The organism is Kitasatospora sp. NPDC101176 (assembly GCF_044768035.1).
In the GTDB taxonomy this organism is placed as follows: Bacteria; Actinomycetota; Actinomycetes; order Streptomycetales; family Streptomycetaceae; genus Kitasatospora.
Map to the genome: position 1 here is coordinate 1 of NZ_JBIWPA010000039.1, position 54,550 is coordinate 54,550.

At 75.4% G+C, this 54,550-nt stretch carries 54 protein-coding genes and 1 pseudogene (1 of these 55 cut by a window edge); 27 read left to right on the forward strand and 28 right to left on the reverse strand.

Going from position 1 to position 54,550, the window contains the following annotated elements; genetic code table 11:
• The 5 genes and pseudogenes from ACIRS1_RS34185 to ACIRS1_RS34205 all read right to left on the reverse strand — a co-directional run.
• Positions 1-113, reverse strand: a pseudogene (locus ACIRS1_RS34185) (electron transfer flavoprotein subunit beta); the annotation flags it as partial.
• A 195-nt stretch (positions 114-308) separates the two neighbouring features.
• On the reverse strand, positions 309-1,148 hold the full coding sequence (locus ACIRS1_RS34190; RefSeq protein ID WP_402846103.1) for a family 1 encapsulin nanocompartment shell protein: 840 nt from the start codon (positions 1,146-1,148) through the stop codon (positions 309-311).
• Positions 1,149-1,177: 29 nt separating this feature from the next.
• The gene (locus ACIRS1_RS34195) at positions 1,178-2,212 is read right to left on the reverse strand and encodes a Dyp-type peroxidase (RefSeq protein ID WP_402846105.1); all 1,035 of its coding nucleotides are present in this window, start codon (positions 2,210-2,212) and stop codon (positions 1,178-1,180) included.
• A gap of 307 nt (positions 2,213-2,519) precedes the next feature.
• A complete protein-coding gene (locus ACIRS1_RS34200) occupies positions 2,520-3,158 on the reverse strand; it encodes an FMN reductase (protein ID WP_360214253.1) in 639 nt (212 codons plus the stop codon).
• Positions 3,155-4,252, reverse strand: coding sequence for an LLM class flavin-dependent oxidoreductase (locus ACIRS1_RS34205; RefSeq protein ID WP_360214251.1), 1,098 nt, complete (start codon positions 4,250-4,252; stop codon positions 3,155-3,157). The genes ACIRS1_RS34200 and ACIRS1_RS34205 overlap by 4 nt, the downstream gene beginning before the upstream one ends.
• A 226-nt stretch (positions 4,253-4,478) precedes the next feature.
• On the opposite strand from ACIRS1_RS34205, the gene ACIRS1_RS34210 reads away from it, so the two are divergent.
• A complete protein-coding gene (locus ACIRS1_RS34210) occupies positions 4,479-5,240 on the forward strand; it encodes a PP2C family protein-serine/threonine phosphatase (protein WP_402846211.1) in 762 nt (253 codons plus the stop codon).
• Between the two features lie 114 nt (positions 5,241-5,354).
• On the opposite strand, the gene ACIRS1_RS34215 is transcribed toward ACIRS1_RS34210, so the two are convergent.
• Positions 5,355-7,679: a M9 family metallopeptidase gene (locus ACIRS1_RS34215; protein ID WP_402846107.1), complete on the reverse strand. Its 2,325-nt coding sequence runs from the start codon at positions 7,677-7,679 to the stop codon at positions 5,355-5,357.
• A gap of 293 nt (positions 7,680-7,972) precedes the next feature.
• Positions 7,973-8,542 (reverse strand): DoxX family protein, encoded by a 570-nt coding sequence (locus tag ACIRS1_RS34220; RefSeq protein ID WP_402846109.1) that lies wholly within the window; start codon positions 8,540-8,542, stop codon positions 7,973-7,975.
• A gap of 188 nt (positions 8,543-8,730) precedes the next feature.
• Here ACIRS1_RS34220 and ACIRS1_RS34225 point away from each other — a divergent pair, with 188 nt between their 5' ends.
• Both ACIRS1_RS34225 and ACIRS1_RS34230 read left to right on the forward strand, forming a co-directional pair.
• The gene (locus ACIRS1_RS34225; protein WP_402846111.1) at positions 8,731-9,327 is read left to right on the forward strand and encodes a TIGR03086 family metal-binding protein; all 597 of its coding nucleotides are present in this window, start codon (positions 8,731-8,733) and stop codon (positions 9,325-9,327) included.
• 116 nt (positions 9,328-9,443) lie between these two features.
• Positions 9,444-9,989 carry a hemerythrin domain-containing protein gene (locus tag ACIRS1_RS34230; protein WP_402846113.1) on the forward strand — a complete coding sequence of 182 codons (546 nt, stop codon included), beginning with the start codon at positions 9,444-9,446 and terminating at the stop codon, positions 9,987-9,989.
• Between the two features lie 3 nt (positions 9,990-9,992).
• Here the strand turns inward: ACIRS1_RS34230 and ACIRS1_RS34235 are convergent, their stop codons facing one another.
• On the reverse strand, positions 9,993-10,781 hold the full coding sequence (locus ACIRS1_RS34235; protein ID WP_387904980.1) for a VOC family protein: 789 nt from the start codon (positions 10,779-10,781) through the stop codon (positions 9,993-9,995).
• 120 nt (positions 10,782-10,901) lie between these two features.
• Positions 10,902-11,483 carry a Uma2 family endonuclease gene (locus ACIRS1_RS34240; protein ID WP_402846115.1) on the reverse strand — a complete coding sequence of 194 codons (582 nt, stop codon included), beginning with the start codon at positions 11,481-11,483 and terminating at the stop codon, positions 10,902-10,904.
• Positions 11,484-11,734: 251 nt separating this feature from the next.
• On the opposite strand from ACIRS1_RS34240, the gene ACIRS1_RS34245 reads away from it, so the two are divergent.
• The 4 genes from ACIRS1_RS34245 to ACIRS1_RS34260 all read left to right on the forward strand — a co-directional run bounded on the left by ACIRS1_RS34245 (position 11,735) and on the right by ACIRS1_RS34260 (position 16,479).
• Positions 11,735-12,427: a TetR/AcrR family transcriptional regulator gene (locus tag ACIRS1_RS34245; RefSeq protein ID WP_360214231.1), complete on the forward strand. Its 693-nt coding sequence runs from the start codon at positions 11,735-11,737 to the stop codon at positions 12,425-12,427.
• 182 nt (positions 12,428-12,609) lie between these two features.
• Positions 12,610-14,136, forward strand: coding sequence for an MFS transporter (locus ACIRS1_RS34250; protein WP_360214229.1), 1,527 nt, complete (start codon positions 12,610-12,612; stop codon positions 14,134-14,136).
• 257 nt (positions 14,137-14,393) lie between these two features.
• Positions 14,394-16,004 (forward strand): cytochrome bc complex cytochrome b subunit, encoded by a 1,611-nt coding sequence (locus ACIRS1_RS34255; RefSeq protein ID WP_402846118.1) that lies wholly within the window; start codon positions 14,394-14,396, stop codon positions 16,002-16,004.
• Positions 16,005-16,038: 34 nt separating this feature from the next.
• Complete coding sequence (locus ACIRS1_RS34260) at positions 16,039-16,479, forward strand: PPOX class F420-dependent oxidoreductase (protein WP_360214225.1); 441 nt, start codon at positions 16,039-16,041, stop codon at positions 16,477-16,479.
• 37 nt (positions 16,480-16,516) lie between these two features.
• On the opposite strand, the gene ACIRS1_RS34265 is transcribed toward ACIRS1_RS34260, so the two are convergent.
• Positions 16,517-16,717 carry a hypothetical protein gene (locus tag ACIRS1_RS34265; protein ID WP_402846120.1) on the reverse strand — a complete coding sequence of 67 codons (201 nt, stop codon included), beginning with the start codon at positions 16,715-16,717 and terminating at the stop codon, positions 16,517-16,519.
• A complete protein-coding gene (locus tag ACIRS1_RS34270) occupies positions 16,714-16,983 on the reverse strand; it encodes a DUF1876 domain-containing protein (protein WP_360214220.1) in 270 nt (89 codons plus the stop codon). Before ACIRS1_RS34270 ends, ACIRS1_RS34265 begins: the two co-directional genes overlap by 4 nt.
• A 192-nt stretch (positions 16,984-17,175) precedes the next feature.
• On the opposite strand from ACIRS1_RS34270, the gene ACIRS1_RS34275 reads away from it, so the two are divergent.
• Entirely contained in the window at positions 17,176-17,892 is a 717-nt protein-coding gene (locus ACIRS1_RS34275) for a hypothetical protein (protein WP_402846121.1), read from the forward strand.
• An 83-nt stretch (positions 17,893-17,975) separates the two neighbouring features.
• Here the strand turns inward: ACIRS1_RS34275 and ACIRS1_RS34280 are convergent, their stop codons facing one another.
• The 3 genes from ACIRS1_RS34280 to ACIRS1_RS34290 are packed head-to-tail and all read right to left on the reverse strand — an operon-like array spanning position 17,976 to position 19,981.
• Positions 17,976-18,770 carry an anti-sigma factor family protein gene (locus ACIRS1_RS34280; RefSeq protein WP_402846123.1) on the reverse strand — a complete coding sequence of 265 codons (795 nt, stop codon included), beginning with the start codon at positions 18,768-18,770 and terminating at the stop codon, positions 17,976-17,978.
• Complete coding sequence (locus ACIRS1_RS34285; RefSeq protein WP_387904967.1) at positions 18,767-19,339, reverse strand: sigma-70 family RNA polymerase sigma factor; 573 nt, start codon at positions 19,337-19,339, stop codon at positions 18,767-18,769. The genes ACIRS1_RS34280 and ACIRS1_RS34285 overlap by 4 nt, the downstream gene beginning before the upstream one ends.
• Positions 19,340-19,381: 42 nt before the next feature.
• A complete protein-coding gene (locus tag ACIRS1_RS34290) occupies positions 19,382-19,981 on the reverse strand; it encodes a hypothetical protein (protein ID WP_402846125.1) in 600 nt (199 codons plus the stop codon).
• Positions 19,982-20,146: 165 nt separating this feature from the next.
• Here ACIRS1_RS34290 and ACIRS1_RS34295 point away from each other — a divergent pair, with 165 nt between their 5' ends.
• From ACIRS1_RS34295 to ACIRS1_RS34315, 5 genes are all read left to right on the forward strand, one after another.
• On the forward strand, positions 20,147-20,536 hold the full coding sequence (locus tag ACIRS1_RS34295) for a thioredoxin domain-containing protein (protein ID WP_360214212.1): 390 nt from the start codon (positions 20,147-20,149) through the stop codon (positions 20,534-20,536).
• A gap of 205 nt (positions 20,537-20,741) precedes the next feature.
• Positions 20,742-21,476 carry an alpha/beta fold hydrolase gene (locus tag ACIRS1_RS34300; RefSeq protein WP_402846127.1) on the forward strand — a complete coding sequence of 245 codons (735 nt, stop codon included), beginning with the start codon at positions 20,742-20,744 and terminating at the stop codon, positions 21,474-21,476.
• Positions 21,477-21,677: 201 nt separating this feature from the next.
• A complete protein-coding gene (locus ACIRS1_RS34305) occupies positions 21,678-23,156 on the forward strand; it encodes a dihydrolipoyl dehydrogenase family protein (protein ID WP_402846129.1) in 1,479 nt (492 codons plus the stop codon).
• A 129-nt stretch (positions 23,157-23,285) separates the two neighbouring features.
• Complete coding sequence (locus ACIRS1_RS34310; RefSeq protein ID WP_402846131.1) at positions 23,286-24,380, forward strand: WD40/YVTN/BNR-like repeat-containing protein; 1,095 nt, start codon at positions 23,286-23,288, stop codon at positions 24,378-24,380.
• 75 nt (positions 24,381-24,455) lie between these two features.
• A complete protein-coding gene (locus tag ACIRS1_RS34315; RefSeq protein WP_402846133.1) occupies positions 24,456-25,211 on the forward strand; it encodes a GNAT family N-acetyltransferase in 756 nt (251 codons plus the stop codon).
• A gap of 3 nt (positions 25,212-25,214) precedes the next feature.
• Here ACIRS1_RS34315 and ACIRS1_RS34320 read toward each other — a convergent pair whose 3' ends face one another.
• A complete protein-coding gene (locus tag ACIRS1_RS34320; protein WP_387904955.1) occupies positions 25,215-26,189 on the reverse strand; it encodes a DUF4436 family protein in 975 nt (324 codons plus the stop codon).
• 166 nt (positions 26,190-26,355) lie between these two features.
• Here ACIRS1_RS34320 and ACIRS1_RS34325 point away from each other — a divergent pair, with 166 nt between their 5' ends.
• Complete coding sequence (locus ACIRS1_RS34325; protein WP_360214200.1) at positions 26,356-27,390, forward strand: LacI family DNA-binding transcriptional regulator; 1,035 nt, start codon at positions 26,356-26,358, stop codon at positions 27,388-27,390.
• Positions 27,391-27,510: 120 nt separating this feature from the next.
• Here the strand turns inward: ACIRS1_RS34325 and ACIRS1_RS34330 are convergent, their stop codons facing one another.
• Entirely contained in the window at positions 27,511-28,029 is a 519-nt protein-coding gene (locus tag ACIRS1_RS34330) for a GNAT family N-acetyltransferase (protein WP_402846135.1), read from the reverse strand.
• 89 nt (positions 28,030-28,118) lie between these two features.
• On the reverse strand, positions 28,119-28,484 hold the full coding sequence (locus ACIRS1_RS34335; protein ID WP_360214196.1) for a nuclear transport factor 2 family protein: 366 nt from the start codon (positions 28,482-28,484) through the stop codon (positions 28,119-28,121).
• A gap of 241 nt (positions 28,485-28,725) precedes the next feature.
• Here ACIRS1_RS34335 and ACIRS1_RS34340 point away from each other — a divergent pair, with 241 nt between their 5' ends.
• Positions 28,726-29,145 (forward strand): TOBE domain-containing protein, encoded by a 420-nt coding sequence (locus ACIRS1_RS34340; RefSeq protein ID WP_360214194.1) that lies wholly within the window; start codon positions 28,726-28,728, stop codon positions 29,143-29,145.
• Positions 29,146-29,239: 94 nt separating this feature from the next.
• On the opposite strand, the gene ACIRS1_RS34345 is transcribed toward ACIRS1_RS34340, so the two are convergent.
• Positions 29,240-29,713: a molybdopterin-dependent oxidoreductase gene (locus ACIRS1_RS34345; RefSeq protein ID WP_402846137.1), complete on the reverse strand. Its 474-nt coding sequence runs from the start codon at positions 29,711-29,713 to the stop codon at positions 29,240-29,242.
• A gap of 420 nt (positions 29,714-30,133) precedes the next feature.
• Here ACIRS1_RS34345 and ACIRS1_RS34350 point away from each other — a divergent pair, with 420 nt between their 5' ends.
• The 3 genes from ACIRS1_RS34350 (at position 30,134) to ACIRS1_RS34360 (ending at position 33,481) form a co-directional block, all read left to right on the forward strand.
• Positions 30,134-31,645 (forward strand): PucR family transcriptional regulator, encoded by a 1,512-nt coding sequence (locus ACIRS1_RS34350; RefSeq protein WP_402846139.1) that lies wholly within the window; start codon positions 30,134-30,136, stop codon positions 31,643-31,645.
• Between the two features lie 170 nt (positions 31,646-31,815).
• Positions 31,816-32,190, forward strand: coding sequence for a YciI family protein (locus ACIRS1_RS34355; protein ID WP_402846141.1), 375 nt, complete (start codon positions 31,816-31,818; stop codon positions 32,188-32,190).
• 49 nt (positions 32,191-32,239) lie between these two features.
• Positions 32,240-33,481, forward strand: a complete 1,242-nt coding sequence (locus ACIRS1_RS34360; protein ID WP_402846143.1) for an RNA polymerase sigma factor — start codon at positions 32,240-32,242, stop codon at positions 33,479-33,481.
• Between the two features lie 64 nt (positions 33,482-33,545).
• On the opposite strand, the gene ACIRS1_RS34365 is transcribed toward ACIRS1_RS34360, so the two are convergent.
• Positions 33,546-34,013 carry a MarR family transcriptional regulator gene (locus ACIRS1_RS34365; protein WP_360214261.1) on the reverse strand — a complete coding sequence of 156 codons (468 nt, stop codon included), beginning with the start codon at positions 34,011-34,013 and terminating at the stop codon, positions 33,546-33,548.
• Between the two features lie 151 nt (positions 34,014-34,164).
• Between ACIRS1_RS34365 and ACIRS1_RS34370 the strand changes: the two genes are divergently transcribed.
• Entirely contained in the window at positions 34,165-34,947 is a 783-nt protein-coding gene (locus tag ACIRS1_RS34370; RefSeq protein ID WP_402846145.1) for a dioxygenase, read from the forward strand.
• A 4-nt stretch (positions 34,948-34,951) separates the two neighbouring features.
• Here the strand turns inward: ACIRS1_RS34370 and ACIRS1_RS34375 are convergent, their stop codons facing one another.
• The 4 genes from ACIRS1_RS34375 to ACIRS1_RS34390 form a co-directional block, all read right to left on the reverse strand.
• Positions 34,952-35,599 carry an NAD(P)-dependent oxidoreductase gene (locus ACIRS1_RS34375; protein WP_402846147.1) on the reverse strand — a complete coding sequence of 216 codons (648 nt, stop codon included), beginning with the start codon at positions 35,597-35,599 and terminating at the stop codon, positions 34,952-34,954.
• Between the two features lie 170 nt (positions 35,600-35,769).
• Positions 35,770-36,156, reverse strand: coding sequence for a VOC family protein (locus ACIRS1_RS34380; protein ID WP_402846149.1), 387 nt, complete (start codon positions 36,154-36,156; stop codon positions 35,770-35,772).
• 4 nt (positions 36,157-36,160) lie between these two features.
• On the reverse strand, positions 36,161-36,718 hold the full coding sequence (locus ACIRS1_RS34385) for a GNAT family N-acetyltransferase (RefSeq protein WP_402846151.1): 558 nt from the start codon (positions 36,716-36,718) through the stop codon (positions 36,161-36,163).
• Positions 36,715-37,173 carry a group II truncated hemoglobin gene (locus ACIRS1_RS34390; protein WP_402846152.1) on the reverse strand — a complete coding sequence of 153 codons (459 nt, stop codon included), beginning with the start codon at positions 37,171-37,173 and terminating at the stop codon, positions 36,715-36,717. The genes ACIRS1_RS34385 and ACIRS1_RS34390 overlap by 4 nt, the downstream gene beginning before the upstream one ends.
• 256 nt (positions 37,174-37,429) lie before the next feature.
• On the opposite strand from ACIRS1_RS34390, the gene ACIRS1_RS34395 reads away from it, so the two are divergent.
• From ACIRS1_RS34395 to ACIRS1_RS34405, 3 genes are all read left to right on the forward strand, one after another.
• A complete protein-coding gene (locus tag ACIRS1_RS34395; RefSeq protein ID WP_402846154.1) occupies positions 37,430-38,197 on the forward strand; it encodes an SDR family NAD(P)-dependent oxidoreductase in 768 nt (255 codons plus the stop codon).
• 32 nt (positions 38,198-38,229) lie between these two features.
• On the forward strand, positions 38,230-38,592 hold the full coding sequence (locus tag ACIRS1_RS34400; RefSeq protein WP_402846213.1) for a MerR family transcriptional regulator: 363 nt from the start codon (positions 38,230-38,232) through the stop codon (positions 38,590-38,592).
• 141 nt (positions 38,593-38,733) lie between these two features.
• Positions 38,734-40,269, forward strand: coding sequence for an AMP-binding protein (locus ACIRS1_RS34405; RefSeq protein WP_402846156.1), 1,536 nt, complete (start codon positions 38,734-38,736; stop codon positions 40,267-40,269).
• An 88-nt stretch (positions 40,270-40,357) separates the two neighbouring features.
• Here the strand turns inward: ACIRS1_RS34405 and ACIRS1_RS34410 are convergent, their stop codons facing one another.
• Positions 40,358-41,179 carry a LuxR C-terminal-related transcriptional regulator gene (locus ACIRS1_RS34410; protein WP_402846158.1) on the reverse strand — a complete coding sequence of 274 codons (822 nt, stop codon included), beginning with the start codon at positions 41,177-41,179 and terminating at the stop codon, positions 40,358-40,360.
• Positions 41,180-41,326: 147 nt separating this feature from the next.
• On the opposite strand from ACIRS1_RS34410, the gene ACIRS1_RS34415 reads away from it, so the two are divergent.
• Entirely contained in the window at positions 41,327-42,157 is an 831-nt protein-coding gene (locus ACIRS1_RS34415) for a TIGR03084 family metal-binding protein (protein ID WP_402846161.1), read from the forward strand.
• 81 nt (positions 42,158-42,238) lie between these two features.
• Here the strand turns inward: ACIRS1_RS34415 and ACIRS1_RS34420 are convergent, their stop codons facing one another.
• From ACIRS1_RS34420 to ACIRS1_RS34430, 3 genes are read right to left on the reverse strand one after another with little or no spacing between them, the layout of a single operon-like run.
• Positions 42,239-45,508, reverse strand: coding sequence for an error-prone DNA polymerase (locus tag ACIRS1_RS34420; protein WP_402846163.1), 3,270 nt, complete (start codon positions 45,506-45,508; stop codon positions 42,239-42,241).
• Between the two features lie 55 nt (positions 45,509-45,563).
• Positions 45,564-47,234 (reverse strand): DNA polymerase Y family protein, encoded by a 1,671-nt coding sequence (locus ACIRS1_RS34425; protein WP_402846165.1) that lies wholly within the window; start codon positions 47,232-47,234, stop codon positions 45,564-45,566.
• Between the two features lie 5 nt (positions 47,235-47,239).
• Positions 47,240-47,992 carry a hypothetical protein gene (locus ACIRS1_RS34430; RefSeq protein WP_402846168.1) on the reverse strand — a complete coding sequence of 251 codons (753 nt, stop codon included), beginning with the start codon at positions 47,990-47,992 and terminating at the stop codon, positions 47,240-47,242.
• A gap of 888 nt (positions 47,993-48,880) precedes the next feature.
• Here ACIRS1_RS34430 and ACIRS1_RS34435 point away from each other — a divergent pair.
• From ACIRS1_RS34435 to ACIRS1_RS34450, 4 genes are all read left to right on the forward strand, one after another.
• Positions 48,881-50,140: an SUKH-4 family immunity protein gene (locus tag ACIRS1_RS34435; protein WP_402846171.1), complete on the forward strand. Its 1,260-nt coding sequence runs from the start codon at positions 48,881-48,883 to the stop codon at positions 50,138-50,140.
• Positions 50,141-50,359: 219 nt separating this feature from the next.
• The gene (locus ACIRS1_RS34440; RefSeq protein WP_402846174.1) at positions 50,360-51,127 is read left to right on the forward strand and encodes a MerR family transcriptional regulator; all 768 of its coding nucleotides are present in this window, start codon (positions 50,360-50,362) and stop codon (positions 51,125-51,127) included.
• A 514-nt stretch (positions 51,128-51,641) separates the two neighbouring features.
• Positions 51,642-52,673 (forward strand): isopenicillin N synthase family dioxygenase, encoded by a 1,032-nt coding sequence (locus ACIRS1_RS34445; RefSeq protein ID WP_402846175.1) that lies wholly within the window; start codon positions 51,642-51,644, stop codon positions 52,671-52,673.
• 201 nt (positions 52,674-52,874) lie between these two features.
• Positions 52,875-53,627, forward strand: a complete 753-nt coding sequence (locus tag ACIRS1_RS34450; protein WP_360214154.1) for a MerR family transcriptional regulator — start codon at positions 52,875-52,877, stop codon at positions 53,625-53,627.
• Positions 53,628-53,709: 82 nt separating this feature from the next.
• Here the strand turns inward: ACIRS1_RS34450 and ACIRS1_RS34455 are convergent, their stop codons facing one another.
• Positions 53,710-54,550: the end of a 3-hydroxyacyl-CoA dehydrogenase NAD-binding domain-containing protein gene (locus ACIRS1_RS34455; RefSeq protein WP_402846177.1), read on the reverse strand. Its footprint extends 1,340 nt past the window's final position; only the last 841 of its 2,181 coding nucleotides appear in the window; its start codon lies beyond the right edge, outside the window — the gene reads right to left on this strand; the stop codon is at positions 53,710-53,712.

Here is a 54,550-nt window from a genome sequence, read left to right on the forward strand (position 1 = left end):
TCCGACAGCAGGCCGTCCACGCCCTCCCGGTCGGTGGTGTGGTCGTCCGCGAACCGACGGTCACCCGTCGCGTCCGGCACGTGCTTCACGCAGACGACGATCCTCAAGCTCATGAGCGGTTCTCCTGTCACGGGTGCACTGGATCCATGCCTCAGGTGATGCCGAGGGTACTGAGTGCCAATTCCGGCCCGGCCGCGCCCTGCGCGCCGCAAGCGCCACCTGGACCGGCATGCCGTGTCGGCTCTCTTCGACTGGCGTCAGAGGCTCCACCGAGAGAATACGGCACTCAGTACCCCTGGTAAAGGAACTCAGTACCCTTCCTGGTGGCCGGGCGGCCTGGTCGTGCCGGTACGACTCCCCAGGGCGACGGCCGCCTCGCCGGTGTGGACGCGGAAGGTGAGCGACTCCTGGAGGTAGAGCCGCACCGTGTCGGCGTCGTGCGCGAGGTAGCCGACCGAGACGTCCTGGCCGAGGAAGAGCTCGAAGTCGCCGCCCCGGGTGGAGAGCAGGAAGGCGCCCTCGATGGCCGGGGCCCAGATGATGTCGCCGTCGAGGAGCCGGGCGAGGTGGTTGTGGACGGGGTAGCCGTGGTCGCTCGTCTCGTTGACGGCGGTGAAGGCGTCCGCGCCGAGCAGCAGCGAGTAGGGCCCGCCGACGCCGGCCAGCCGCAGGGCGGTGAGGGCCCGGCTCACCGCCTCGGGGTACTCCCGGACGTCGTCGGGCAGCGGCACCCGGGCGTTGGTCGAGGCGTCCCGGATGCCCTCGATCGCGGCGGCGCGGTAGCCCTCGAAGACGGCGCGGTCCTCGGCCAGCGCGATGGTGCGGGCGGCGTCCTTCACGGGCTGCCAGTCGGAGTCGCGGGCGCCGCGCTCGACGTCGTCGACCGCCTCGCGCCGGACGGTGAAGGGGACGCGCAGCTCGACGACGGGCTGCGCGGCGCGGGCGCGGGCCTCGACGCCGTCGGCGGGCGGCTCGACACCGGTCAGGTGGCCGGTGCCGACGGCGGCGAGGGTGGCGCCCTCGGGGCCGTGCAGGTCGACCACGCGCCGCCCGGCGACGTGCAGCCTGAAGGTCTGGCGGGCCTCCTCCTCGATCTCCGCCCACGCGGCGGCGGAGACGGGGGCGAGGTCGCGGTGCAGGTTGTCCATGGTGCGGGGTCCTTGTCGGGTGGGCCGGCTCAGCAGGTGCCGCGCAGGCTGCCGATGCCGAGCGAGCCGTCCGCGCGGGGCGCGGCCGGGGTGCCCGGCGCCGGCGGTACGGGCGGGGTGCCCGGCGCCGGCGGTGCGGGCGGCGGGGAGTCGAGCAGCGCGGCGGTCGGGACGAAGAACAGCGAGCCGGTGACGGCGGTGGAGAAGTCGAGCAGCCGGTCGGTGGTGCCGGGCGGGTTTCCGACGAACATGTTGCGCAGCATCTCCTCGGTCACCCCGGGGTCGCGCGCGTAGCCGATGAAGTAGGTGCCGAACTCGCCGCCGCGTTCGAAGGAGCCGAAGGCCATGTTGAAGCGGACGATCTTCCGCTCCTCGCCGTCCGGGCCGGTGACGACGGTCAGCGCCACGTGCGAGTCGGCGGGCTTGACCTCGTCGTCCAGCTCGATGTCGGTGAGCTTGGTGCGTCCGACCGCGCCCTCCTGCTCCTCGACGCTCAGCGCGTTCCACGTGTCCAGCCGGTGCAGGTACTTCTGGACGACGACGTAGCTTCCGCCGGCGAACTCCCGGTCCTCCGCACCGACCAGGGCCGCGGTCACGGCGGCCCGTCCCTCGGGGTTCTCGGTGCCGTCCACGAAGCCGAGGAGGTCCCGGTCGTCGAAGTACCGGAAGCCCTGGACCGAGTCGACCACCGTGGCGGCCCCGGCGAGCCGGCCGGTGAGCTGGCCGGCCAGCTCGAAGCAGAGGTCCATCCGTTCGGCCCGCAGGTGCAGCAGGAGGTCCCCGGGGGTGGCCGGGGCCCGGTGCCGGGCGCCGGCCACCTCCTGGAAGGGGTGCAGGGAGGCCGGCCGGGGGCCGGTGAAGAGGCGGTCCCAGAGCCCGGAGCCGATGCCGGTGACGCAGGTCAGACCGCCCTCGGGGGCGCGGAAGCCGACGGCGCGGCGCAGCCCGGCGAGGTCGGGCAGCAGTGCACGGACGGCGTCCTCGCCGCCGGGCTCGACGGTGAGGACCAGGAAGACGGCCGCGCTGGTCAGCGGGGAGAGCACGGCTTGCGGTTCGGCCTGCATGGTCGGCTCGCCCCTCCTCACCGCGCCCGGAGGGCGCCCCGCTCGGCGCGGTGGTCGCCGCGACGCGCCGGGCGGCCGGAGCGGGACGGGGCGCCGGGAGCGGGACGGACCAGCGGAGATCTGATCATGCGTACGATTACACCGCAGAGCGGACGTTTCGGCACGGGAGCGGGCGCCCGAACGGAGCACCGGGCGGCGCGACGGAGGTCCGGCGGGCAGGGCGGCCGCCGCCCCGGACGTGCAGAAGGGGCGGGCGCCCTCGCGCACCCGCCCCTGCCACTGCCCTTGCCACTGCCACGCCGGCGGCTCAGGCCCGCAGCGCCGCCAGCTGCTCGGCGAACGGCACCACCTGGTCCGGCAGGGTCGGCGCCGCCGGGCCGCGGCCGGCCAGCAGCGCGGCCAGCTCGCCCGCCGCCCGGTCGATCCGGCCCGGTAGGCCCTCGGTGAGCCCGTCCCCGCCGGCACCCCAGTCGTCGGTGGCCGCGTAGACGGCGGTCGGCACCACCACCGCCCGCAGGTAGGCGAAGAGCGGCCGGACGGCGTGCTCCAGGGCGAGCGAGTGCCGGGGCGTGCCGCCGGTGGCGGCGATCAGCACCGGCTTGCCGGCGAGCGCGTCGTGGTCGATCACGTCGAAGAAGGACTTGAACAGACCGCTGTAGGAGGCGGTGAAGACCGGCGTCACCGCGATCACGGCGTCCGCCTCCGTCACCGCACCGACCGCAGCCCGCAGCGCCGCACCGGGGAATCCGGTGACCAGGTTGTTGGCGATCTCGACCGCCAGGTCGCGCAGCTCGACCACCGTCACGTCGGCCGCGGCGCCCTCCGGCAGCCCCGCCCGCGCGGCCAGCTGCCGGTCCGTCGATCCGGCGAGCCGGTCGGCCAGCAGTCTGGTCGAGGACGGCTTGCTCAGCCCGGCACTCACCACCACCAGCTTGAACGCGTTCACTCGGCCACCTCCACGGCTTCCTCGTCCCGGGCCGCCACCCGGGCGGCGTGCGTCGGCCCGTCCGGCACCCCGGCCGGGCGGCCCTTGGCGAACTCCTCGCGCAGCACCGGCACGACCTCCTCGCCGAGCAGGTCCAGCTGCTCCAGGACGGTCTTCAGCGGCAGGCCGGCGTGGTCCATCAGGAACAGCTGGCGCTGGTAGTCGCCGAAGGTCTCGCGGAAGGACAGCGTCTTCTCGACGACCTCCTGCGGGCTGCCGACGGTCAGCGGGGTCTGCTCGGTGAACTCCTCCAGCGAGGGCCCGTGCCCGTACACCGGCGCGTTGTCGAAGTACGGACGGAACTCCCGCACCGCGTCCTGCGAGTTGCGGCGCATGAACACCTGGCCGCCGAGGCCGACGTACGCCTGCTCCGGCGTGCCGTGGCCGTAGTGGGCGTAGCGCTCGCGGTAGAGGCCGACCAGCTTCCGGAAGTGCTCCTTGGGCCAGAAGATGTTGTTCGCGAAGAAGCCGTCCCCGTAGTAGGCGGCCTGTTCGGCGATCTCCGGGCTGCGGATCGAGCCGTGCCAGACGAACGGCGGGACGCCGTCCAGCGGGCGCGGGGTGGCGGTGAAGGACTGCAGCGGGGTGCGGAAGCGACCCTCCCAGTCCACCACGTCCTCGCGCCAGAGCTGGTGCAGCAGTGCGTAGTTCTCGATCGCGAGCGGGATGCCCTGGCGGATGTCCTGGCCGAACCACGGGTAGACCGGGCCTGTGTTGCCGCGGCCCATCATGAGGTCCACCCGGCCGTCGGCCAGGTGCTGGAGCATCGCGTAGTCCTCGGCGATCTTCACCGGGTCGTTGGTGGTGATCAGGGTGGTCGAGGTGGAGAGGATGATGCGCTCGGTCTGCGCGGCGACGTAGCCGAGCATCGTCGTCGGCGAGGACGGGACGAACGGCGGGTTGTGGTGCTCGCCCGTCGCGAAGACGTCGAGGCCGACCTCCTCGGCCTTGCGCGCGATGGCCACCATGGCCTTGATCCGCTCGTGCTCGCTCGGGGTGCGTCCGGTGGTCGGGTCGGGGGTGACGTCGCCGACGGTGAAGATTCCGAACTGCATGCTGCTCACCACACTCCAGGTCGGCCCGGGCCTGCGGGCCCGGGCTCCGTGGCCCTCCCGGGCCAGATCGTCAAACTTTCAACCACCTTAGCACCGGGGTGCGCCCCGCTATTCCCACCGGGCGCCCCCGCCCCGGACGCACCGCTCCCCCGCCGGCCGCCGGCCCCGCGGGATCCACAGGACCCGCCCACAATTGAGGGAGGAGCTCCGGAAGGGCGGCGAACCGATGGCGGCGTACATCGCGGTGAGCGCGCTGAGCCACGAGGGCCTGGTGCGGGAACACAACGAGGACAGCCTCACGGTCGGCCCGTGGACGCTCTGCGCCACCGTGACCGGCAACCCGCAGACCCTGCTGTTCCCGCTCGGCCCGCCCTGCGTGGTCGCCGTCGCCGACGGGCTCGGCGGCCACCCCGGCGGGGAGGTCGCCAGCTCCCTGGTCGCCCGCCGGCTGGCCGCCGACGGCGCCGGACTGACCGACGAGGAGGCCGTCCGGGAGGAGCTCCAGGACTGCAACCGCGCGGTCTACGCGGCCGCCGGCGGCGACCCGGGGCTCGCCGCGATGGGCACCACGGTGGCCGGCCTCGTCCTGCTGCCCGACCAGGCCCTGGCCTTCAACGTCGGCGACAGCCGGGTCTACCGGATCACCGCGGCCGGCCTGCACCGGGTGAGCGTGGACGACAGCCCCCCGCTGCCGCCCGGCCGGCGCACCACCTCCGTGGTCACCCAGACCCTGGGCGGCTCGCTCGGACTGACCTTCGTCGAGCCGCACCTGCGCACCGAGCCGCTGGCCACCGGCGACCGCTACCTGGTGTGCAGCGACGGACTGACCGACCCGGTGCCGGAGGAGGAGCTCGCGGACCTGCTGGCCCGCTCCTCGGGCGGCTCGGAGCGCGCCGACGGGAAGGCCGCCTTCGACCTGTGGAAGGCGGCCGTCGAGGCGGGCGGGCCGGACAACATCACCCTGGCGCTGGTCCGGATCGGCGAGTAGGCGCCCCGCGGGGAAACGCACCGCAGGACGGGGAAGCGGACCCGCCCCGGCGGGGCGCCGAAGCGCTCCCGCCGGGGCGGTCACCTGTCCGTGATCGGTCGCTCCGGGGCGCCGTCAGAGTTCGCTCGTGACGCTCACCCCGCCGAAGCCCTGCTGGGCGTAGAGGCTGAAGTAGACGTAGCCGGCCGGCGGATCGGTGACGGTGAGAGTCTCCGCGTTGTCCGGCCCCGCCGAGCGGGTGGCGTAGGCGTTGGTGTACGCCCAGCCGCTCGGGTTGTAGTAGAGGTCGCCGTTGCCGGTGCCGCCGCTGGTGGTGATCCTCACCTGCTTGGTGCCGGCCGGCACCAGCAGGTAGAAGTGCGCGTAGTTGCCGGTGGTGGCCGCGATGTCGCTGCGCGCGCAGTTGGCGTCCAGCTTGCGGACGTCGGTGCCCGCGCACTCCGGCAGCTGCGGCTGGGTGGGCGTGCCGCCGGCGCAGGCGCCGTTGGCGCACCTGGTCAGCCAGGCGTCGAAGTCGGCGTCGTACCGGGTGCCGATGGTGGTCTTGAGCAGGGTCCGGGCTCCGGCCCAGTCGCCCGTGCGGTACTCGGCGAGCACGGCGTCGAGGTCGGAGCGGTGCTGCTCCAGCATGTAGCGGACGGCGAGGTAGCCCCAGCGGTAGACCCGGTCCTGGTCACCGTAGCCGGTGTCGAAGAGGTCGCTCAGCTTGTAGGTGTGCCGGGCGGCCGCCGCGATGGCACCGTCGTTGACGACCTTGCGGTACGCGTAGGACACGTACTCCGCGAAGCCCTCGACCCACCAGACGGTCGGGGTCGACATCCCGGCGTCGAAGTCGCCGTACATGTCGAACCGGCCGTCGAGGAAGTGCGTGTACTCGTGGTTGAGGTTCCAGATCTCGAACGAGGGGCGGGCCCACTCGGCCTCGTAGGCGACGAACCGCGGCTGGTTGCCGGCCTTGGCCGGGTCGCCCTCCAGGTACATGCCGCCGTTGTTGGTGTTGATCGCGTAGATGACGGCGGCCAGCACCTGGTAGTCGAAGGAGGAGTGGAAGACCACGACCTCGATCGTCCGGTTGTTGTCGTCCCGGACCGGGCCGTTGTCGCGCGCGACGGTGTGGAAGAAGGCGTCCTGGCCGGTCAGGCTGGTGCAGGCGGTGCCGAGTTGAGTGGTGTCCAACGCCTGGGCGAGGATCGTGATGCTCGGGCTGCAGGTGTACGAGACCGGCAGGTTGGCGGCCTTGAAGCGGGCCGCGTCGTCGCAGGTGCCGTAGGAGGCGCAGTTGGCGGTGTCGTAGAAGCGGACCGCGAGGGCGACGGCCGCCCGCTGGTAGCGGGTGCGGTCGGCCGGGGAGGACTGCGCGGCCAGCGTCTGCGCCCACGGGCGGATCCTGGGCACGAAGGACTGGTACTGCATGAAGCGGGTCATCTCGGTGACCGCGTTGAAGACCAGGTTGCCGTAGGAGCCGCCGAGCTGGTCGTTGTTGCGCACGGCGAAGGTGTACAGGGCGTCCAGCACGCTCGGGTCGGCCTGTACGGCGGGCAGGAAGTCCGCTTCCTGGTGGCCGCGGAAGAGCGCGGTGAACACCGGGTTCAGCGCGTACGCCATGTTGGCCGGGTTCCAGGTGGCGCTGTCGTAGGCGGCGAGCAGCTGCTTCACGACGGGCAGGTAGCGGGCGCTGTCCTGGGCGCTGTCGATCAGCGTGGTCGCCCGGCCGAGCGGGCCCGAGTTGTCGTAACTGACGTCCCGGGAGTGGGGGTTGGCGAAGAACGCGTCCAGCGCGGAGCGGGTCGCCGTCTTCAGGGCGGCGCCGTACGGGCCCACCACGTCCGCGTTGTAGAACTGCACGAAGTAGCCGGCCTGCAGGTAGTACATCAGCTGCGTGATCGACGAGTCGTTGGTACCCCGGTAGCCGCCGGCGGCGTCGCGCACCGCGTAGGCCACGGTGACCATCTGGGACTCGCGGAAGGCCGCCGCCGCGTCGCCGCGGCCGATCTGGAACAGGCTGCTGATGCAGTCCAGGTCCACGGACTTGATCTGCTGCACGAGGGCGCCACCGGTGCGGCCGGTGAAGTCGCCGACGTTGCAGGCCGCCGCGGCGCCGGCACCGGCCGCGCCGGAGCCGAGGGCCTTGGCGGCGGACCGCCCGGACGCCGCCGGGACCGCCGACTCCAGGGCCAGCGGAGCGGGTTGGCGGGGCGGGAGGGCGCTGCGGCCGTCCGCCGCCTCCGCGGCGGCCTGCGCCGGGGAGGCGCCGATGGCGGGCGGCGGGGCCGGCGCGGTCGGCGCGGGACGGGTCGCGGTGGCGTCGCCGGGGCTCGGGGCGGCGGCGGGGGCGGCCTGGCTGCGCGGGGCGAACAGACCGACCGTCAGGAGCAGGGTCAGGACGAGCGTCAACAGTCTTGCCAGCTGCGGGAGTCGCAACGGGCGTGGGGTACTCACGTGGGGGCCTCCGGGCCGTCTTCGGCCGCGCTGGGGGTGCGGCCGGTGTGGGGGCGAGGACCGTTGGCGGCGGCTCCGCGTGGGGGCGGCTCCGCCGTGCACACGGTGGGGAGTGTGACATGTACCATGGCACACATCACATGACGTTGAACAGCCCCTGAGCCGAGATCGGTTCGAACGGGAACGGAACGGCGACGAGGCCGTGGTGACGGTTCGTCACCACGGCCTCGTCGCGGACCCTCCGGGCGCTACGGGTCCACGGACCCGCTCCGCCCCGCCGGCGGTCCGGGGCGCTACTTGCGCAGCAGCAGGATTGCGCCGGCCGTCACCAGGCCGACCAGGACGGCGGCCGCCCCGTAGGCCAGCCGGTGCGCGCGCAGCACCGGCAGGAAGCGGTCCACGGCGTACCGGCCCGGGCCGGTCAGCGCGAGCGCCGCGGCACCCGCGGTCAGCAGCAGCTCGTACTCGCTGCCCTTCGGGGCGAAGAAGCCGCCGCCCCAGGTGACGGCGATCGCGTTGACCATCGTCCCGACGATCGCGGCACCCGCCAGCGGCGTCAACAGGCCGACGGCGAGCGCGAGTCCGCCGAGCGTCTCGGTGAGGCCGGCGACCACGGCCATGGTGTCGCCCGCCGGGTAGCCGCTCATGGTGAAGAACTGACCGGTGCCGTCGATCCCCCCGCCGCCGAACCAGCCGAACAGCTTCTGGCTGCCGTGCGCGGCCATGGTCAGGCCGAGGACCAGGCGCAGGAGCAGGAGTCCGGCGTCGTAGGCGTGCGGCGAGGTCGTCGCGGGACCGGGGGTCGCCAGGCCCGGGCGGACGGTGGTGGTGGGGGCGGTCGTGCTCGGGCTGCTGCTCGGCATGCGCGTCTCCATCGATCGGGGTCGGTCGTAGGGGTGTGGTGGTGCGGCACGGGCGGGGCCGTCGCCCCGCAGCTGTTGTTCAAATTTGAACCGGCCGCTCCTCGACCGTACCTTGGAGTTCGAATTTGAACAACTGACGGTCCGTGAGCGACTCGCGGGCCGGACCCCGCCCGGGGCAGGGTGGAGACATGGCCCAACGCAGGCACCACCGACCGGCCGCGGACCCCGGCACGCCGTACGCCCAGGCCCTCGCCGCCTTCGACGAACGCGTCCGCCTGATCGCCCCCGACCAGTGGGGCGCCCCCACCCCGTGCGCCGACTGGTCCGTCCGCGACCTCGTCAACCACCTCACCGGCGAACAGCTCTGGACCCCCGAACTCCTGATGGGCGCCACCGTCTCCGAGGTCGGCGGGCGCTTCGACGGCGACGTCCTCGGCAGTGACCCCGTCGCCGCCTGGGCCGGTGCCGCCGCGGCCGCCCGGGAGGCCTTCGCCGTCCCCGGCGCCACCGGGCTCACCGTCCACCTGTCCTTCGGCGACGTCTCCGGCCAGTACTACCTCGACCAGCTCACGACCGACCTCGCCATCCACGCCTGGGACCTCGCCGCCGGCATCGGTCGGCGCACCCGGCTCCCGGCGGAACTCGTCGACTTCGCCCTCGGCGAGATCACCGGTTACGGGGACCTCTCCGGCAGCGGCCTCTTCGACCCGCCCCTGCCCGCCCCCGACGACGCGGGCCCGCAGACCCGGCTGCTCGCCCTCACCGGGCGACGCGACCACCCCTGACCTGCGGCGACACCCCCGCCCCCGCCCCGTCCGCGCCGCCCGGGGGAGGATCCGGCGGCCGACGCCGGATACTGGAGGGAGCGGGGGAAGGTTTCCGTTCGAGAGGCGGGCGCGCCATGAGCCGCAGGCCGGACATCCTCGGCGAGTTCACCGCCGACCACCGGGCGGTCACCGAGCTGCTCGACCGGGTCGAGGCCGCACCCGCGGGCGCCGCCGAACGCGCCGACCTGCTGACCCGCCTCACCGACCTGCTGTTCACCCACTGCGCGGCCGAGGAGGAGCACCTCTTCCCCGTCGTGCAGCACGACGTGCCCGAGGGCGGGGCGCTGGTGTTCAGCAGCATCCACGACCACCTCGCGATCGGGCAGTACCTCTCCGACCTGCAGGGCCTGCCCGCCGACGACCCCGGCTTCGACCCCCTGCTGCGCGGACTGGCCGACACCCTCCGCCGGCACCTGGCCGGCGAGGAGAAGCAGCTCTTCCCCGCCGCCCGCAAGGCCCTGCCCGCCGCCGCGCGCGCGGCCCTCGGGGACCGACTGCGGGCCGAACGCGCGGAGCCCGCCCAGGGCCCCACGGACGCCGGGAACGGTACGGGCGGTGCGGACGCCGGGAACGGTACGGGCGCCGACCCGGCCGGAGAGGCCGCCGGGGCGGCCCCGTGACCGTCAGCCCTTCGGGCTGATCACCGCGAACCGGCCGCCCTCGCGGTCCCGCAGCCGGGCCACCCGCCCGTACGGAGAGTCGAAGGCCGGGCCCAGCGCCGAGCCGCCCAGCTCCTCGGCCCGGGCCACCGCCCGGTCGGTGTCCGGGACGGCGAAGAACACCTCCCAGTGCGGCGGCAGCCCCGCGGGGCCGTCCGTCTGCTCCTTGGCCAGCGCCGCGACGCTGTGCCCCTCCGTCCGCAACACCACCCGGTCGTGCTCCCAGCGGACCTCGAAGCGCTCCGGGTCGCGGCCGTCCCAGCGGAACACCTCGCCGTAGAACAGCGCCGCCGCGAACGGGTCCGGCGTGCGCAGCTCGATCCAGACCGGCGCGCCCGGCAGGTCCAGCCGCCGGGCCCGGCCCGGCGGGCCCTCCCAGATGCCGAACACCGCCCCGGCCGGGTCCGCGGCGAAGGCCACCCGCCCGGCGTCGAAGGCCAGCGGGCCCACCGCGAGGGTCGCCCCGCGCTCACGCACCGCGTCGGCGGCGGCGTCCGCGCTCTCGGTGCCGAAGTAGCTGGTCCACGACACCGGGATGTCCCAGCCGGCGCCCGTGACCCCCAGCCCGGCGACCGCCTCCCCGCCGGTCACCGCGTGCACGTAGGGGCCGAACCGGTCCGGGCCCGGCTCGAACTCCCAGCCGAGCAGGGGACCGTAGAACTCCTTGGCCCCTTCCAGGTCCCGGGCCATCAGGCTCACCCAGCACGGAACGGCCGCCACGCAGCGCACCCTGGCGGTCTCACCGCTGCCCATCCCGGACCTCCTCGCCACCCGGCCGCCGGGCCCCTCCCGACTCCCACGGCCCACCGGCCGCCCGGGACGCCCTCAGCCTAGGCCGCGCGGCCGAGCGCCCCCGGGAAGGCATGGCCGGGTTCAGCGGACCCAGTTCTTCAGCGGCTCGGTGTCCAGCACGATCCCCACCGGCTCGGGCAGCCGGACGGTCTTGCCGAACGGAACCGTGTGGGCGGTCTCGTAGCGCACGCCGTCAGGCTGGCTGTAGACGGCCACCTCCGCGGAGTCCCGGTCGATCAGCAGGTAGACCGGGACACCGGACTCGCCGTAGGCACGGGGCTTCTCTACACGGTCGCGCCGATCGGTGTCGGAATCGTAGGAGGTGACCTCGACGACCATCAGTACGGCGCCGGTCCCGGCCCACTCCCCCTCGCCGACGAACGCGTCCTCATGAGCCAGCGTGCCGTCCGGCCGGGCGTATCCACCGCGGTAGCCCTGGATCCTCAACCCCTGGTCATGCAGGTAGAGCTCCGGCCGGGCCTGGATGCAGATCCGCAACAACCACTGGATGATCCGGCCGTGACCACCGCCCGGCACGGGCTTGACCCCCAGCTTCCCGTTGATGAACTCCAGCCGGATGCGTTCGAGGGTCCGGGCCGCACCCCGAGCGAGCTCCTCGAAGTCCTCCGGCAGCATCTGCGGGCGGTCGAAGATCGCGGTCACGGGCTTTCCTCCTTCGCCCCGGCATCCCCTGGATCAACGAGCACACCGGCGAGTGGTTACGGGCCGTCCAGAGTCCGACGATAGTGGACGGCCGCCCGCCCGCGGCCCGGGCGGCGCGAGTGACGGACACGCCGGGAAGATGTGACGCAGGTCACACTCGAAGCCGAAATTTCCGGGGAGGGAATCCCCGTTTGCATCTTCGTAGGCACAAGCGGGGAGAACTTCCCCGGTATCCTGGAGGAGCAGTCGCCGTGACCACCGCAGCCACCGAGCCGGTCCGTCCCGTGGAGACCGTTCGCGCGCCCAAGCTGCGCGCCGACGCGACCCGCAACCGGGAACGGATCGTCCTGGCTGCCCGCGACGCCTTCGTCGAACACGGTGCGGACGTGCCGCTGGACGAGATCGCGAAGCGGGCCGGGGTGGGCAACGCCACGCTGTACCGTAACTTCCCCGACCGCAGGGCGCTGATCCGCGAGGTGGCGCTGCTGGTCAAGAACCGCGTCCTGGCCATCGCCGAAACGGCGGCGGCGGACGCGGACGCCCCGGGTGGCGGGGGCCCGTTCGACGCTCTGCAGCGGTTCGCGCACGCGACCGTCGCGGAGAAGGTCGGCGCGCTCTGCCCGGTGTTCACCAGCCACGTGGACCCGTACGACCCGGACCTCACCGAGGCCCGTGAGCGCCTGACGGCCGCCGTGAGCGGCCTGATGGAGCGCGCGCGGGCGGCGGGCGAGCTGCGGCCGGACGCCGAACACGGTGACCTGGTCATCGCGATGAGCCAGCTGACCCGGCCGCTGCCGGGGACGTCCTGCCAGCTGCTCGACGACTTCGTCCACCGGCACCTGCAGCTGTTCCTGGACGGCCTGCGCGCGCCGGCCCGTTCGGTCCTCCCGGGCCGGGCGGCGACCTTCGAGGACTTCCGACCCCCACTGACCGACCACCGGTAGCACCACCGACCGACCCGACCTCCCGCGCCGTCCGGACCGGACCGCCGGGACCGCCCCGGCACGCCCGGGCCCCGACCGACCGCACCCGACCGACCGTCCGGCCGCGACCGCCCCGCGAGGCGGCGAGCCGCACGGTGACCCGACCGTTCCCGCACGCCACGCACCGTGAAGTGAGTACCCCCATGCCTGGAACCGACGCCCGACCGGCGACGCTGCCCGATCCCCGGCGCTGGAAGGCGCTGATATTCATCGGCCTCGCCCAGCTGATGGTCGTCCTCGACGCCACCATCGTGAACATCGCCCTTCCGTCCGCCCAGCGCGACCTGGGCATCTCCGACGGCAACCGCCAGTGGGTGATCACCGCCTACGCGCTGGCCTTCGGCGGCCTACTGCTGTTCGGCGGCCGGATCGCGGACCTCTGGGGCCGCAAGCGGACCTTCATCGTCGGCCTGACCGGCTTCGCGGTGGCCTCCGCGCTCGGCGGCTTCGCGGCCAACACCGCGATGCTGCTCGGCGCACGCGCCCTGCAGGGCGTGTTCGGCGCGCTGCTCGCGCCGGCCGCGCTGTCGCTGCTCGCGGTGACCTTCACCGAGGCGAAGGAGCGCGCGAAGGCCTTCGGCATCTACGGGGCGATCGCCGGTGGCGGTGGCGCCATCGGCCTGATCCTCGGCGGCCTGCTGACCGAGTACATGAACTGGCGCTGGACCTTCTTCGTCAACATCCCGTTCGCCATCGTGGCCGCCGCCGGCGCCGTCATGGTGATCCGCGAGCCCGCCGAGGGCCGCAACCGCAACCGTCTGGACGTCCCCGGCGTCCTGCTGGTGACCACCGGCCTGGTCTCCCTGGTGTACGGCTTCACCCGCGCCGAGTCCAGCGGCTGGACGGCCGGCAGCACGCTGGCGCTGTTCGTCGCGGCCGCGGTGCTGCTGACCGCGTTCGTGCTGGTGGAGCGGAAGGTCAAGGCCCCGCTGCTGCCGCTGCGCGTGGTGCTGAACCGCAACCGCGGCGGCGTGTACCTGTCGCTGGGCCTGGCCGTGATCGGCATGTTCGGCCTGTTCCTGTTCCTGACCTACTACCTGCAGATCGTGCTGGGCTACAGCCCGGTGCTGACCGGCGTGGCGTTCCTGCCGATGGTGGCGGGCATGATCACCGGCTCGACCCAGATCGGCGCCCGGCTGATGACCCGCGTCCCGGCGCGCTACCTGATGGCGCCCGGCTTCCTGGTCGCCTCGATGGGCATGCTGCTGCTGACCAACATCGGCCTGGACACCTCCTACCCGGTGCTGATCCTGCCCGGACTGGTCCTGATGGGCCTCGGCATGGGCACCGCGTTCATGCCGGCGATGAGCCTGGCCACCTACGGGGTCCAGCCGCGGGACGCGGGCGTGGCCTCCGCGATGGTCAACACTTCGCAGCAGGTCGGCGGCGCCATCGGCACCGCGCTGCTGAACACCATCGCGGCCAGCGCCACCACCAGCTGGCTGGCCGCCCACGCCGGCGCCGCGGCCGCCTCGCCGCAGGCCGCCAAGGCCGTGCAGTTCGGCGGCATGGTGCACGGCTTCACGACCGCGATCTGGGTGTCCTTCGGGATCCTGGTGGCGGCCGCCGCGATCGCCTTCACCTTCGTCAACGCGGGCCGGCCGTCGCTGGCCCAGGAGTCGGGCGCCGGTGCGGCGAAGGCCGACGAGGTGCCGGTGCTGGTGCACTGACGCCTGCGGGTCCACTCGGGTGCGTACGCGGCCCGTCCGGTGTCTCCACGACACCGGGCGGGCCGCTCGTTGTTTCCGGGTTCCGGGCGCGTGCGGCCCGCACGCAGCGCCGGGCCGGCCGTCCGGCCCCGGGCGGTCCGACCACCGGGCGGTCCGGGACACCCCCGGGGTGGAAACGGGGATCACTCCCCGATTATGGTGGCCCCAGCGTGAAACGGGGAACTATCCCCGTTTCCATCGGACTGAGGTGCGTGCACATGACCCGGAATCAGGCCCCAGGGCGGGGGCGACGGGCCGCCGACTGGGCGGACGGCAGGCTGGGGATCCACACCCTGGCCAGGGCGAACCTGCGCAAGGTCTTCCCGGACCACTGGTCCTTCATGCTGGGCGAGATCTGCCTGTACACCTTCCTGATCATCATCCTGACCGGTGTCTGGCTGACCCTGTTCTTCAAGCCGAGCATGGCCGAGGTGGTCTACCACGGCTCGTACGTCCCGCTGAAGGGCGTGCCGATGTCCGAGGCCTACGCCTCCACGGTCGACATCGGCTTCGAGGTCCGCGGCGGCCTGCTGATCCGGCAGATCCACCACTGGGCCGCGGTGGTCTTCGTGGCGGCCATGTTCGTCCACATGATGCGGGTGTTCTTCACCGGCGCGTTCCGCAAGCCGCGCGAGGTCAACTGGCTCTTCGGCTTCCTGCTGCTCTTCCTCGGCATGCTGGACGGCTTCCTCGGCTACTCGCTCCCCGACGACCTGCTCTCCGGCACCGGCATCCGGTTCATCGAGGGCGTGCTGCTGGCCGTACCGCTGGTCGGCAGCTACCTGCAGATGTTCCTGTTCGGCGGCGAGTTCCCCGGGCACGACGTCGTCCCGCGGTTCTTCTCCGTCCACGTGCTGCTCGTCCCCGGCGTCATGGTCGCGCTGCTGGTCGCCCACCTGATCCTGGTCTTCCACCACAAGCACACCCAGTGGGCGGGGCCCGGCCGGACGGAGCGCAACGTCGTCGGCATGCCGCTGATGCCCGTCTACCTGGCCAAGGCGGGCGGGTTCTTCTTCCTGGTCTTCGGCGTCATCGCCCTGGTGTCGGCCGTCGCCACCATCAACCCGATCTGGGCGTACGGACCGTACCGGCCGGACCAGGTCTCCACCGACGCCCAGCCGGACTGGTACATGGGCTTCGCCGAGGGCCTGATCCGGGTGATGCCCGGGTGGGAGGTCGGGCTCGCGGGCCACACCCTCAACCTGGGCGTGCTGATCCCCTTCGCCCTCTTCCCGGTCGTCCTGGGCGCCGTCGCGGCCTACCCGTTCGTCGAGGCCTGGCTCACCCCCGACGGGCGGGAGCGCCACCTGCTGGACCGGCCGCGCGACGCCCCCGTCCGCACCGCGCTCGGCGCCGCCTGGATCAGCCTGTACCTGGTGATGCTGGCCGGCGGCGGCAACGACCTGATCGCCACCCATCTGCACCTGTCGCTGAACGCCATCACGTACGCCGTGCGGATCGGCGCCCTCGCCGTCCCGGTGGCCGTCTTCGTGATCACCAAGCGCTGGTGCCTCGGCCTGCAGCGGCGCGACCGGGACAAGGTGCTGCACGGGCGCGAGACCGGCGTCGTCCGGCGTCTGCCGCACGGCGAGTACACCGAGGTGCACGCCCCGCTCGCGCCCGCCGAACTGCACCGGCTCACGGCACCCGAGCGGCCGCGCCCCCTCGAACTACCGGCCCGGGTCGACGAGAATGGTGTCGCCCGCCCCGCGGGTGCGCTCACCCGCGTCCGCGCGAGGCTGTCCCGCGGGCTGCACGGCGAGCACGCCCGGATCGCCGGCCCCATCGCCGAGGAGTACCGCGGGATCACCCGGGGCCACGGTCACTGACCGGGCCCGGCCCCCACGCCAGAGGGAGGACGTCGTGCACCACCGGACCGACCAGCTCGCCGACAGCAAGTACCTCCGGCTCACCACCTTCGGCGAGGACGGCAGCCGCCGGGACTCGCAGACCTGGGTCGTGGCCGACGGCACCGCGCTCGGCATCTGGACCCCCGCGCACTCCGGCGAGGCCGAACGGATCCGGCACCACCCCCGGGTGCTGGTCGGCCCCTGCGACGCCCACGGCCGCCCGACCGGGCGCAGCGTCCCGGCCCGGGCCCGGCTCTGCGACGAGGACGCGACCGCCCGCTACCGCACCGAGCTGATCAACAAGTACGGCCTGACGGCGGTGCTCGCGCTGGCCCGCAGCAGGTTCCGGGTCGGGCTGGCAGGAACGGTCGGCATCCGCATCACGCTCAACGAGGTGGAGCGCCGGCTGGTCGGGCCGGAGTGGGAGCCGCCGACGGGCTACTGCGTCAACTGAGGCGCGTCCGCCGTCCGCAGCGGGCGCGCCAAGGCCCTCACCCGACCCCCTCCTCCGGCGCCTTCGCCAGGTCGGCGGCCTCGCAGGCCTCCTGGCCCGTCCCCGCGTGCACGACCTTGACCGCCCGGCCGGGGCCGCCGGGCACGACCCGCTGCTCGTGCCCGCAGCGCGGACAGATCAGCGGGATGCGCGTGTGGTACGGCTCGCCGGTGTGGTCGCCCTCCGGGTGCCGGCTCACGTCAGCGGGTGGGTCGGGACGGGGCTGACCTCCTGGATCTCGCCGTGGGCCTTGGTGAGGAGCTGCGAGGCCAGGTCGTTGAGCGCCCGCGCCCCCGCGATCTCCTCGCCGACCCGCAGCTGCTCCGGGTCCGAGGGGTGGCGGCTGCTGTAGCCGTGGGCCCGTAGTTCACTTCCGTCGCGGAGCCGGAGCATGGCGGCGGCGGTCGTCCGCGCACCGTCCTCGCGGAACTCCATCTCGATGTGCCAACCGACCAGAGTCTGCATGGCGGATCACCTCCATCGGTTACTCCTCCAGAGTGCGCCGCACCCACCGTGAACACCAGGCCAGCCGATCCGGCATGATCGGCCGATGACGCCGATGACGCCTGCCCCGCACGCCCCGACGACCGCCCCGGACGGCTGCGTGCGCGTCCGGGCCGTGGACCGGGAGCCGGCCCGGTACCGGGAGCCGGCCCGATGACCGGCTTCCTCACCCACCGGGCCCGGGTGCACGACGCCGGGCTCCCGCTCCACCGCCGGCACGGCGCCCTGCGGACCTGCCTGACCTCCTTCGCGCCCTACGGCTACCACGCGACGTACCACCACCTCACGCTCAGCGCCCGGATCCCGCGGCTGCTGGAGGCCGACCCGGACGCGCTGGGGCGGGCCGTGGAGGAGCTCCACGGGGCTCGGGTGCTCTGGCTCGCGCGGGCGGAGCGGTACGCGGAGCAGCGGCGCGCCGAGAAGCGGGCCGGGCGGCGCGGGCAGGCCGAGCCGCCGTGGTGGCGCCGGCCCCGGTGGGGCGCGCCGGACGCGGCCTGGCGGCACGACCCGTTCATCCACCCGCCGCTGGCGCTGCCGGACTTCGTGCGGCGGCAGAACGCGCTGCTGGACGGCGTCGGGCTGCCCGGCTGCCCGGGCTGCGGCGAGGAGGGGCCGCTCCTGGAGCTCTCGACCGGCCACGGCCTCGCCGGGCTCTGCCGGGTCTGCGCGTGGGTGCGGCAGCCGTGTCCGTGCGGCGGCCTGCACAGCTTCGAGCCGGCCCTGCGGGTCGGCACGAGCGGGATCCGGCAGCGGGAGCACATGACCGGCCAGGGCCTGCCGAACCCGCACTGGCCTGGCGTCCGGGGTCCGGAGCGGGTCGAGCGGCTGGAGGCGTACGAGGTGCGTCCGTGCTTCGATCCGGCGTGGTGACGGGCCGGCCCCGGGACGCGGTCGCCCCCCGCGGCTCGGGCGCGGTGCGCCGGGACGGCTCAGGCCCGGTGCGGCGGGACGGCTCAGGCGCGGTGCGCCGGGACGGCGACCAGCAGGGCGTTGCTGTTCTGGACGCGCACCTCGAAGTGGTCGATGTCCCCCGGCTGGAGCGCCGCACCGCCGCCGGTGCGCAGCTCGGCGGGGCCGCCCGGGTTCCCGTAGGTGCCGGCCGGGACGCTCCAGGTGGTGACCGTCTGCCGCTCGCCGGTGTGCGACACGGCGACCAGACGGCAGGTCAACGGCCCGTGGACGCCAGAGAGTTGCAGACTCACCTGGCTCCCCCAGGGCATCGCGTCCACGCCCACGGTGGCCCGGGCGCCGGTGCCCGGGTCGGTGGCGCTGAACTGCTCGGCGACGGCGACCACGGCCGGCGTGGAACCGGCGGTGAGCACCGCGGCCGTGACGGCGGGGCCGGTGGCCACCAGCACGGCCGCGGCCAGGGCCAGCACCAGCCGCCGCACCCGGCCCCGCCGCCGTCCGGCCACCACCTCGGCGACCAGCCGGTCCAGGAGCTCCGGGCCCGGGTGCGGGGCCGGGCCGGCCGGATCGAGGCCGGCCGCCGTCGCCGAGGCGGCGTACTCGGCCAGCAGCGGCTCCACGAAGCCGAGCCGCGCCACCTGCTCGGCGCACTGCGGGCAGGTGGCGAGGTGCCGCTCGAACGCGGCGCGCTCGGCGGGTTCCAGCAGGTCGAGGACGTACGCGCCGACGTCGACGTGGTCCGGTCCGGCGCCGGGGACGCCGCCGGGGGCACCGGGCACGCCGGGGACACCGGGGACCTGCTCCGGGCCGCCGGGCACGGGGTCGGGGCGCTTGGTCACGAGGTCACTCCCCTCTCCTCCAGCGCGAGCCTGAGCGAGCGCAGTGCGTAGAACACCCGCGACCGGACGGTCCCGGCCGGGATGCCGAGTTCGGCGGCCGCCTCGGCTGCGGTGCGGCCCTTCAGATAGGTCTCGACGATGATCTCGCGGTGCGCCGCCGAGAGGTCGCCCAGTGCGTCCGCGACCGTCATCATCCGCAGGGCGCGGTCGAGTTCGTCCTCGGCGGGCATCAGTTCCAGTGCCGCCGCGTCCACCTCCCGGGGCCTGGCCCGGGCGCTGCGGTGGCCGTCGATGACGATCCGCCGCGCGACCGTGACCAGCCAGGGCCGCAGCGATCCGGCCCCCGGGTCGAGCCGGTCGATGTTGCGCCAGGCCCGGACCAGCGTCTCCTGGACGACGTCCTCGGCCCGCTGCCGGTCCCCCGCGACGAGGTGGAGGACGAACCCGAAGAGCGGCCCGGCGTGCTCGTGGTAGAGGGCGCGCATCAGCTCCTCGTCCGGCGCCCCCGTACCGCGGGCGGACCTGCCGCCGCCGGGATGCTCCTCGGTCACCACTTCATCGTTGCGCACCCTGGTCTCCCGGTCGAGGGCGGACGGACCGCGGCGGTCGGCTCAGTAGCCGTAGCCGCTGCTCGGTGCACTGGGCTTGGGGCTCGCGGGGGTGGACGGCATCGGGGTGGAGCTCCCGGTGGTACCCGCCTTGCCGCCGCTCGGGGTCAGCGCGAACCACGCCCCGCCGACGCCCTGGCCCTTGGTGTCGCCGGGCTTGGAGTCCGGCGAGTAGCGGTAGGCCGGCCAGCCGTTCAGGGTGACCTGCTTGGTGCCGTCGTCGCGGGTGACGCTGCCGACCAGCTTGGCGTCGATGCCCTTGAGCATGACGTTGCCGTTGTCCTGCTCCGGCGGCCACAGCGAGGCGCAGTCGCCGTTGCAGGTGGCCTTCGACGGGCTGCTCTGGTCATGGTCGAAGCGGTAGAGGGTGAACCCGGCGCCGTCGGTCACGATCGTGCCGAGCTTCGGGTCGGTGGCGGTCTGCAGGGAGGTGTTCGCCGCCGTGCCCGGCGTGCTCGGTGCCGGGGTGGCCGGTGCGCTCGGGCTCGCGGGCGCGGCGGGTGCGCTGGACCCGGACGACCCGCAACCGGCGACCAGGGCGGCCGCCGCGATGCCGGAGGCGGCCAGCACGGCGGCCCGGCGGGTTCGGCGATTGCTGCGCATGAGGTGCTCCCGCGGTCGGTGGACGGGTGGACACCCTCAAGTACGCGAAGCGGCGCCCGACTGCTCAAACCGGCCCCGGCCGGCGCCGGAATACCCCGTCGGGGGGCGCGGTTGTCGCGAGCACACGGTCTGAACCGCCTCCTCCGGAAGGGAAGGAATCGCGAGATGAGCAGCACGGTCGAGCTGACCAAGGAGAACTTCGACGACATCGTCCCCGGCCCGGAGGGCAAGGACTTCGTCTTCATCGACTTCTGGGCCGGGTGGTGCGGGCCGTGCCGGCAGTTCGCCCCGGTGTACGAGAAGGCGGCCGAGCGCCACTCGGACCTCGTCTTCGCCAAGGTGGACACCGAGGCGCAGCAGGAGCTGGCGTCCGCGTTCGGGATCCAGTCCATCCCGACGCTGGCGATCATCCGCGAGGGCGTGCTGGTCTTCTCGCAGGCCGGTGCGCTGCCCGAGGCGGTGTTCGAGGACCTGATCGGCCAGGCCCGCGGGCTGGACATGGCCGAGGTGAAGCGCAAGGTCGCCGAGGAGCAGGCGGCCGGGGGCCAGGCCTGAGGCCACCCGCGTCGGGGCCCGGGGAGTCCTCTCCCCGGGCCCCGGTGCGTTCCGCGCCGGCGGCGTCCTCCCCGCCGGCGCCGTCCGGATCCGCTCCCTTCCCCGGGCCCCGCCCGCCGGTCGTCGCCGGTTCCGGGCCGATCACCGGGGCGGACCCTAGAGTCGTCGCGACGCGGCCCCGCACCACGACGAGGAGTGATCCCCCATGAGCACGTTCGTACTGGTCCCCGGATTCTGGCTGGGCGCCTGGGCCTGGGACGAGGTGGCCGCTCCGCTGCGGGCGGCCGGGCACGCCGTCCACCCGGTCACCCTGCCCGGGGTCGCGGAGCGCGCCGGGGACCGTGAGCCGATCGGGCTGGCGGACCACGTCACCGCGCTGGCCGACCTGCTGGTCCGGGAGGACCTCTGGGAGGTGGTGCTGGTCGCGCACAGCGGCGGCTGCGCCCCGGCGGGCGGGGTGGCGGACCGGATGCCCGAGCGGATCCGCCGGGTGGTCTACCTGGACAGCGGGCCGGTGATCGACGGCGGGTCGCTGTACGACCTCTGGCCGCCGGACTACCGCGAGGCGGCCGACGCCTCGGTGGTGGACGGCCGCCTGCCGATGCCGTCCTGGGAGTTCCTCGCCGCCCACGGCGCCGGCGCGGCCGGTCTGGACGGGGCCGCGCTGGCCCGGATCCGTGAGCGGGCCACCCCGCAGCCGGCCGGGGCCTACCGGGACCGGCTGCGGCTGACCGGCGCGGGGCCGGCGCTGCCGCAGGCCCTGGTGTCCTGCTCGTTCCCGATCGCCCAGGTGCGGGCGATGGTCGCGTCCGGCCACCCCTGGTTCGCCGGGCTGGACGGGCCGAACTGGGAGCTGCGCGAACTCCCCACCGGGCACTGGCCGATGTTCTCCCGCCCGGACGACACGGCGGCGCTGCTGGCGGAGCTGGCCCGGCTCTGACCCGGTGCGAGAGCCGCGTCCGGGCGTGCCCGGGCGCGCCGGGGCACTGTCCCGACCGTGCCCCGGCACTGTCCCGACCGTGCCCGGTCCGCGTGTTCGACTGCGCGAACCGGGGCTGACGTCGCAGGATGGGCACGGCGCCGTGCACGCGGCCCGGCGCCGGTCCGGCGGGCGGCCGGACCCGAGCCGAAGGGACGGGGTATGACCAGCACCGCCGAGGAGTACGACGTCATCGTCCTGGGAGCCGGCCCGACCGGCGAGAACGTGGCCGACCGGGCCGTCGCCGCCGGGCTGCGCACGGCGATCGTGGAGGCCGAACTGGTCGGCGGCGAGTGCTCGTACTGGGCCTGCATGCCGAGCAAGGCGCTGCTGCGCCCGGTGGCCGCGCTGGCCGACGCCCGCGCGGTGGCCGGCTCCCGGGAGGCGGTCGGCGACGGCCGGCTGGACCCGGCCGCGGTGCTGGCCCGGCGGGACTCCTTCACCTCGCACTGGAACGACGACGGCCAGGTCGGCTGGCTGCGCGACACCGGGATCGACCTGGTGCGCGGCCACGGCCGGCTGGCCGGCGTGCGGACCGTCACGGTGGAGGCCGAGGACGGCAGCGAGCGGGTGCTCACCGCCCGGCACGCCGTCGCCGTGTGCACCGGCAGCCGCCCGGTGCTGCCCACCGGCGTGCCCGGGCTGGCGGAGGCCCACCCGTGGACCAACCGGGAGGCGACCGGCTCGCCGTCGGTGCCCGGCCGGTTGGCCGTGGTCGGCGGCGGGGTGGTCGGGGTGGAGATGGCCGCCGCCTGGCGGGCGCTCGGCTCCGAGGTGGTGCTGCTGGTGCGCGGCGCCGGGCTGCTGCCGAGGATGGAGCCCTTCGCGGGCGAGCTGGTCGCGGAGGGGCTGCGGGACGCCGGGGTGGACGTCCGCTTCGGGGTGGAGGTCACCGCGCTGGAGCGCACGGACGGCACCGGGCCGGTGGTGCTGACCCTCACCGGCCGCGGGCCGTCCGATGACGGGCGGGGCTCCGGCGACGGCGAGCGGCTGACCGTCGACGAGGTGCTCTACGCGACCGGCCGGGCCCCGCGCACCGCCGACGTCGGGCTGGAGCAGGTGGGGCTGAAGCCGGGCGACTGGCTGGAGGTGGACGACAGCTGCACGGTGCTCGGCGTGGACGGGGAGTGGCTGTACGCCGTGGGGGACGTCAACCACCGGGCGCTGCTCACCCACCAGGGCAAGTACCAGGCCCGGATCGCCGGCGGGGCGATCGCGGCCCGCGCCGAAGGGCGTGCGCTGGACACCGCGCGCTGGGGCGTGCACGCCGCGTCTGCCGACAGCGCGGGAGCGCCGCAGGTGGTGTTCACCCAACCGGAGGTCGCGGCCGTCGGTCTCACCCTCGAGGCGGCCGAGCGGGCCGGGCTGCGGGTCCGGACCGTCGACCACGACCTCGGCGCCGTCGCCGGGGCCTCGCTGTACGGCGACGACTACCGGGGCCGGGCCCGGGTGGTCTTCGACCTCGACCGGCAGGTGCTGGTCGGGGCGTGCCTGGTCGGCCCCGGGGTCGCCGAACTGCTGCACTCGGCGACCGTCGCCGTGGTCGGCGAGGTGCCCATCGACCGGCTCTGGCACGCCGTGCCCGCCTACCCGACGATCAGCGAGGTGTGGCTGCGGCTGCTGGAGGGCTGCCGGGGCTGAGCTCCGGGCCTCCGGCGGCGAGCACCTCCGCAGGACCCGGCGCGGCGAGGTGTGGCCGCCGGTGGACGGCGGGACACTGGCAGTCGGGGGCCGTCCCGGGGGCGTCGCGTCGACCAGGTGGTGTGAGGCATGACCGAGGTGCTGTTGGCCGTCGGAACCGAGAAGGGCCTCTTTCTCGGCCGCAGTCGTGACCGGCTGGACTGGGAGTTCAGCGGGCCGCACTTCCCGATGAACGCGGTCTACGCCGTCTCCGTCGACCGCCGCGCCGGGCGCACCCGGCTGCTGGTCGGCGCCGACAGCAGCCACTGGGGGCCGTCGGTCTGGCGCTCCGACGACCTCGGCGCCACCTGGACCGAGCCGGCGCGGCCGGCGATCCGCTTCCCGGAGTCCACCGGCGCCTCGCTCACCCGGGTCTGGCAGCTCCAGCCGGCCGGGCCGGAGGCCCCCGGCGTCGTCTACGCGGGCACCGAGCCCGCCGCGCTGTTCCGGTCCGAGGACGGCGGCGAGACCTTCGCCCTGGTCGAGTCGCTCTGGGACCACCCGCAGCGCGCCGAGTGGGGCGCCGGCTACGGCGGCCAGGGGCTCCACACCGTCCTCACCGACCCGCGCGACCCTCAGCGGTTGCTGGTCGCCGTCTCCAGCGGCGGCGTCTACCGCAGCAAGGACGGCGGCGACAGCTGGCAGCCCTCCAACACCGGCCTGCGCGCCGAGTTCCTCCCGCCCGGCGGCCAGTACCCGGAGTTCGGCCAGTGCGTGCACAAGATCGCCCCGGACCCGGTCCACCCCGACCGCCTCTACCTGCAGAACCACGGCGGCGTCTACCGCAGCGACGACTGGGGCGCGAACTGGCACTCCATCGTCGACGGACTGCCGGCCGAGTTCGGCTTCGCCGTCGCCGCCCACCCGCGCCGGGCCGGCACCGCCTACCTGTTCCCGCTCGGCGGCTCCGACGACCGCGTCCCGCCCGGCCGGCGCTGCCGGATCTTCCGCACCACCGACGGCGGCGACAGCTGGCAGCCGCTCGCCGACGGGCTGCCCGGCGAGGACCACTACGGCGTCGTGCTACGCGACGCGCTGCGCACCGACGACGCCGAACCGGCCGGGATCTACTTCGGCAACCGGACCGGCGACGTCTACGGCAGCCGCGACGAGGGCGAGAGCTGGTCGCCGCTGCTCGCCCACCTGCCGGACGTGCTCTGCGTCCGGGCCGCGGTGGTCGCCTGACAATCCGTTTGCCCCGCGGCCGCGCCGTCGCCGAGCATGAGCGGCGGACGGACGATCCCGACGAGGGGGCCAGGCGTGACCGAGACGGACCGGGTGACGGGCTGCGACGACGACGGCGTGCCGGTGGTGGACTACCTGCCCGGCGAACGGGAGGGCCGGCCCTGGGCCGACCTGCTGGAGGTGCGGGACGGCGCCGCGGACCCGGTGGGTTTCGTCCGGTCCCGGATGGCCGGGTGGGTGGTCTCCGGCACCCCCGAGTTCGGGCGGGCCCTGCTGGACGACGGCGCGACCGTGCTGCGGCACGCCCACACCCTGGGGCGGGACCTGCGCACCGACCCGCCGCCCGCCGACTGGGCCGCCGCACCCCTGCGGGCGGGCCTGCACGCGGCGCCCTGCGACCGCGCCCCCGAGGAGCTGTTCGAAGCCTGGCGGGCCGCCTTCGCCCCCGGTCACGTCGACCGCTTCGCGGGGGACGACGCCCGGGCGCTGGCCGAACGGCTCGTCCCGCTGCTCGCCGGGACGGCCATCGGGCCGGTGCTGCCGTCCAGCGTGCTCGCCGTGGACGAGCGGGGCGCGGTGGTCGCCGGGGTGGTGCTCACCGACCGCGACGGCGTGCCGTGGGTCGCCGAGGTGTTCCGCCACCCGGAGCGCGGCTACCGCGGCCTCGGCGCCGACCTGCTGCGCCGGGTGGTCGGCGACGCCGCCGGGCGGGGGCTCCCCGAGGTGCGGCTGGCGGTCACCGACGGCAACCCCGCCCGCCGGGTCTACGAGCGCCTCGGCTTCACCCTGCTGAGCACCGCGCTGACCGTGATCGTGCCGGACGGACGCTGAGGCCTACGGCCTCCGGTCCGGCCCGTGCCCGCCCTCGATCCGCGCCCCGCGCACCACCACCATGGTCAGGCCCACCGCGACCAGCAGCTCGGCCCAGAAGAAGGCCGCGTAGTCCAGCAGCGAGCCGATCGGCGGGCTGCCGGGCGCGGCGTTGCGCATGCCGACCAGGGCGAACAGCGTCGCAGCCATCCAGCCCAGGGCCGGCCAGAGCATCCCGCGCCGCTGCCGGACGATCAGCCAGGCCGCGACCAGCACCGACAGCGCCAGCGCCCACATCGCGGCGATCATGAACCAGGCCAGGATGAAGGTGCTGCGCGAGCGGCTGATCCGTTCCGTCACCCCGACGGCGAAGTCCTCGCTCTCCTGCTCGCCCTGCCGGAAGGCGAAGAACGGGTCGCCCTCCTCGATCCCGATCACCACGGGCACCGGTCTGCCCCCGACGGTCGCCTGGAAGCCGATGGCCGTGTGGTAGCGGTCGAAGGGGTAGTCGGTGATCCGTCCGCCGACCAGGCTGAAGGAGACCAGGCCGGAGGGGATCTGCTGGCCCGCCGGGTACCGGAGCGTGGTCTGCTCCAGCGAGGTGGTCTCCAGCACCACGTCCTGGACCGGGACCAGCGGCCGGTCCGGCACCTGCAGCGCCCCGTGCGGCTCGACCAGGATCTTGGTGGTGAGCGTCTGCGCGGCCGCGTCCACCCGCTGGAGCAGCACGTAGACCTCCAGGACGTCCGGACCGGTCTCGGAACTCTCCGGGCCCACCACCTGGACGTGGCCCCGGCTGGAGCGCTCGTCGAAGTAGAGCAGCAGCCCCGCGGCGACCAGCAGGGCGATCACCGCGAGCACCGCGTAGGCGCGCCAGGGCCGCACCCTCGGCCGGGCCGGCGGGGCGACCGCGGCCCGCGCCCGGCCGGGGATCCGGACCCGCGGCCGGGCCGCCGGGCGCGGGGACCGGACGGCCCGCCGGTGCGGCGAGGCGGTCATCGGCCTGCTCCCACGGTCGGCGGGGGCGCCGGGTCGGCGCCTGTCCCGCCACCCTCCGGCCCGGGCCGCGGGCCCCGCAACCGCAGGGGGCCGATCGAGTCCCGGCGGTGGGCGGCGGCACCGGCGGGCGAGGGACCGGTCGGTGCCGCTGTGTAGGCTCGCGGGCATGGCGAGGGTGACGCGGGACGATGTGGCACGGGTGGCGGGGACGTCCACGGCGGTCGTGAGTTATGTGATCAACGACGGACCGCGGCCGGTGGCGCCGGCGACCCGGGCGCGGGTGCTCGCGGCCGTGGAGGAGCTCGGGTACCGCCCCAACCGGGTCGCCCAGGCGATGGCCCGGCGGCGGACCAACCTGCTCGGAATGGTCGTGCCGGACGCCCGCCAGCCGTTCTTCGCCGGCCTCGCCCACGCGGTCGAGCAGGCCGCCACCGAGCACGGCCGACTGCTGCTGATCGGCAACTCCGACTACGTGGACGAGCGCGAGGCCCACTACATCCGTGCCTTCCTCGGGATGCAGGTGGACGGCCTGATCCTGGTCACCCAGGACCCGGCCACCCCCGGCCTCACCGGCTTCGACGTGGGCGACGGCACGCCCGTCGTCCTGCTGCACCACCGGGCCGAGAGCTCCGGCGGCGTCGCCGTGGTGGCGGACGACGAGGGCGGCGCCCGCGAGGTGGTCCGCCACCTGCTCGGGCACGGGCACGCCGAGGTGCACTGCTTCGGCGGGACGCTCTCGCTCAGCCCGCACGACCCGGTGACCGGGCGGACGGCCGGCTGGGCCGCCGCACTGGCCGAGGTCGGCCTGACCCCCGCGGGGAGGCTGACGGCGGCGCCGTTCGACCGCGTCCGGGCGCACGCCGAGGCGCTCACCCTGCTGTCCCGGCCCGACCGGCCGTCCGCCGTGTTCTGCGCGACGGACGACCAGGCGATCGGCCTGCTGCGGGCCGCCGACGACCTGGGCATCCGGGTGCCCGAGCAGCTTGCGGTGGCCGGCTTCGACGACATCGCCGAGGCGGTGATCGCCGGGCCCGCGCTGACCACCGTCACCACCGGGCAGGACGAGATGGCCCGCGCGGCCGTGGACCTCGTGCTCGGCGGGGCCGAGGAGCGCTCCACCGGGGCGCGGACGTTCCCGGCCAGGCTGGTGCTGCGGCGCTCCTGCGGCTGCCCGGCCGCGGACGGCGCGTCCCGGGGCTGACGCCGGTCCGGCACCGGCCCGACACCGGCCTGTAGGGCGTCAGCCGAGCCGGTCCCCGGGTGCGTGGACGACAAGTCGCCCGTGTGCCCGGGGAGTTCGCGCCGGCTGGGGCGCTCAAGGTCAGCCGTCGACCAGCTCGTCCGCGATCAGGTCCATCAGCAGGTTGTCGTGCCAGGTGCCGTCCGGACCCCGCTCGTACTGGCGCATGGTGCCGACCGCACGGAAGCCGACCTTGCTGTAGCAGCGGATCGCGGCGGCGTTGTCCGCGGCCGGGTCGATGATCAGCCGGTGGTAGTGGTGCTCGTGCACCAGGTGGCGGGCCATCGTGCGGACGGCGTCGGTGCCCAGGCCCAGGCCGTGCACCGACGGGTCCAGGTAGAGGTCGATGCCGGCGTGCCGGTACTCGTCGTCGTTGTTGGCGTACCACTGGATGGCGCCGACCACCCGGCCGCCCACGTCGACCGCGAAGGTCTCGGTGTCCGGCTCCGCCAGGTCGGTGGCGACCGCGTCGGCCAGGTCGTCACCGCCCCGCCAGCGCGCGAAGACCTCGGGCGTGGCGCGGATGGCCACCAGGGCCGGGATGTCCTCGGCCGTGGCCGGGCGGAGCGTGACGAGGGTGCCGCGCAGGATCGTCCCCATATGGGGCATGTTGACACGGAAAACCGCGTCCGGCGAGTGGTTTGTCCACCGCTCTCCCCGCTCCGCCCCGCCCCGCCCGGGCGAGGGGGTCAGGCCTCCGGGCCGTACGCGCCGAGCCCCCGGCAGACCAGGCCGTCACGGAAGGTCAGCACCTCGGCGACGGCCTGGCCGCGCTCGTTGCGGTAGTTGATGACCACGGTGTCCACCGAGGCGCGGACGTCCTCGACGGTGAAGTGCAGGTCCGGCAGGCGCTCCAGGCCCTGCCGCCAGTAGGCCCGCAGCGCCTCCTTGCCGCGCACCTCGTCCAGCGGCTCGCCGGTGAGCACCCGGATCCGGGGCGAGGCGAAGACCACGTCCTCGGTGAAGTGCGCGAGGATGCGCTCCAGGTCGCGGGAGTTCCAGTCGGCGGCCCAGGTCCGGGCGAAGCCTTCGGCGAAGGCGAGATCGACGGTCATGACCCCATCGTCCCCGACGGACCGTCAGGCGTACACCCGGCCGGAGGGTCCCGGCGGATCCCCGGCCCGGGCCGACCGGCGGATGCGGGCCGGGGGCGGTGATCGCCCTGGCAGCTGCGACGGGGCGCCGGTCACGCCGCGAAATGCCCTCTGACCTGCGGCTTTGCACGCACTAGGGTGGAAGGCGGCACGGCCGGAACACCCTCGTTCCGCCCGCGGAACACGATCGGAAGGCCCCCGCATGAGCCTCAGCATCCGCAACCAGCTGCCCGGCACCGTCAGCTCCGTCACCACCGGCGAGGTGATGGCCACCGTCAAGGTCCGGCTCGACTCGGGCCAGGAACTCACCGCCGCCGTCACAGTGGACGCCGTGAAGGACCTCGGGCTGAGCGCGGGCAGCTCCGTCCAGGCCCTGGTGAAGTCCACCGAGGTCGCCCTGGCCACCGGCCCCGTCGCCGGGCTCAGCATCCGCAACCAGATCCCCGGCACGGTCACCGAGGTTGCCACCGGCGGCGCGATGGCCGGGGTCAAGGTCGACGTCGCGGGCGGCGCGCTGACCGCCGCGATCACCGCGGACGCGGCGGCCGACCTGGGCCTGGCGGCCGGCTCGCCGGTCGTCGCCCTGATCAAGTCGACCGAGGTCTCGCTCGCGACGGCCTGACGCGCCCGACGCGCCGCGCCGCCCGGCCCGCAGCGCGGCGCCCCCGGCGGCGCCCGGCGGCACCCGTGTGGGCGGGCGCCCGCCGGTCGGCCGCTCAGGACGCCGGCGCGCCCAGCGGGCCGAGCCAGACCGCGGTGACGCCGCTGACGTAGCGGGCCCCGCAGTGGTCGTCGGGCACGACCAGCTGCGGGCCGGCCGCGTCCAGCGGCACGCCGTCCGTGCTGGTCGCCAGCAGGATCCGCTGGCCGCCGAAGTCCGGGTCGATCTCGGCCCAGGACACCACGGCCCGGTGACCGTCCGCACCGCTGACGGACAGCAGGAAGCGCAGCCGCTGCTTGCGGCCGGAGAAGTCGATCCGCGGCCCGGCCGCGCCCAGCACGTCCCAGAGCGCCGAGCCCTCGTACCCGTGGCGCTGCTCGCCCTCGCTCAGGCAGTCGAAGCCGACCTCGACGCGGTGGGCCGGGAGGGCGCGCAGCTGCTCCACCGTCAGCTCCGCGGGCCGGTCGAGGTGGCCGTGCAGCCGGACGGTGGGCGCCGCCGTCAGCGCGGCGGGTCTGGCCGGGGTCATGGTGCTCCCTCCTCCCGGGCCGCACCGTCGCGACCCGGGAGGGGGTTACCCGAGGGGGAGCCCGGGCATTCGCAGAAGCCACGCTGAAAGCTTTCCTTCAGTGGCATCCGCCATGGCGGACGGCGCTTTCAGATCGCATCCGCGGACACGGGACGGCCGGCGCGGACGGGCGGCCGACGTGCGGGGCGCGCCGGAGGAGACGGGCTGCGACGCGCCCCGCACCGATTGAAGCAACCCCGCAATCGGGCGGACGACTGGTTCCCAGCACCAGCCGAAGGGCCCCGCGCTGGATGATCCGACAAGACGATTCACCGCCATCTCACTTGCATTTACGATGCCAGTGCGCACCTGAACCTTGCACTTGCGAGACATGGTCCCGCGCTGAGCACAAGGCGAGAGCGAGCGAGAGATGAGCGAGAGATGATCGTCGGCGACCTGCTGAACCTCGACGACCTGGACATCCGGCTGGCCTGGGGCACGCCGGACCTGCTCGACCGCCCGGTGACCGGGGTCAGCTCCACCGACCTCCAGGACCCGGCCCGCTACCTCCAGCCCGGCGAACTCGTGCTCACCGGACTGGTCTGGTGGCAGCCCGCCGACGCCTCCGGCGCGCTGCGCTTCGCCACCGCCCTGCGCAGCGCGGGCGTGGCGGCGCTGCTGGCCGGCGAGGGCACCCACGGCAGCATCCCGGACAGCCTCGCCGAGGCCTGCCGCACCCACGGCATCCCGCTGCTCGCGGTGCCCGCCGGGGTCAGCTTCCGCGCCGTCACCGACCGCGTCTACCTGCGGCTCTGGGGCGACCTGCGGGCCGGCGCCCAGGACACCGCCGCCATCCCGGAGACCGTCCGGCGCGAACTGCTCGACCTGCTGCGCGCCGACGCCGGGGCCGGCGAGGTGCTGGCGCACGCCGTCGGCCGGCTCGGGGTCCCGGACTGCTCGATCACCACCACCGGCGGCCGGGCCGTCGCCACCACCGCCACGCCCGTCCCGTCCGCCAGCCGCGGCGACACCGGGCTGCCGGTCGGCCCGCAGGACGGCTCGCCGTTCGACGGCTGGCGGCTGCGCCCGCACCTGGCCACCGCGGCGGCCGAACCCGTGCTGCAGGGCCTGGCCGAGCTGCTCTCGCCGCTCGCCGCCCGGGCCCGCGCCGACGCCGACGCCCGGCGCCGGGCCGCCGGGCGGCTGCTGGACGCGCTCGCCGGGGAGGGCGGGCTCGCCGAACCGCTCGCCGGGTGCGGGCTGGGCGAGACCGAGGCGCTGGTCGCCGTCACCGCGCGGATCGACGGCGGCCGGGCCGACGACCCCGGCGCGGGCACGCCCGCCGCCTGGGCCGCGTACGCGCTGGCCGAGGCGCTGCACCCGCTCGGCGCGCCGTACGCCGCCGGGACCGACCGCGCCGGGCGGTCCGCCGCGCTGGTGGCCGCGCCCGTCGAACGGGTCGCCGAGCGGCTGCGCCGGGCCCGGCCCGCGCTCCAGGCCCGGCTGACCGGCCGGCGCACCCTGCGGGTCGGCGTCGGACCGGCCGCCGCGCCCGCCCCCACCGCCCTGCGGGCTGCGCTGGTGCAGGCCCGGTACGTGCTGGAGGGCTCGGCCGACCCGGTCGGCAGCGCCGCCGACCTGGACTCGCTGGACGGGCTGCTGCGCGGCATCCCGCCGGAGGTGACGGCGGCCTTCCACGCCCGGCTGCTGGCCCCGCTGACCACGCACGACCAGGAGAACAGCGTCTCGCTGCTGGGCACCCTGGCCGTCTTCCTGGACCACGACGGATCCTGGGCCCGGACGGCGGAGTCGCTGCACATCCACGTCAACACCGTGCACTACCGGATCCGCCGGATCGAGGAGCTGACCGGCCGCAACCTGGCCCGCCTGCGGGACCGGCTGGACCTGCGGGCCGCCCTGCTCTGCGCACCGCAGCCGGCGGCGGCCCGGTGACCCCCGGCCGCCGCCGGTGACCCTCCGGCGGCGGCGGACGGCGGGCCTGCGGGCGGCGGGTCCGGGGTCCGCGGAAAATTCCTCCGGGCCGGTGTCGATCCACGGTCGGCCCGTTCGACGCAGGGGTGAGAGGCGGGGAGAGGCCCCGCCCGTCCGACCGAGGAGTCACCATGCCGCGCTTCATGACGCTGATCCGCATCGACGAGCAGGCCGCCACCGGGTTCGAGTCCGACCCGGACTTCGAGAAGCGGATGGGGGCGCTGTTCGAGGAGATCACCAAGGCCGGGGTGATGCTGGAGACCGCCGGGCTGACCCCGACCTCCCAGGGCACCCGGCTCAGCTGGAACGGCGGGAGGATCGGTTGCACCGACGGCCCGTTCACCGAGACCAAGGAGGTCGTCGGCGGCTACGCCATCCTGCAGTGCAAGGACAAGGCGGAGGCCCTGGAGTGGACCCGCCGGTTCCTGACCGTCCACCCGGACGGCTGGACGGTCGAGGCGGAGGTCCGGCAGATCGACGAGGCGGCGCAGCCGCCCCAGGCGTAGCCGCGGGTCCGTTTGCCTCCCTCTCCGCCGACTGTTCTGATGGGTGGCCGTGACGGAGAGGGACGCGGCGGTCGCCGTCGAGACGGTCTTCAGGATCGAGTCCGGGCGGATCATCGCCGCGGTGACCCGGATCGTGCGGGACGTCGGCATCGCCGAGGAGTTGGCGCAGGACGCCGTGGTGGCCGCGCTGGAGCAGTGGCCGCGGTCGGGCGTGCCGGACAACCCGGGCGCCTGGCTGACGGCCACCGCCAAGCACCGGGCGATCGACCTGGTGCGCCGCCGGGGGGTCTACGCCCGCAAACTCGCCGAGGTGGGGCGGTCCCTGGAGGACGTCCCGGCGCCGGAGCCGGTCGAGCCGGACGACATCGACGACGACCTGCTGCGGCTGATCTTCACCGCCTGCCACCCGGTGCTGGCCGCCGAGGCCCGGATCGCGCTCACCCTGCGGCTGCTCGGCGGGCTGACCACCCCGGAGATCGCCCGGGCCTTCCTGGTGTCCGAAGCGACGGTGGCGCAGCGGATCGTCCGGGCCAAGCGGGCGCTGGCCGGGGCCCGGGTGCCGTTCGAGGTGCCGTACGGGGCGGACCGCGCGGAGCGGCTCTCCTCGGTCCTGGAGGTGGTCTACCTGGTCTTCAACGAGGGCTACTCGGCCACCGCGGGGGACGACCTGCTGCGCCCGCAGCTGTGCGAGGACGCGCTGCGGCTGGCCCGGGTGCTCGCCGGGCTGATGCCGGGCGAGCCGGAGGTGCACGGGCTGGCCGCCCTGCTGGAGTTCCAGGCCTCCCGGACGGCGGCCCGGACCGGCCCGGACGGACGGCCCGTGCTGCTGGCCGAACAGAACCGGGCCCGCTGGGACGGCCTGCTGATCCGGCGGGGCTTCGACGCACTGGGGCGGGCCGGCACCGGCCCGTACTCGGTGCAGGCCGCGATCGCGGCCTGCCACGCCAAGGCCCGGCGCTACCAGGACACCGACTGGGCGACCATCGCCGCGCTGTACGAACGGCTGCTGGTGCTGACGCCGTCCCCGGTGGTGGCGCTGAACCGGGCGGTGGCGGTGTCGATGGCCCGCGGGCCGGCGGCCGGGCTGGAGCTGGTGGACGCGCTCGCGGCAGAGCCGACGCTGCGCGGCTACCACCTGCTGCCCAGCGTGCGCGGGGACCTGCTGGACCGGCTCGGGCGGGCGGCGGAGGCGCGGGCGGAGTTCGAGCGGGCGGCGGAGCTGACCCGCAACGAGCGGGAGCGGGAGCTTCTGCGCGAGCGGGCGGCCGCGACCGGGGGCGGGCCGGCCTGAGCCCGCCCGGGGCCGGCCCGGCGGACACGGGGCCGCCGGGCCGGCCAGTTCGTCGGGCACGCCGTCAGGGAGCGTCGTCGAGGCGCAGCCGGGCGCTGACCTCGCCGAGGCCCTCGGCGAGCACCGCGAGCTGCTCGCGGGTGAGCACGTCGATCAGCAGTTCGCGGACCAGGGCGACGTGCCCGGGCGCGGCCTGCCGCAGCGCCTCCCGCCCCTGGTCGGTGAGTTCGGCGAAGACGCCGCGCACGTCGCTGGGGCAGGAGCGGCGGCCGACCAGGCCCATCCGCTCCAGCTGGGTGACCTGGTAGGTGAGGCCGCTCTTGGAGGTGACCAGCTTGTCGGCGAGTTCGGTCATCCGCAGCGACCCGGCCGGGGCGGCGGACAGGTGCACCAGGATCTCGTACTGCTGGTGCGAGAGGCCGGAGTCCTCCTTGAGCTGGCGCTCCAGCCGGCGGTTGAGCAGGTTGCTCGCGACGACGAAGCCCCGCCAGGCGGCCATCTCGTCCTGGTCCAGCCAGCGGGGCTCGTTCAGTGTGGACATGGGGTGAAGCCTACTCCTGTTGTTCAAATTCGAACGAAGGTGTACCGTCGACTCCGAGACGTTCAAATTTGAACTAACCTCGCCGGCCCCACCCGGCACCCCGCCCCCCACGCACCCCGGTCCGACCCCGGAGGAGGACGCCATGAGCACCGCGGCTCCCGAGCGCATGCCCGCCCTGTACCTCTCGCACGGCGCGCCGCCGCTAGCCGACGACCCGGTCTGGCCCGGTGAACTGGCCGCCTGGTCCGCCGGCCTGCCCCGGCCCACCGCGGTCCTGATGGTCTCCGCCCACTGGGAGGAGGCCCCGCTCGCCGTCGGCGCCGTCACCACCGTGCCGCTGGTGTACGACTTCTGGGGCTTCCCCGAGCACTACTACCGGGTCCGGTACGAGGCACCCGGCGCTCCGGAGCTCGCCGAGCGCGTCCGCAAACTGCTGCGCGCCCCCGGCACCCCCGTCCAGGACATCCCCGACCGCGGGCTCGACCACGGCGCCTACGTCCCGCTGGTGGAGATGTTCCCGGCGGCCGACGTCCCGGTCCTGCAGATCTCCATGCCCACCCTCGACCCGCAGCGCCTGCTGGAGATCGGCCGCCGGCTCGCCCCGCTGCGCGACGAGGGCGTGCTGATCATCGGCAGCGGCTTCTTCACCCACAACCTCCGCGCACTGAGCAGCGAGGGCCGGATCAGCTCGGTGATGGCCGAGTTCGACGACTGGGGCCGGCGCGCCCTGGACGCGCAGGACCTCGACGCCCTGCTCGACTTCGAACGCAAGGCCCCCGCCGGGCGGCTCGCCCACCCGCGCACCGAGCACTTCGCCCCGCTGTTCGTCACGCTCGGCGCCGGCGAGGCCGACCTCGGCAGCCAGCGCAGCGTCATCGACGGGTTCTGGATGGGGCTGGCGAAGCGGTCGATCCAGCTGGGATGAGGCCTCACGGGGCGCAGCAGGTGAAGCGCTCCCCGATGTGCTCCGGCTGCTCGACCTCGTCGACCAGGGCGACCGCGTAGTCCGGCACCGAGATCCGGCTCCGCCCCCCGGCGTCGGTGAGCAGCTGCTCCAGGCCGGTCCGGTACCGGCCGGTCCGCTCGCCGGGGACCAGCTCGGCGGCCGGGCTGAGCACCGTCCAGCGCACGTCGGCGACCGTCCGGAAGTAGTCCAGGGCGGCGCCGTGCGCGTGCATGATCTGCAGGACCTGCTCCGGCAGGCCCGGCGCGTCCCAGACCCGCACGCCCGGTGCGGTCTCCAGACTGCCCGCCCCGCCCACCGCGACCAGCCGGGGCGCCGCGCCGCCGAGCGAGCGCAGGCCCTCCACCAGCGACCGGGCGGCCCGCTCGACGAGCGCCAGGTGGCCCGGGCCGTCGCCGCCGCCGACGGCGCTGACCAGGACGTCCCGGCCGGCCGCCACCCGGGCCACCTGCGCCGGGTCCAGAACGTCCGCCCGCTCCACGGCGGCGGCGATGCCCCGGTAGCGGGCCGGGTCGCGGACCACGGCGGTGACCTCGTGCCCGCGCGCCGCCGCCTCCGTGACGACCGCGCCGCCGATGGAGCCGCCCGCGCCGATCACGGCGATCCTGGCCATGGGGGTACCTGCCGTTCCTCCGGGGCGGGGCGTCACCGCAGGGCTGACGCCGGACAGGTCTGATTATCAGACGGAGTCCCCGTGCGGGCCCGGGGCGGCGGCCTGTCGTGTGACGGGCCGCCCCGCGGGACGGGCCGTCACGGAGCCGCGGACGGACCGGCGGCGGGCCGTCAGGCGCCGTCGGTGGCGGCCCGCTCGGCCCGGCTGCGCTCGACGCAGAACTCGTTGCCCTCAGGGTCCCCCAGGGTGACCCAGCCCTTACCGTCCGGGGTGCGGCGGTCGGCCAGCACGGTGGCGCCCAGGGCGACCACGCGCGCCACCTCCTCGTCCCGGCCGCGGTCCTGCGGCTGCAGGTCGAGGTGGAGGCGGTTCTTCACCGACCTGCCCTCGGGCACCCGGATGAACAGCAGCGAGGCGCCCGCGGACTCCACCACCGCCTCCGGGTCCCCCGGGCGGTCGTCCTCGCCCAGGGTGCCGTCCAGCACCAGCGCCCAGAACCGGGCGAGCTCGTACGGGTCGGCGCAGTCGATCGTCACATGTCGTACCAGAGAAGCCATCCGGCTACTCTGACCGGCCGTCTCCTGATCCGTCCAGCCGATTCCGGGAGTGCCGGTGGCCGTCCAGCGGGAACTCCGGCGGCAGGGCCGTCAGCACCTCCCGGAGGGCGTAGCCGCTCTTGACCGCCACCCGGCAGGAGGCCTGGTTGTCCACCTGGTGCAGCAGGTCGATCCGGTCCAGGCCCTCGGCGGCGAAGGCCCGGAACGCCCACGCCGTCACCGCCTCCACGGCCCGCGGGGCCACCCCCCGGCCGCGGGCCGCGGCCGCCGTCCAGTAGCCCACCTCGGCCACCGGCCCGCCCGGGACGCCGCGCTTGAGCGCGACGTTGGCGACGAGCACGCCCTCCTCCAGGACCGCGAAGCTGTACCGGGTGCCCTCCGCCCGGCCCCGCTCCTGCAGGCCCAGCCAGTGCGCGGCCTGCTCGGCGTCGTCCACCGGGACCCGGGTGAAGCGGCGCAGCGTCGCGTCCCGGTAGGCCTCGACCAGGGCCGGCGCGTCCCCCTCCACGAAGGGGCGCAGCAGCAGGCCCCGGGCCCGCGGACCGGCGGCGGCGACCGTCACTGCAGACCCTCCCAGCCCCAGCGCGGGGTCGGGCCCGGGTCCCCCAGGTCGGTTCCGGCCGGGGAGGCCGAGACGTCCTCGGCGATCCTGGTGCCCCAGTCGAAGTACTCCAGCACCCGGCGCCGCAGCAGCTCGTCCTCGGGCAGCTCCGCCCGCACGGCGTCGGCCATCAGCTCCATCCAGCGCAGCCGCTGCTCCTCGGTGATGGCCAGGCCCAGGTGCGAGCGGAGCAGCGACTGGTGGCCGCCGAGGTCGGCGGTGAAGCGGGCCGGGCCGCCGAAGACCTCGGCCAGCCAGACCGCGACGTGCTCGACGTGCGTGGTGGTGAAGCCGGCGAAGACCGGCGCGAGCAGGGGGTCGGCGAGGACCCCCTCGTAGAAGGTCCGGCTGAGGCGGCGCAGCGCCTCCAGGCCGCCGGCGGCCTCGTAGAGGTTCGTCGAGCGTTCGTCGCCCATGGCAGTTCTCCCCGTGGTTCGCGTGCGGGACTCCGCGTGCTGCGCCCTTCCTAACAGGTGGACGGCCGCTCCGGCGCACCGGTCGGCGCCTGTTCGCGCCGGGCTCAGCAAGTGGAACGCCGGCCTCCCCAACGGTGGAGAGGCCGGCGGGAGGCCGACCGGGAGGCCGGCGGGAGGGCGCCCGCTCGCTCGACCCCGCTCGCTCGACCCCGCCCGCTTGACCCTGCCACTGGCGGCAGGCTCGCAGACTCGGGGCATGGACGACGAGCAGACGGAACGGCAGCGGGTCGTGGTGGTCACCGGGGCGGGGACGGGCATCGGGCGGGAGACCGCCCGGGCGTTCGCCGCGCAGGGCCCGGGGGTGCGGGTGGTGGCGGTCGGGCGACGGCCCGAACCGCTGGAAGGGACGGCGGCCGCGCATCCGGAGCGGATCCTGCCGCTGGTCGCGGACGTCACCGGGCCGGGTGCCCCGGAGGCGATCGTGCGGGAGGCCACGGAGCGGTACGGCCGGCTGGACGTACTGGTCAACAACGCGGCGATCGTCGGCGGCGGAGAGCTCGGCGGCCTCACCCGGGAGCGCGTCGGGGCCCTGCTCGCCACCAACCTGGTCGCCCCCGTGCTGCTCGGCCAGGCCGCGCTGCCCGCGCTCACCCGGAGCCGGGGCGTGATCGTCAACATCAGCACCGCCGTCGGTCAGCGCGGCTGGCCGCGGGACTCGGTGTACGCGGCGGGCAAGGCCGCACTGGAGTCGGTCACCCGCAGCTGGGCCGTCCAGCTGGCGCCGCGCGGTGTCCGGGTGGTGGCGGTGGCGCCGGGCGCGGTGGACACGCCGATCGGCGAGCACACCGGGCTGGGCCCCGAACAGCTGGCGGCGCTGCGCGCCTGGCAGGTCGCGCACACCCCGCTGGGCCGGATCGCGCAGCCCGCCGAGATCGCCTGGGCGGTCACCCAACTCGCCTCGCCGCAGGCCTCGTTCGTCACCGGGGTAGTGTTCTCGGTGGACGGGGGCGCGCTCGTGATGTGACGCGCCGTGCAGCGGGAACGGGGGCCGTGCGGGTGCGGATCGGTGAGCTGGCCGAGCGGACGGACACGACGCCGCGCATCCTGCGGCACTACGAGCAGGCCGGGCTGATCGGCTCCGAGCGGTCCGCCAACGGGTACCGGGAGTACGGGGAGCAGGCCGCCGTCCGGGTGCGCAACATCCGCGCGCTGGTCGCGGCCGGGTTCACCCTGGAGGACGTCCGCCCCTTCCTCGGCTGCCTGGACGGCGACGTGCTGGCGCAGGCGCCGTCCGCGGAGGCGCTGCGGATCGCCCGGGAGCGGCTGGCCGTCATGGAGCGCCGGATCGCCGCGCAGGCCGAGGCCCGGGACCGGCTGGTCGCGGCCCTCGCGGCGGCCGGGGCGCACCCGAAAGCGTGACCCCGGCACCCGGGCGGGTGGCCCCGGACTCCCCGGCGGGTGGCCCCGGGCGGCGCCGGCACCGGCGGACGGGGACGCCCGCGCGGGCGACACCCCCGATCGGGGGTATGCGGCGGGCGGCCCGGGGAGGACAGTGGGCGCATGCAGATTCCACTCTCCGTGATGGACTTCCTCGACCGGGCCGAGCTGGTCTACGGCGACCGGGTCGGCATCGTCGACGAGCCGGTGCAGCCGGCCGAATCCTGGGGCGAGCTGAGCTACCGCCGGGTCGCCGAACTGGCCCGGGCGCAGGCGGCCGGGCTGGACCGGCTGGGCGTCGGGCCCGGCGAGCGGGTCGCCGTCGTGTCGCACAACTCGGCCCGGCTGATGACCGCCCTGTTCGGGGTGAGCGGCCACGGGCGGGTGCTGGTGCCGGTGAACTTCCGGTTGCGCGCCGAGGAGGTGGCGTACATCGTCGAGCAGAGCGGCGCTTCCGTCCTGCTGGTCGACCCGGAACTCGCCGACTCCCTGCACGGGGTGACGGCCAAGCACACCTTCACGCTCGGCGCGGACAGCGACGCCCTGCTGTACGACTTCGACCACGCCCCCCGGCGGTACGAGCTCTCCGAGAACGACACCGCCACGATCAACTACACCAGCGGAACCACCGCCCGCCCCAAGGGCGTCCAGCTCACCCACCGCAACATCTGGCTGAACGCGGTGCTGATGGGCCTGCACTACGGCGCGAGCGACCGGGACGTCTACCTGCACACCCTGCCGATGTTCCACGCCAACGGCTGGGGGCTGCCGTTCTCTCTCACCGGGCTCGGTGCCCGGCACATCGTGCTGCGCAAGGTGGACGGCGCGGAGATCCTGCGCCGGGTCGAGCGGCACGGGGTGACCTTCCTGTCCGGGGCGCCCGCCGTCGTCCAGATGGTGCTGGACGCGGCCGCCGACTGGGACGGCCCGGTGCCCGGCCGCGATCGGGTGCGGATGATCGTGGCCGGCGCGCCGCCGCCGACCTCCGTGGTGCAGCAGGTCGAGGAGCAGCTGGGCTGGGAGTTCATGCAGCTCTACGGCCTGACCGAGACCTCCCCCGTGGTCACCGTCAACCGCTCCCGCGCCGAGTGGGACGCCCTGCCCGCCGCCGAGCGGGCCGAGCGGCTGGTGCAGGCCGGCGCGCCGGCGATCGGCACCCGGCTGCGCGTGGACCCGTCCGGCGAGGTGCTGGTGCGCTCCAACACCGTGCTGGACGGCTACTGGCAGCAGCCCGAGGCCACCGCCGAGGCGCTCCGGGACGGCTGGTTCCACACCGGTGACGGCGGAACCCTCACCGACGGCCAGCTGACCATCTCGGACCGGAAGAAGGACGTCATCATCAGCGGCGGGGAGAACGTCTCCTCGATCGAGGTCGAGGACTGCCTGTACAGCCACCCGGCGGTCGCCGAGGCCGCGGTGATCGGCGTGCCGGACGAGAAGTGGGGCGAGACCGTCAAGGCACTGGTGGTGCTCCGGGAGGGCCGGGAGGCCGTCACCGAGGCCGAGCTGATCGCGCACTGCAAGCAGCGGCTGGCCGGCTACAAGTCCCCCACCTCGGTGGAGTTCCGGGAGGCCCTCCCGCGCACGGCCACCGGCAAGCTGCAGAAGTTCCGGCTGCGCGAGCCGTACTGGGCAGGGCGCGGACGACAGGTCAACTGACCCGGCGCGGGGGGCGGGTCGACCGGGCCGGCGCGGACGGCGGGTCGGCCGACCCGGCACAGGGGGCGGGTCGGCCGACCGGCTCCGGTCAGTCGACCAGGCCGGACTCCCGGGCCGCCACGGCGAGTTCGGTCCGGTTGCGGACCCCCAGCTTGTGCATGGCGGACTTCAGGTAGCCCGTCACGGTGTTGCAGGTCAGCCCAAGCCGGGCGGCGATCTCCGGGTTGGTCCGGCCGGTCGCCGCCCAGCGCAGCACCTCGTGCTCGCGCGGGGTCAACGGCCTTACGGGGGCGGCCCGTCCGGGGCCCGTCGGCCCGGCGCCCGTCCCGGCGCCCGGCCGTGCGGACTCCGGGCGGCCCCAGGCGGCGGCGCCGGCGAGCGCCCGGGTGGCGGTCGCCGCGAGCCGGCCGACGGCCGCGATCCGGACGTCCCCGAACGGGACGACGGCCCGCAGCGAGGCGTACACCACGCCGTACACGGTGCCGCCGTGCAACAGCGGCACGGTGAGCATCGCGTACAGGCCCTCGGCGCTGACGGCGGCGTCGTGGTGGTGCGAGATCGTGGTGGCGGCACGGTAGTCGGGCACCCAGCTGGGTGCCCGCTCGGCCAGCGCCCGCCCGCCCAGGCCGGTACCGGTCGGGACGGGGCGGTCGTGCAGCAGGTCCGCCCGGGTGCCCGCCCAGTGCCGCAGCACCAGGCCGTCCTCGCCCGCGCGGTGCCCGGGCACCGCCACCGGCAGCGGCTCGGGCACGCCCACCAGGCCGACGTCCGCCCCGCACTGCGCCACCACCCGGCGGGCGAGGTCGCCCAGCACCGCGTCCCGCACCAACTCGGCGGCGCGCGCGCCGATCCCGGGGTCGTCCGCGGGCGTCGGCCTGGGGGTGTCCGCGGCCCTGGGGTCCGTCTTCACCGCGAGATTGTCACACGCACCACGGCCGCTGGCGAGAGGTCCGACGTGCGGGTTCCGCGGAGTTCCGGGCGGGCCGGCCGGGCCCGGCGTAGGGTGCGGCCGTGGATTACCGGCGGGTAATGCGCCGGGACCGGAGGAAGGGAACCGATGACGGATCCGAACGCCCCGACACCGCCCGCGGCGGACGTCCTGACCGGGCTGCTCGGCGACCTGCGGGCCGAGAGCGCGGTGCTGGACGCCCTGGTCGCCGACCTGCCCGCGGACGGCTGGGCCCGCCCGACCCCCGCCGAGGGCTGGACCGTCGCGCACCAGATCGCCCACCTGGCCTGGACCGACGACTGGACCGCCCTCGCCGCCCGCGACGCGGAGGGCTTCGGCACGGCGCTCGGCGAGCACTTCGGCGCGCTGCTGGACGCCGGCACCGACCCGGTGGAGGCCGGTGCCGCGGAGGGGGCGGCGGCCGCACCCACGGCCCTGCTGGCCCGCTGGCGGGCCGGCCGGGAGGCGGCCCTGGCCGCGCTGGCCGCCGCCCCGGCCGACCAGCGGCTGCCCTGGTTCGGCCCGCCGATGAAGCCCGCCTCGATGGCCACCGCGCGACTGATGGAGACCTGGGCGCACGGCCAGGACGTCGCCGACGCACTGGGGGTGGCGCGGGAGCCGACCGACCGGCTGCGGCACATCGCCCACCTGGGGCTGCGCACCCTCGGCTTCGCCTTCCAGCTGCGCGGACTGCCCGTGCCGGAGCAGCCGGTGCGCCTCGAACTGACCGCCCCCGACGGCGGGTCGTGGACCTTCGGCCCGGCCGGGGCGACGGACCTGGTGGCCGGTCCCGCACTGGACTTCTGCCTGCTGGTGACCCAGCGCCGCCACCGCGACGACCTCGCCCTCACCGCCACCGGCCCGGTCGCCACCGCCTGGCTGCCGATCGCCCAGGCCTTCGCCGGGGCGCCGGGGAAGGGACGGGACGCGGGCGCCTGACCCGGCCGGCGGGGCGGCCCGCCCGCCCCCGGCGAACGCGTCGGGGGCGGGCTTCGGCGCAGGCCTCGGAGGACGCAGGCCTCAGAGGCCGATCCGCAGCGGGGTGAGGCGGGTCGCGATCAGGTTGGTGGCGCCGCGGTCGCGCTCGACGTGGCCGTGCACCAGCAGGCCGGCCCGGTCCAGGGCGGTGCGGCGCTGGGACTCCCAGACCGGGCGGTTGCAGATCACGTTGATCAGGCCGGTCTCGTCCTCCAGGCTGAGGAAGAGCACCCCGCCGGCCGTCGGCGGCCGCTGCCGGTGGGTGACCAGGCCGCCGACCACCACCGCCGTCCCCGGCGGCACGTCCGGGAGCTGGGCGGCGGACAGGGCGCCGCCGCGCTCCAGGTGGGTGCGCAGGTGCTGGAGCGGGTGGCTGGTGGCGGAGGTGCCGGTGGCCCACAGGTCGGCGATGGTCGCCTCGACCGGGCTCAGCTCGGGCAGCTCCGGCGCCTCGGTGCCGGGCGTGGTACCGGGGATCACCCCGTCCGATATCCCGGCGAACGCCCCTGCCGACCAGAGCGCCTGACGGCGCGTCAGGCCGAAGCAGTCGAAGGCCCCGGCCGTCGCCAGCGCCTCCAGGACCGGTGCGGGCAGGGCGGTGCGACGGGCGAAGTCCTCCAGGTCGGCGTACGGCCGCCCGGCCGCGATCGCCTCGGCCTGCGGGGTGCCGATGCCGCGCACCGTCTCCAGGCCGAGCCGGATCGCCGGCTGCGGGCGGCCCGCAGTCAGCGGCGGCTTCGGGGTCGGCCCCCGGTACGGCTCCAGGGTGGGCCGCGGCCCGCTGGCGTTGACGTCCACCCCGCGCACCCGCACGCCGTGCCGCCGCGCGTCCGAGACCAGGCTGAGCGGCGAGTAGAAGCCCATCGGCTGGTTGGCCAGCAGCGCGCACGCGAAGGCCGCCGGGAAGTGGTACTTGAGCCAGGCGCTGGCGTACACCAGGTAGGCGAAGCTGATCGCGTGGCTCTCCGGGAAGCCGTAGTTGGAGAACGCCTCGATCTTGCCGTAGACGTCCTCGGCCACCTCCGGCGGGATGCCGCGCTCGGCCATCCCGGTGAGCAGCCTGTCACGCAGTTCGGCGACCCGCTCGTGCGAGCGCTTGGCACCCATCGCCTGCCGCAGCCGGTCGGCCTCGGGAGGGGTGAACCCCGCGCAGTCGATGGCCAGTTGCATCATCTGCTCCTGGAACAGCGGCACCCCGAGGGTCTTGCCGAGCGCGTTCTCCATCAGCGGGTGCGGGCAGCCGGGCGGCTCGGCCCCGGCGCGGCGGCGCAGGTACGGGTGGACGGAGCCGCCCTGGATCGGCCCGGGCCGGATCAGCGCCACCTCGACCACCAGGTCGTAGAAGTGGTCCGGCTTGAGCCGGGGCAGCGTCGCCATCTGCGCCCGCGACTCGACCTGGAACACCCCGACGGTGTCCGCCCGGCGCAGCATCGCGTACACGCCCGGGTCGTCGTCCGGGATGCCGGCCAGGTCGTAGCGCAGGCCGTGGTGCTCGGCGACCAGGTCGCAGGCGTCGTGCAGCGCCGCGAGCATGCCGAGGCCGAGCAGGTCGATCTTCACCAGCCCGGCGCCGGCGGTGGACTCCTTGTCCCACTGCAGCACCGAACGCCCGGGCATCCGGGCCCACTCGGTCGGGCAGATCTCGCCGATCGGCTCCCTGGTGAGCACCATGCCGCCCGAGTGGATGCCCAGGTGCCGCGGCAGGCCGTGGAGTTGGGCGGCGAGCGAGAGCACGTCGGCGGGGATCACGGCGTCCGCCCCGGGCGCGGAGCGGAAGTCGGTCTGCCGGCTGAACGCGTCCACCTGGCCCTGCGGGTAGCCGAGCACCCGGGCCGCGTCGCGGATCGCCAGCCGCGGCCGGTAGGTGATCACGTTGGCGACCTGCGCGGCGTGCTCGCGGCCGTAACGGCGGTAGACGTACTGGATGACCTCCTCGCGGCGGCGGTTCTCGATGTCCAGGTCGATGTCGGGCGGCCCGTCCCGCGCGGTGGACAGGAAGCGCTCGAACAGCAGCCGGTAGTGGACCGGGTCGACGGCGGTGATCCCCAGCGCGTAGCAGACCGCCGAGTTGGCCGCCGAGCCGCGGCCCTGGCACCAGATGTCCTCCCGGCGGCAGAAGTCGACGATGTCGTGCACGATCAGGAAGTAGCCGGCCAGGTCGAGGTCCTCGATGACGTCCAGCTCCTTGGCGAGCTGGCGCCGGGCGGCCGCGTTGCCGGGCCCGAAGCGCGCCGGGCCGCCGGCGGCGACCAGGGCCCGCAGGTGGCCGATCTCGGTCTCGCCCGCCGGGACGGGGAAGCCCGGGAGCTCGGGGTCCAGCCGGGCGAAGTCGAAGGCGCAGGCGCGGCCCAGTTCGGCGGTGGCCCGCCGCACCCCCGGGAAGCGGGCCAGCCGGGCCGCCATCTCGCGGCCGGAGCGCAGGTGCGCGGTGCCGGCGGCCCGCGTCCAGCCGGCCGCGTCCTGCAGGGTGCGGCGTCCGCGCAGCGCGGCCAGGCTCTGCGCGAGCCGGCCCTGGGCGGGGCCCGCGTGGTGGGCGTTGGTGGAGGCGACGGCGGTCAGGCCGTGCTCGGCGGCGAGCGCGGCGAGGGCGTCGTTGCGCCGGTCGTCACCGGGCAGCCACTGGTCGATCAGCTCGACGTGGACGCTGTCGCGGCCGAACGCCTCCACGAGGGTGTCCAGCCGCCGCCCGGCGGTGCCGTCCCCGAGCCCGGCCGGGACCCGGCCCAGCCGGCAGCCGGTGAGCACCGCCCAGTGGCCGCCGTGCGCCCCGGCCAGCGCCGCCAGGTCGTACGCCGGGCGGCCCTTCGCCCCGCCCGCCAGCTGGGCGGCGGCGATCGCGGCGGAGAGCCGGCGGTAGCCGTCCGGGTCGCGGGCCAGCACCAGCAGGTGCTCGTCCCCGGCACCTTCGTGACGGATCGTCAGCTCGGCGCCGAACGCGGTGGCCACGCCCGTGCCGCGGGCCGCCCCGGCCAGCCGGACCGCACCGTACAGGCCGTCGTGGTCGGTGATCGCCAGGGTCTCCACCCCCAGCCGGGCCGCCTCGGCGACCAGGTCCTCCGGGTCGCTGGCGCCGTCCAGGAAGCTGAAGGCGGAGTGGACGTGCAGCTCGGCCCAGGGCTCGTCGGCGGGGGCGCCGGGGCCGTCGCCGGCACCTCCGGGGCGCCCCGGGCCGCCGGGGTGTCCCGGGCCCTCGGGGGCGGCGTCCTGCCGGGCGGGGCGGTGCAGGGGGACGACCGTGCGGTCCGGCGCCGCGCCGGCCAGGCGGCGGTGCAGCTCGTTCCAGGGGACGGTGGGGTGGCTGGTGAAGCCCATCGGGAGTCGCCTTCGTCGTTCTCGTGCTCGGATTCCCCCCGGGCCCGATCTCCGGTCAGTCGTAACCGGCCTCCAGGTACCACGCACCCCCCTCCACGGTGAGCAGCAGCGCCCGGCCGTCACCCACCACCACCTGGAACCGCGCCCGGCGACGGGCGAGCGCCTGGTCCCACCAGTACTCGACCGCCGGCCAGGGCCCGGTCCAGCCCTCCACCTGCTCCTCCCGCCCCTGGAACACCACCAGCACCGGCCGGGCCGACACCCCCGCCCGGCCGTCCACCGTCACCGGCAGCCCGGCCCCGTCCAGCACCCGCACCGGCGCCGGATCCCGCAGCACCACCGCCGGCCACACGTCCGGCAGCCGCCCCGGCCACGGCGCGTCGGCCGGCGCCGCCGCCTCGTACGGCTCGCCCCACGGCACCTTCACCGCCTGCTCACCCGGGCCCCGGCCGCCCGACGGCTCGATCCTGCGCAGCCCGGCGTGCCCGAGCACCGCCTGCACCCGGGCCACCGCCCGCTCGACCCGGTCGTCCGCGACCGCCTGCCCCCACAGCGCCAACTGGCGCCCCTGGTCCGGGGAGAGGCCGTCCGGGGCCAGCCGGAGCAGGGTGAAGCCGCCGCCCTCCCCGGACACCGACGCCGCGAAGGTGCCCGCGCCCTGCCAGGCCTGGAGCTGCCAGCGGACCCGCTCGGCCAGCGCCGTCGCCGAGAGCCGCCCCTCGTGCCGCCACAGCCGCGAGGCCGCCCGCCCGTCCGCGCAGACCACCTCGACGGCCACCCGCCGACAGGTCAGCCCGGCCCCCGCCAGCCGCTGGTGCAGGCGCTCTGCCAGCGTGCGGGCCACGAACACCAGGGGCTCGGCCAGCGGCTCGGGCGGGTCGAAGCGCTGCTCGACGGCGAGGTCCGGCTCCTGGTCGCGCGGCACCAGCGGGCGCGGCTGCAGACCGCGGGCCAGCCGGTGCGCGACCGTCCCGACCGGGCCGAACCGGTCCGCGACCGCCTCGGGCGGCAGCGCCGCGAACGCCCCGACGGTCGGCAGGCCGAGCCGCCCCAGCAGCTCCGCCAACGCCTCGTCGCCGAGCGTGCCCACCGGGTAGGGCGCGAGGAACTCGGCGGTCCGCCCCTGCGGCACCAGCACCCCGGCCCGGGCGGCGAGCACGGCGGCGAACAGGCCGTCGGCCACGCCGACCTGGGCGGTCGGGGGCTCCGGGGCGCTCGGGGGCTCCGGGGCGGGTTCCGGGGCGGGCTCGGGTACGGGCTCCGCGCCGGGGACGGCGTCCGGAACCGGCCGCCGCGCCAGCGCCTCCGCGACCGCTGTCCCGACCTTGGCCGCCAGCGCCTCCTCACCGCCGAAGTAGCGGCCCGGCCCCTTCACCGGGATCGCGCACAGACCGGGTCGGATCACCTCCACCCGGGGCGTGAACGCCTCCACCGCCGCGACCACCGGCTCGAAGCGGCGGGTCTCCGCCTCCGGGTCACGGTCGCGCAGTTCCAGCGCCGGGCAGAGCCGCTGGGCCAGCTTGAGCCGCTGCCCCTGCCGGACCCCGGCCGCCCGGGCCCCGGCCGAACAGGCGAGGATCCGCCCGCCCTCGGTCACGGCCACCGGGTCGTCACCGGTCACCGCCACCACCGGCCAGTCCGGGCACCAGACCACCAGCACCCGCGGCGTCCGGTCGGCGTCCTCCGTCGTGCCGCGCGCGCCGCTCGTGCTGTTCGTGCCGCTCATGCCGTTCACACCACCGCCGCCTGCTCGAGCGGCCGCGGCCCGGTCGCGCGCGGGCCTGCCGTGGCCGGATGTGCCGTGACCGGACGGTCCGGGGCGAGGTGGTCCGGGGCGAGGTGGTCCAGGACCGGGTGCTCCGGGGCCTGCGGTTCCCGGACCGGCCGCACCGCGCCGTGCTCGTCCGGCAGCCAGAGCCGGGCGGTCCGCCCGCGCACCGCCGAACCGCGCCCCTCGGCCACCACCTCGACCTGCCGGCCGGCGAGCTGCCCGTAGCCGTCCCCCAGCCCGAACCAGCGCCCGGACCGCACCCCCAGCCGCAGCACCGCCCCCGGCCAGGGCCCGGCCACCAGCAGCACGCACCCGCTGCGCCGCAGCACCGCCGCCAGCCGGGCGGCCAGCTTCGGCGCCACCGGGCCGTCCGGGCGCAGCATGACCAGCTCGACCGCACCGGCCAGCACCGAGACCACCTCGGCCCAGTACGGCCCCGGGTCGTCGGCGACCAGCAGCCGCCGCAGGTCCAGCCCGTACCCCTCGGCCGCGGCCAGGCCCAGCTCCGGCAGGCCGACGGCCGCGGTCCAGCCGCCCTCCGTCTCCTTCACCCCGGCCGCCAGCGCCAGCAGCAGCCCGGTGTCCCCACCCGCCACCGACACCGCCGCACCCCTGCGCAGCCCGCCGTCCGGCAGTACCTCGCGCAGCGCTGGCGGCACCGGGAGCAGCCCGCGGCCGGCCGGCCCGTCCCCCGGCACGGCGGTCGACGCCACCGGCCGGAGCGTCGGCCGCTCGGCAGCAGATTCGAAAACAGATTCGATGACGGGCACACCCCCAGGATCGAACATTCGTTCGCAAAGATTCAAGTCCGACCAGACCACCCCACTCGTCACACTCCGTGACAGCCGGACGGTCGGCGACCCGAGAGGCCCTGCGGCTGCGGGCGACACGCCCCGGCGTCGGCCGCGGACGGGCGCGAAGCCGATCCGGAACAGGCCGGTCGCCACCACCGGAGGCATCCGCCGAACGGCGGACGGCACCGAACGGCGGACGGCAGGCGGCGGGCGGCGCCCGACGGGGAAGCCGGCCACCGGAGGTCTCGCCGGATCGGGAGCCGCCGCCCCGCCCGGAGCCGGCACTCCTCGCCGGACGGCCACGAAAGGCGGGCCGGGAGGCTGCACCGGGCAAGTGAGCGCCACGCCCCCGAACAACCCACCCCCACCGGGCGACGACCTCAACAGCCGACGACTGCGCGACGAGTGACCGACAGTCACCACTCGGCCGGCAGCGGCATCCGGAGGCCCTCCGCCGGAGCGGGCCGCAAGGCGGGCGGGCACCGCCGCGTCGCGCCCCTCGCATCCCCCGCCCGCGTGCACCGCCCTGACACCGCAACGGGATCACGGCCGCCGGCACCGCCTCGGGCGCGACGACGTACGGGGCCACCCGGTGGCGTCCGGGCGGGCGGGGGTCGCCCGGGGCTTCCGGCGCCCCCTGCCCGCGCCGTCGCCGGAAGGGCTCCGTCGGCGGCGGTGTCGGGCGGGGCGGCTAGGGTCTGTCGTCGAACCCCCGTCGTCCGCTCGGAGGGCGGGCGGGGTGGCCTGGGGGTGCGTGCGCCGCAGGGGCGGAGAGGAAGTCCGCGCGGTGGGGGTGCCTTCCGGCCGATGGCTCGGGGAGTGCGTGCCCAGCCCCCCGTGGACGCGGGTTCGAAGGCAGACCCTAGGGTCTGGGGGTCAGGGTCGGGGAGGGTGTGGCACGTGGGGCAGGTTCGGGTCGCGGCGGCAGGGCTGCCGGACGGGGTGGTGCACGCGGGGAGCCGGGAGTTCCTGGTGCGGGAGGGGCTGCCGGCCTCGGGGGCGTTCCTGGACTTCGGGGCGATCGGTGACGGCGCGTTGGAGGCCCTGCCGGGGTCGGAGCGGTGGTTCGTCCTCGGGGAGACGGAGTACTGCGCGCCGTTCGCCGCGGCCGGCGGCCCGGTGCTGCTGGACGGGGTGACCGGCGAGGTGTTCCTGGGCGAGGAGGGTACGGCCGACGGGGAGGTGCGGCGGGATCCGCTGGCCTCCGGCCTGCCCGCGCTGGCCGGGCTGGTGCGGGAGGTCGAGGAGGTCGCCGCGGCGGCCCGGCGGGCGGACGCCCTGGACGGGCGGCGCGGACCGGCGGTGGTCGCCGAGGTGACGGCCGGGGCGGAGCGCCGGATGCGGGAGGCCGACCCGGAGCTGTTCGGGCGGGCCGCCGCGCCGGCGCACTGGGGCACGGCGCTGCTGGTGCGGGCGCTGGGCTGGGGTGCGCTGCCGGGTGGTCCGGGCGGGCCGGCGTTCGAGGTGGGCGCGGAGCTGGTCGCCGACCTCGCCGCGTTGACGGACCAGGACGACGGCGCGGGCGCGGTGCACCGCTTCCGCGCGGAGGAGCTGCCCGCCGGGCTGGTGCACGAGCCGACCCGGCGGCTGCTGACGGAGATCGGGCTGCCGCTCGGCGGGGCGATGTTCGGGGTGGGCGCCGAGCCGCTGGTCACGATGGCGGAGGCGTACCCGGAGTACTTCGACGGCGAGGAGGAGCGCCCGTACCAGCGGGAGTTCCTGGCGCTCGGGGACTGGCCGACGGATCTGACGATCGCGCTGGACGGTGTCACCGGCCGGCTCGAACTGCCGGACTGGTACGACGACGGCGAGCCGGAGGCCTACCTCAACCGCGACCTGTCCGCCCTGCTCTACGCGCTGTGGACGTGCGAGCGGCTGCGCGCGGAGTGGGACCGCTGGGACTACGGGCGGGGCCGGGACACCTGGGCGGTGTTCGACCCGCAGTCGCTGCTGAGCACCGTGGTGGACCGTCTGGTGGAGGCCGTCGACCCGGAGGCGTTCGCCTCGCCGGGGCGTTCGTGGCGGCTGCTCGCCGAGGACGCGCACCTGGGCGGCCTGCTGGGCTGATCCGGGCGGGCCCCGCACCGGACGCCCCGGCGGCCGGGCGGGGCGCAGGCGGACGCCCGACGGGGTGCGGAGGGACGCCCGACGGGGTGCAGGCGGAGACCGGCCGGAATCCGGGCGGAGTCAGGGCTTGCGGTTGCCGCAACGGCAGCTCCTACGGTCGTGACCAGGGCCGGAGGAACCGGCCCCGGTCCGAGCGGACGTGAACGAGGGGGAAGACGGATGGCAGCGGCCTGGCCGATCGCGGCGGTCGCCCGGATGTCCGGGGTGACCGCCCGGACCCTGCGGCACTACGACGAGATCGGGCTGCTGCCACCGGCCCGGATCGGCTCCAACGGCCACCGCTACTACGAGGAGCGGCAGTTGCTGCAGCTGCAGCAGATCCTCGTGCTGCGCGCGCTGGGGGTCGGCCTGACCGAGATCGCCCGGATCACGGACGATCAGGTGGACGAGCTGGAGGCCCTCCGGGACCACCAGCGCCGGCTGCTCGCCGAGCGCGACCGGCTGGCCGCCCTGGCCGCCACCGTCTCCCGCACGATCGCCGACCTGGAACGTTCCCGAAGGGACGGCACACCCATGACCAGCATCAACCGACCGGAGAACCTGTTCGAGGGCATCCAGCCCGCCGACGTCGAGCGGAGCCTGCGGGACTTCCCCGAGCACGCCGAGGCCGCCCGCCGCACCACCGCCGCGATGAGCCCGGCCGAGGTGGAGGCCGGCCAGCGCGAGCGGACGGCGCGGATGGTCCGCCTCGCGGAGCTGATGACCGCCGGCCACCCGGCGGACGCGGAGACCGTGCAGAGCCACGTCGACGCCGAGTACCGGCAGCTCACCGCCCTGCGCGGCGTCCCGGTCGGGGAGTACCTCGCGATCGCGCGTTCCTGCACCGGGAACGACCAGTGGCGCGCCGTGTACGAGGCCGTGGCCCCGGGTCTGGCCGCCTACCAGCGGGCCGCCATGGAGGCGTACGCGGCGGCGCGGCTGGGCTGATCCGGCGGGGCCCCCCCCCCACCGGGGGGCGGGGGGGGGCGCCCCGGGGCCCCCCGCGGGGGGTGGCGGGGGGGGGGGGGGGGGGGGGGGGGGGGGGGCCCCGCCGGGGGGGGGGGGGGGGGGGGGCCCCGACCGGGGCACCCGGGAGGGTGGTGCCGGGGGCGCGGGGGGACGGCGCCGGGGGCGCGGGGGGACGGACCCGGACGACCTTTGATCGCCCACCGACAAGTGAGAGGGCTCACTCCGCGGCAGGGGGCTCGCTCGCCGACGAGGGGGTCATCTAGGCTGGTGACGTGCTCATCCTTGTTCGTCGTCGCCACGTGGACCTGCTCCGCGTGACGAGCATGTCCTGTCGACGCTCCAGCTGAACCTCGCGCCAACCACCCTCAGGGCGGCCCCCACGTGGCCGCCACCACCTCCCGGCCCCCGGAGCACCCGCCGCACCAGGCGGTTCCTCCGGCCGCCCCCGGTCGATCACCGGGCCCCGCCGGGACGAGACCAGCGGATGTCACACATGTCGCAGCAGCACACGCCCGTACCCGACTCCCTCCCGGTGATCGACCTCTCGCTCGCCCACGGCGGCCCCGAGGACCGTCGCCGCCTGCACGACGAACTCCGTGCCGCGGCCACCGGCGTCGGGTTCTTCCAGCTCGTCGGCCACGGCATCACCCCGGCAGAGACGGCCTCGCTCACCGCGGCGATGCGCGCCTTCTTCGCCCTCCCCGAGACCGACCGGCTCGCCGTGAGCAACCTCAACTCCCCGCACTACCGCGGCTACACCCGCACCGGTGACGAGCGCACCGGCGGCAGCCAGGACTGGCGCGACCAGCTGGACATAGGCGCCGAGCTGCCCGCGCACGTGCCCGGCACCGGCGAGCCCCCCTACTGGTGGCTGGAGGGGCCCAACCAGTGGCCGGCCGCGCTGCCCGAGCTGCGCACCGCCGCGCTCGGCTGGATCGACCACCTCGGCGACGTCGCCCGCCGCCTGCTGCACGAACTCCTCGCCGCGATCGGCGCCCGCCCCGACTTCTACGACGCCGCCTTCGCCGGCCACCCGCACCTGCGGCTCAAGCTGGTGCGCTACCCCGGCACCGCGCCGGACGGCGCCGGCCAGGGCGTCGGCGCCCACAAGGACTACGGCTTCATCACGCTGCTCCTCCAGGACACCGTCGGCGGGCTCCAGGTCGAGCGCCCGGACGGCACCTTCCTGGAGGTCCCGCCGATGGAGGGCGCCTTCGTGGTCAACCTCGGCGAGCTGCTGGAGGTGGCCACGGACGGGTACCTCAAGGCCACCAACCACCGGGTGGTCAGCCCGGCCGGCGCCCGCGAGCGGTTCTCCGTGCCGTTCTTCTACAACCCGCGCCTGGACGCCCACATCGAGCCGCTGGACTTCCCGCTCGCCCACCACGCCCCCGGCGCCACCGAGGACCCGGAGAACCCGCTGTTCGCCGAGTTCGGCCTCAACGAGTGGAAGGGGTACACCCGGGCCCATCCCGAGGTCACCCGCCGCCACCACGCCGACCTCGCCGAGGCCTCGTCCCGCTAGGTCCCGACGGGCCAGGCCCCGACGGGCCCCGTGGGCCGTCCGCGCGCCCCGTCCGCCCCCGCCGCCACCGTGCGCCGGGGGCGGACCCGTGTGCGGACGCGGGGCGGCGCGGGCCCGGACCGGCACGCGGTGGACCCGCACGCCCGGCACTGTCACACTGCAGCTGTCACAGCGGAAGTGTGCCAGCGCAGGAGGCGACGGATGGGGGAAGCCGTGGAGGACGGGGTGGTCCGGCTCACGGTGGACGAGCTGGCGGCGCGGGCCGGGGTGACGGTGCGGACGGTCCGGTTCTACGGGACGAAGGGGCTGCTCCCGCCACCGGAGCTGGGCCCGCGACGGGTCGGGCTGTACGGCCCGGCGCACCTGGACCGGCTGGGGCTGATCGAGGAACTGCAGCGCCAGGGCCTCACCCTGGCCGCGATCGAGCGGTACCTGGCGCAGCTGCCGGAGGACAGCACGCCGCTGGACCTGGCGATCCACCGGGCGCTGGTGGCGTCCTGGACGCCGGAGGCGGTGGAGGAGCTGGGCCGGGCGCAGCTGGAGCGGCGGGCCGGGCGCGGCCTGTCGGAGGAACAGGTCGGCCGGCTGGCGGCGATGGGGGCCGTGGAGCGCACGGCCGATCCCGAGGTGTTCCGGGTGGATCCGGGCCTGCTGCCGCTCGGGGTGCGGATCCTGGACGTCCCGATCCCGCTGGAGACGCTGCTGGCCGCCCGCGCGGTGGTGCTGGAGCACAGCCGGGCGACGGCCCGGGAGTTGCAGCGGCTGTTCCGGGAGACGGTGTGGAAGCCCTACCGGGAGAGCGAGCCGGCTCCGGAGGAGCTGGCCCGGATGAAGGCGCTGACGGACCACATCCAGCCGATGGTGGCGCAGGCGCTGGTCACGGCGTTCCAGCGGTCGCTGCGGGAGGAGCTGGGCGGGGCCGTGCTGGGCACGGCCCCGCCCGCGCGGGACTGACGGTCGCTCGGTCCGGTGCCGAACGGCGGTCACTCGGTCCGGTGCGGACCGGCGGTCACTCGGTCCCGCACCGGAGCGGCGGTCAGTCGGTGAAGGTGCGCCCCTCCGCCGCGATCCGCTCCAGCAGCGCCGGCGGCGCGAACCGCTCGCCGTAGGCGGCGGCGAGTTCGCGGGCGCGGGCCGCGAAGCCGGCCGGGCCGCCCCGGTACCCGTTGATGTACTGGAAGACACCGCCGGTCCAGGCCGGGAAGCCGATGCCGAGGATGGAGCCCACGTTGGCGTCGGCCACCGAGGTCAGCACGCCCTCCTCCAGGCAGCGCACCGAGTCCAGCGCCTCGCTGAACAGCATCCGCTCCTTGAGGTCCTCGAAGGGCACCTCGGCCCCGCCCGCGCCGGAGAAGTGCTCCAGCAGTCCGGGCCAGAGCCGCCCGCGGCCGCCGTCCTCGCCGTACTCGTAGAAGCCGGCGCCGCCGCTGCGCCCGGGGCGCCCGAACTCGTCGACCATCCGGTCGATCACGGCGTCCGCCGGGTGAGGGGTCCAGCTGCCGCCGGTCGACTCGACGGCCCGCCGGTACTCGTCGCGGATCTTGCGCGGCAGGGTGAGGGTGAGCTCGTCCATCAGCGAGAGCACCTTGGCCGGGTAGCCGGCCTGCGCCGCGGCCTGCTCGACGCTGGCCGGGTGGACGCCCTCGCCGATCATGGCGACGCCCTCGTTGAGGAACTGCCCGATGACCCGCGAGGTGAAGAAGCCGCGCGAGTCGTTGACCACGATCGGGGTGCGGTCGATCTGCCGGACCAGGTCGAAGGCGCGGGCGAGCGCCTCGTCACCGGTCTGCGGGCCGCGGATGATCTCGACCAGGCGCATCTTGTCGACCGGGGAGAAGAAGTGCAGGCCGATGAAGTCGGCGGTGCGCTCGACGCCC

Excerpts from the sequence above, each read along its gene's own strand:
- ACIRS1_RS34195 (WP_402846105.1), bottom strand. The coding sequence starts at position 2,212 with ATGCAGGCCGAACCGCAAGCCGTGCTCTCCCCGCTGACCAGCGCGGCC.
- ACIRS1_RS34205 (WP_360214251.1), bottom strand. The coding sequence starts at position 4,252 with ATGCAGTTCGGAATCTTCACCGTCGGCGACGTCACCCCCGACCCGACC.
- ACIRS1_RS34275 (WP_402846121.1), top strand. The coding sequence starts at position 17,176 with ATGACCGGCTTCCTCACCCACCGGGCCCGGGTGCACGACGCCGGGCTC.
- ACIRS1_RS34440 (WP_402846174.1), top strand. The coding sequence starts at position 50,360 with ATGGCAGCGGCCTGGCCGATCGCGGCGGTCGCCCGGATGTCCGGGGTG.
- ACIRS1_RS34190 (WP_402846103.1), bottom strand. The coding sequence starts at position 1,148 with ATGGACAACCTGCACCGCGACCTCGCCCCCGTCTCCGCCGCCGCGTGG.
- ACIRS1_RS34325 (WP_360214200.1), top strand. The coding sequence starts at position 26,356 with ATGGCGAGGGTGACGCGGGACGATGTGGCACGGGTGGCGGGGACGTCC.
- ACIRS1_RS34330 (WP_402846135.1), bottom strand. The coding sequence starts at position 28,029 with ATGGGGACGATCCTGCGCGGCACCCTCGTCACGCTCCGCCCGGCCACG.
- ACIRS1_RS34290 (WP_402846125.1), bottom strand. The coding sequence starts at position 19,981 with ATGCGCAGCAATCGCCGAACCCGCCGGGCCGCCGTGCTGGCCGCCTCC.
- ACIRS1_RS34305 (WP_402846129.1), top strand. The coding sequence starts at position 21,678 with ATGACCAGCACCGCCGAGGAGTACGACGTCATCGTCCTGGGAGCCGGC.
- ACIRS1_RS34295 (WP_360214212.1), top strand. The coding sequence starts at position 20,147 with ATGAGCAGCACGGTCGAGCTGACCAAGGAGAACTTCGACGACATCGTC.
- ACIRS1_RS34340 (WP_360214194.1), top strand. The coding sequence starts at position 28,726 with ATGAGCCTCAGCATCCGCAACCAGCTGCCCGGCACCGTCAGCTCCGTC.
- ACIRS1_RS34390 (WP_402846152.1), bottom strand. The coding sequence starts at position 37,173 with ATGGGCGACGAACGCTCGACGAACCTCTACGAGGCCGCCGGCGGCCTG.
- ACIRS1_RS34445 (WP_402846175.1), top strand. The coding sequence starts at position 51,642 with ATGTCGCAGCAGCACACGCCCGTACCCGACTCCCTCCCGGTGATCGAC.
- ACIRS1_RS34425 (WP_402846165.1), bottom strand. The coding sequence starts at position 47,234 with ATGAGCGGCACGAACAGCACGAGCGGCGCGCGCGGCACGACGGAGGAC.
- ACIRS1_RS34220 (WP_402846109.1), bottom strand. The coding sequence starts at position 8,542 with ATGCCGAGCAGCAGCCCGAGCACGACCGCCCCCACCACCACCGTCCGC.
- ACIRS1_RS34235 (WP_387904980.1), bottom strand. The coding sequence starts at position 10,781 with ATGGGCAGCGGTGAGACCGCCAGGGTGCGCTGCGTGGCGGCCGTTCCG.
- ACIRS1_RS34450 (WP_360214154.1), top strand. The coding sequence starts at position 52,875 with ATGGGGGAAGCCGTGGAGGACGGGGTGGTCCGGCTCACGGTGGACGAG.
- ACIRS1_RS34255 (WP_402846118.1), top strand. The coding sequence starts at position 14,394 with ATGACCCGGAATCAGGCCCCAGGGCGGGGGCGACGGGCCGCCGACTGG.
- ACIRS1_RS34230 (WP_402846113.1), top strand. The coding sequence starts at position 9,444 with ATGAGCCGCAGGCCGGACATCCTCGGCGAGTTCACCGCCGACCACCGG.
- ACIRS1_RS34435 (WP_402846171.1), top strand. The coding sequence starts at position 48,881 with ATGGCTCGGGGAGTGCGTGCCCAGCCCCCCGTGGACGCGGGTTCGAAG.
- ACIRS1_RS34420 (WP_402846163.1), bottom strand. The coding sequence starts at position 45,508 with ATGGGCTTCACCAGCCACCCCACCGTCCCCTGGAACGAGCTGCACCGC.
- ACIRS1_RS34310 (WP_402846131.1), top strand. The coding sequence starts at position 23,286 with ATGACCGAGGTGCTGTTGGCCGTCGGAACCGAGAAGGGCCTCTTTCTC.
- ACIRS1_RS34335 (WP_360214196.1), bottom strand. The coding sequence starts at position 28,484 with ATGACCGTCGATCTCGCCTTCGCCGAAGGCTTCGCCCGGACCTGGGCC.
- ACIRS1_RS34225 (WP_402846111.1), top strand. The coding sequence starts at position 8,731 with ATGGCCCAACGCAGGCACCACCGACCGGCCGCGGACCCCGGCACGCCG.
- ACIRS1_RS34355 (WP_402846141.1), top strand. The coding sequence starts at position 31,816 with ATGCCGCGCTTCATGACGCTGATCCGCATCGACGAGCAGGCCGCCACC.
- ACIRS1_RS34375 (WP_402846147.1), bottom strand. The coding sequence starts at position 35,599 with ATGGCCAGGATCGCCGTGATCGGCGCGGGCGGCTCCATCGGCGGCGCG.
- ACIRS1_RS34300 (WP_402846127.1), top strand. The coding sequence starts at position 20,742 with ATGAGCACGTTCGTACTGGTCCCCGGATTCTGGCTGGGCGCCTGGGCC.
- ACIRS1_RS34405 (WP_402846156.1), top strand. The coding sequence starts at position 38,734 with ATGCAGATTCCACTCTCCGTGATGGACTTCCTCGACCGGGCCGAGCTG.
- ACIRS1_RS34345 (WP_402846137.1), bottom strand. The coding sequence starts at position 29,713 with ATGACCCCGGCCAGACCCGCCGCGCTGACGGCGGCGCCCACCGTCCGG.
- ACIRS1_RS34395 (WP_402846154.1), top strand. The coding sequence starts at position 37,430 with ATGGACGACGAGCAGACGGAACGGCAGCGGGTCGTGGTGGTCACCGGG.
- ACIRS1_RS34270 (WP_360214220.1), bottom strand. The coding sequence starts at position 16,983 with ATGCAGACTCTGGTCGGTTGGCACATCGAGATGGAGTTCCGCGAGGAC.
- ACIRS1_RS34250 (WP_360214229.1), top strand. The coding sequence starts at position 12,610 with ATGCCTGGAACCGACGCCCGACCGGCGACGCTGCCCGATCCCCGGCGC.
- ACIRS1_RS34415 (WP_402846161.1), top strand. The coding sequence starts at position 41,327 with ATGACGGATCCGAACGCCCCGACACCGCCCGCGGCGGACGTCCTGACC.
- ACIRS1_RS34320 (WP_387904955.1), bottom strand. The coding sequence starts at position 26,189 with ATGACCGCCTCGCCGCACCGGCGGGCCGTCCGGTCCCCGCGCCCGGCG.
- ACIRS1_RS34350 (WP_402846139.1), top strand. The coding sequence starts at position 30,134 with ATGATCGTCGGCGACCTGCTGAACCTCGACGACCTGGACATCCGGCTG.
- ACIRS1_RS34380 (WP_402846149.1), bottom strand. The coding sequence starts at position 36,156 with ATGGCTTCTCTGGTACGACATGTGACGATCGACTGCGCCGACCCGTAC.
- ACIRS1_RS34210 (WP_402846211.1), top strand. The coding sequence starts at position 4,479 with ATGGCGGCGTACATCGCGGTGAGCGCGCTGAGCCACGAGGGCCTGGTG.
- ACIRS1_RS34370 (WP_402846145.1), top strand. The coding sequence starts at position 34,165 with ATGAGCACCGCGGCTCCCGAGCGCATGCCCGCCCTGTACCTCTCGCAC.